At 36.6% G+C, this 55,124-nt stretch carries 68 protein-coding genes, 1 pseudogene and 1 riboswitch (1 of these 70 cut by a window edge); of the genes and pseudogenes, 45 read left to right on the forward strand and 24 right to left on the reverse strand.

Annotated features, from left to right (window positions below; genetic code table 11):
• From ACK1U5_RS23585 to ACK1U5_RS23625, 9 genes are all read left to right on the forward strand, one after another.
• Positions 1–672, forward strand: the 3' portion of a protein-coding gene (locus ACK1U5_RS23585; protein WP_113710564.1) for a 3-hydroxyacyl-CoA dehydrogenase/enoyl-CoA hydratase family protein. Its footprint begins 1,710 nt before the window's first position; 672 of the gene's 2,382 nt are visible here — the last part of the coding sequence; its start codon lies beyond the left edge, outside the window; its stop codon occupies positions 670–672.
• Between the two features lie 21 nt (positions 673–693).
• Positions 694–1,866 (forward strand): acetyl-CoA C-acetyltransferase, encoded by a 1,173-nt coding sequence (locus ACK1U5_RS23590; protein ID WP_001206324.1) that lies wholly within the window; start codon positions 694–696, stop codon positions 1,864–1,866.
• Positions 1,867–2,209: 343 nt separating this feature from the next.
• Positions 2,210–3,994, forward strand: coding sequence for an acyl-CoA dehydrogenase family protein (locus tag ACK1U5_RS23595; protein WP_000416291.1), 1,785 nt, complete (start codon positions 2,210–2,212; stop codon positions 3,992–3,994).
• 139 nt (positions 3,995–4,133) lie between these two features.
• Complete coding sequence (locus tag ACK1U5_RS23600) at positions 4,134–4,856, forward strand: MBL fold metallo-hydrolase (RefSeq protein WP_113710565.1); 723 nt, start codon at positions 4,134–4,136, stop codon at positions 4,854–4,856.
• A 3-nt stretch (positions 4,857–4,859) separates the two neighbouring features.
• Positions 4,860–5,408 (forward strand): TetR/AcrR family transcriptional regulator, encoded by a 549-nt coding sequence (locus ACK1U5_RS23605; RefSeq protein WP_000074949.1) that lies wholly within the window; start codon positions 4,860–4,862, stop codon positions 5,406–5,408.
• 690 nt (positions 5,409–6,098) lie between these two features.
• The gene (locus ACK1U5_RS23610) at positions 6,099–6,284 is read left to right on the forward strand and encodes a hypothetical protein (RefSeq protein WP_001180555.1); all 186 of its coding nucleotides are present in this window, start codon (positions 6,099–6,101) and stop codon (positions 6,282–6,284) included.
• A 13-nt stretch (positions 6,285–6,297) separates the two neighbouring features.
• Positions 6,298–6,546: a spore coat protein gene (locus tag ACK1U5_RS23615; RefSeq protein ID WP_001002987.1), complete on the forward strand. Its 249-nt coding sequence runs from the start codon at positions 6,298–6,300 to the stop codon at positions 6,544–6,546.
• A 247-nt stretch (positions 6,547–6,793) separates the two neighbouring features.
• Complete coding sequence (locus ACK1U5_RS23620; protein WP_000820650.1) at positions 6,794–7,744, forward strand: L-lactate dehydrogenase; 951 nt, start codon at positions 6,794–6,796, stop codon at positions 7,742–7,744.
• Between the two features lie 22 nt (positions 7,745–7,766).
• Positions 7,767–8,780 carry a PTS transporter subunit IIC gene (locus tag ACK1U5_RS23625; protein ID WP_000666172.1) on the forward strand — a complete coding sequence of 338 codons (1,014 nt, stop codon included), beginning with the start codon at positions 7,767–7,769 and terminating at the stop codon, positions 8,778–8,780.
• 64 nt (positions 8,781–8,844) lie between these two features.
• Here ACK1U5_RS23625 and ACK1U5_RS23630 read toward each other — a convergent pair whose 3' ends face one another.
• Entirely contained in the window at positions 8,845–9,492 is a 648-nt protein-coding gene (locus tag ACK1U5_RS23630) for a phosphatase PAP2 family protein (RefSeq protein ID WP_000713771.1), read from the reverse strand.
• Positions 9,493–9,635: 143 nt separating this feature from the next.
• Between ACK1U5_RS23630 and ACK1U5_RS23635 the strand changes: the two genes are divergently transcribed.
• The 15 genes from ACK1U5_RS23635 (at position 9,636) to sufB (ending at position 22,243) form a co-directional block, all read left to right on the forward strand.
• Positions 9,636–10,163 (forward strand): hypothetical protein, encoded by a 528-nt coding sequence (locus ACK1U5_RS23635; protein ID WP_000826877.1) that lies wholly within the window; start codon positions 9,636–9,638, stop codon positions 10,161–10,163.
• A 411-nt stretch (positions 10,164–10,574) separates the two neighbouring features.
• Positions 10,575–10,940, forward strand: coding sequence for an arsenate reductase family protein (locus ACK1U5_RS23640; protein ID WP_000218968.1), 366 nt, complete (start codon positions 10,575–10,577; stop codon positions 10,938–10,940).
• Between the two features lie 41 nt (positions 10,941–10,981).
• Complete coding sequence (gene gcvH, locus ACK1U5_RS23645; protein ID WP_000026896.1) at positions 10,982–11,365, forward strand: glycine cleavage system protein GcvH; 384 nt, start codon at positions 10,982–10,984, stop codon at positions 11,363–11,365.
• A gap of 499 nt (positions 11,366–11,864) precedes the next feature.
• Complete coding sequence (locus ACK1U5_RS23650; protein WP_000640870.1) at positions 11,865–12,209, forward strand: toprim domain-containing protein; 345 nt, start codon at positions 11,865–11,867, stop codon at positions 12,207–12,209.
• Positions 12,210–12,212: 3 nt separating this feature from the next.
• The gene (locus tag ACK1U5_RS23655) at positions 12,213–12,521 is read left to right on the forward strand and encodes a thioredoxin family protein (protein WP_002062684.1); all 309 of its coding nucleotides are present in this window, start codon (positions 12,213–12,215) and stop codon (positions 12,519–12,521) included.
• A gap of 152 nt (positions 12,522–12,673) precedes the next feature.
• The gene (locus tag ACK1U5_RS23660) at positions 12,674–13,018 is read left to right on the forward strand and encodes a hypothetical protein (RefSeq protein ID WP_001242139.1); all 345 of its coding nucleotides are present in this window, start codon (positions 12,674–12,676) and stop codon (positions 13,016–13,018) included.
• Between the two features lie 125 nt (positions 13,019–13,143).
• Positions 13,144–13,251: riboswitch (SAM riboswitch) on the forward strand.
• Positions 13,252–13,429: 178 nt separating this feature from the next.
• Entirely contained in the window at positions 13,430–14,455 is a 1,026-nt protein-coding gene (locus ACK1U5_RS23665; protein ID WP_000601778.1) for a methionine ABC transporter ATP-binding protein, read from the forward strand.
• A complete protein-coding gene (locus tag ACK1U5_RS23670; protein WP_000359401.1) occupies positions 14,448–15,113 on the forward strand; it encodes a methionine ABC transporter permease in 666 nt (221 codons plus the stop codon). Before ACK1U5_RS23665 ends, ACK1U5_RS23670 begins: the two co-directional genes overlap by 8 nt.
• A gap of 22 nt (positions 15,114–15,135) precedes the next feature.
• Positions 15,136–15,948 (forward strand): methionine ABC transporter substrate-binding lipoprotein MetQ, encoded by an 813-nt coding sequence (gene metQ, locus ACK1U5_RS23675; protein WP_000735096.1) that lies wholly within the window; start codon positions 15,136–15,138, stop codon positions 15,946–15,948.
• Between the two features lie 69 nt (positions 15,949–16,017).
• Positions 16,018–16,824, forward strand: a complete 807-nt coding sequence (gene metQ / locus ACK1U5_RS23680) for a methionine ABC transporter substrate-binding lipoprotein MetQ (protein WP_000722399.1) — start codon at positions 16,018–16,020, stop codon at positions 16,822–16,824.
• 238 nt (positions 16,825–17,062) lie between these two features.
• Positions 17,063–17,848: a Fe-S cluster assembly ATPase SufC gene (gene sufC, locus ACK1U5_RS23685; protein ID WP_000929160.1), complete on the forward strand. Its 786-nt coding sequence runs from the start codon at positions 17,063–17,065 to the stop codon at positions 17,846–17,848.
• A 15-nt stretch (positions 17,849–17,863) separates the two neighbouring features.
• Positions 17,864–19,156, forward strand: coding sequence for a Fe-S cluster assembly protein SufD (gene sufD / locus ACK1U5_RS23690; RefSeq protein ID WP_000152167.1), 1,293 nt, complete (start codon positions 17,864–17,866; stop codon positions 19,154–19,156).
• Complete coding sequence (gene sufS, locus ACK1U5_RS23695) at positions 19,156–20,376, forward strand: cysteine desulfurase SufS (protein ID WP_001020760.1); 1,221 nt, start codon at positions 19,156–19,158, stop codon at positions 20,374–20,376. Before sufD ends, sufS begins: the two co-directional genes overlap by 1 nt.
• The gene (gene sufU / locus ACK1U5_RS23700) at positions 20,366–20,797 is read left to right on the forward strand and encodes a Fe-S cluster assembly sulfur transfer protein SufU (protein ID WP_000009523.1); all 432 of its coding nucleotides are present in this window, start codon (positions 20,366–20,368) and stop codon (positions 20,795–20,797) included. The genes sufS and sufU overlap by 11 nt, the downstream gene beginning before the upstream one ends.
• 48 nt (positions 20,798–20,845) lie before the next feature.
• Positions 20,846–22,243: a Fe-S cluster assembly protein SufB gene (sufB, locus tag ACK1U5_RS23705; RefSeq protein ID WP_001118827.1), complete on the forward strand. Its 1,398-nt coding sequence runs from the start codon at positions 20,846–20,848 to the stop codon at positions 22,241–22,243.
• A gap of 314 nt (positions 22,244–22,557) precedes the next feature.
• Here the strand turns inward: sufB and ACK1U5_RS23710 are convergent, their stop codons facing one another.
• On the reverse strand, positions 22,558–22,788 hold the full coding sequence (locus tag ACK1U5_RS23710) for a hypothetical protein (RefSeq protein WP_000492051.1): 231 nt from the start codon (positions 22,786–22,788) through the stop codon (positions 22,558–22,560).
• A 229-nt stretch (positions 22,789–23,017) separates the two neighbouring features.
• On the opposite strand from ACK1U5_RS23710, the gene ACK1U5_RS23715 reads away from it, so the two are divergent.
• The 3 genes from ACK1U5_RS23715 to yunB all read left to right on the forward strand — a co-directional run bounded on the left by ACK1U5_RS23715 (position 23,018) and on the right by yunB (position 25,563).
• The gene (locus ACK1U5_RS23715; protein WP_080014583.1) at positions 23,018–24,409 is read left to right on the forward strand and encodes a bifunctional metallophosphatase/5'-nucleotidase; all 1,392 of its coding nucleotides are present in this window, start codon (positions 23,018–23,020) and stop codon (positions 24,407–24,409) included.
• A 65-nt stretch (positions 24,410–24,474) separates the two neighbouring features.
• Positions 24,475–24,777 (forward strand): YunC family protein, encoded by a 303-nt coding sequence (locus tag ACK1U5_RS23720; RefSeq protein WP_000248466.1) that lies wholly within the window; start codon positions 24,475–24,477, stop codon positions 24,775–24,777.
• Positions 24,778–24,831: 54 nt separating this feature from the next.
• A complete protein-coding gene (gene yunB, locus ACK1U5_RS23725) occupies positions 24,832–25,563 on the forward strand; it encodes a sporulation protein YunB (protein ID WP_087875908.1) in 732 nt (243 codons plus the stop codon).
• Between the two features lie 73 nt (positions 25,564–25,636).
• Here the strand turns inward: yunB and ACK1U5_RS23730 are convergent, their stop codons facing one another.
• Positions 25,637–26,620 (reverse strand): M23 family metallopeptidase, encoded by a 984-nt coding sequence (locus ACK1U5_RS23730; RefSeq protein WP_000944665.1) that lies wholly within the window; start codon positions 26,618–26,620, stop codon positions 25,637–25,639.
• A gap of 189 nt (positions 26,621–26,809) precedes the next feature.
• On the opposite strand from ACK1U5_RS23730, the gene lipA reads away from it, so the two are divergent.
• On the forward strand, positions 26,810–27,706 hold the full coding sequence (gene lipA, locus ACK1U5_RS23735) for a lipoyl synthase (protein ID WP_000166372.1): 897 nt from the start codon (positions 26,810–26,812) through the stop codon (positions 27,704–27,706).
• Positions 27,707–27,726: 20 nt separating this feature from the next.
• Here lipA and ACK1U5_RS23740 read toward each other — a convergent pair whose 3' ends face one another.
• Complete coding sequence (locus ACK1U5_RS23740; RefSeq protein ID WP_000272747.1) at positions 27,727–28,206, reverse strand: YbaK/EbsC family protein; 480 nt, start codon at positions 28,204–28,206, stop codon at positions 27,727–27,729.
• A 74-nt stretch (positions 28,207–28,280) separates the two neighbouring features.
• The gene (locus tag ACK1U5_RS23745; protein WP_000721050.1) at positions 28,281–28,835 is read right to left on the reverse strand and encodes a histidine phosphatase family protein; all 555 of its coding nucleotides are present in this window, start codon (positions 28,833–28,835) and stop codon (positions 28,281–28,283) included.
• 134 nt (positions 28,836–28,969) lie between these two features.
• Between ACK1U5_RS23745 and ACK1U5_RS23750 the strand changes: the two genes are divergently transcribed.
• The gene (locus ACK1U5_RS23750; protein ID WP_113710566.1) at positions 28,970–29,404 is read left to right on the forward strand and encodes a hypothetical protein; all 435 of its coding nucleotides are present in this window, start codon (positions 28,970–28,972) and stop codon (positions 29,402–29,404) included.
• A gap of 30 nt (positions 29,405–29,434) precedes the next feature.
• Here ACK1U5_RS23750 and ACK1U5_RS23755 read toward each other — a convergent pair whose 3' ends face one another.
• On the reverse strand, positions 29,435–30,250 hold the full coding sequence (locus tag ACK1U5_RS23755; RefSeq protein WP_113710567.1) for a YhfC family intramembrane metalloprotease: 816 nt from the start codon (positions 30,248–30,250) through the stop codon (positions 29,435–29,437).
• Between the two features lie 100 nt (positions 30,251–30,350).
• Here ACK1U5_RS23755 and ACK1U5_RS23760 point away from each other — a divergent pair, with 100 nt between their 5' ends.
• On the forward strand, positions 30,351–31,085 hold the full coding sequence (locus ACK1U5_RS23760) for a MerR family transcriptional regulator (RefSeq protein WP_113710568.1): 735 nt from the start codon (positions 30,351–30,353) through the stop codon (positions 31,083–31,085).
• 34 nt (positions 31,086–31,119) lie between these two features.
• On the opposite strand, the gene ACK1U5_RS23765 is transcribed toward ACK1U5_RS23760, so the two are convergent.
• Positions 31,120–31,698 (reverse strand): YhcN/YlaJ family sporulation lipoprotein, encoded by a 579-nt coding sequence (locus ACK1U5_RS23765; protein ID WP_000744038.1) that lies wholly within the window; start codon positions 31,696–31,698, stop codon positions 31,120–31,122.
• A 118-nt stretch (positions 31,699–31,816) separates the two neighbouring features.
• Between ACK1U5_RS23765 and ACK1U5_RS23770 the strand changes: the two genes are divergently transcribed.
• A complete protein-coding gene (locus tag ACK1U5_RS23770; protein ID WP_000435943.1) occupies positions 31,817–32,119 on the forward strand; it encodes a YutD family protein in 303 nt (100 codons plus the stop codon).
• A gap of 36 nt (positions 32,120–32,155) precedes the next feature.
• Here the strand turns inward: ACK1U5_RS23770 and ACK1U5_RS23775 are convergent, their stop codons facing one another.
• From ACK1U5_RS23775 to glpX, 3 genes are all read right to left on the reverse strand, one after another.
• Complete coding sequence (locus ACK1U5_RS23775) at positions 32,156–32,653, reverse strand: cytoplasmic protein (RefSeq protein WP_113710569.1); 498 nt, start codon at positions 32,651–32,653, stop codon at positions 32,156–32,158.
• A gap of 370 nt (positions 32,654–33,023) precedes the next feature.
• Entirely contained in the window at positions 33,024–33,290 is a 267-nt protein-coding gene (locus tag ACK1U5_RS23780) for a DUF3055 domain-containing protein (RefSeq protein WP_000392606.1), read from the reverse strand.
• Between the two features lie 16 nt (positions 33,291–33,306).
• Positions 33,307–34,278 carry a class II fructose-bisphosphatase gene (glpX, locus tag ACK1U5_RS23785; protein WP_000439090.1) on the reverse strand — a complete coding sequence of 324 codons (972 nt, stop codon included), beginning with the start codon at positions 34,276–34,278 and terminating at the stop codon, positions 33,307–33,309.
• A 147-nt stretch (positions 34,279–34,425) separates the two neighbouring features.
• Between glpX and ACK1U5_RS23790 the strand changes: the two genes are divergently transcribed.
• The 3 genes from ACK1U5_RS23790 (at position 34,426) to ACK1U5_RS23800 (ending at position 36,453) form a co-directional block, all read left to right on the forward strand.
• Entirely contained in the window at positions 34,426–34,866 is a 441-nt protein-coding gene (locus ACK1U5_RS23790) for a DUF86 domain-containing protein (protein WP_000273999.1), read from the forward strand.
• An 80-nt stretch (positions 34,867–34,946) separates the two neighbouring features.
• On the forward strand, positions 34,947–35,579 hold the full coding sequence (locus tag ACK1U5_RS23795) for a helix-turn-helix transcriptional regulator (RefSeq protein WP_000503350.1): 633 nt from the start codon (positions 34,947–34,949) through the stop codon (positions 35,577–35,579).
• Positions 35,580–35,688: 109 nt separating this feature from the next.
• Positions 35,689–36,453, forward strand: coding sequence for a TIGR01457 family HAD-type hydrolase (locus tag ACK1U5_RS23800; protein ID WP_113710570.1), 765 nt, complete (start codon positions 35,689–35,691; stop codon positions 36,451–36,453).
• A gap of 225 nt (positions 36,454–36,678) precedes the next feature.
• Here the strand turns inward: ACK1U5_RS23800 and ACK1U5_RS23805 are convergent, their stop codons facing one another.
• From ACK1U5_RS23805 to ACK1U5_RS23825, 5 genes are all read right to left on the reverse strand, one after another.
• A complete protein-coding gene (locus ACK1U5_RS23805) occupies positions 36,679–37,260 on the reverse strand; it encodes an NAD(P)H-dependent oxidoreductase (protein WP_000683436.1) in 582 nt (193 codons plus the stop codon).
• Positions 37,261–37,814: 554 nt separating this feature from the next.
• A complete protein-coding gene (locus ACK1U5_RS23810; protein ID WP_000575383.1) occupies positions 37,815–38,630 on the reverse strand; it encodes an HAD family hydrolase in 816 nt (271 codons plus the stop codon).
• Positions 38,627–39,739 (reverse strand): cysteine protease StiP family protein, encoded by a 1,113-nt coding sequence (locus ACK1U5_RS23815; protein ID WP_000241504.1) that lies wholly within the window; start codon positions 39,737–39,739, stop codon positions 38,627–38,629. The genes ACK1U5_RS23810 and ACK1U5_RS23815 overlap by 4 nt, the downstream gene beginning before the upstream one ends.
• Positions 39,740–39,744: 5 nt before the next feature.
• Positions 39,745–41,091, reverse strand: coding sequence for a phosphoribosyltransferase family protein (locus tag ACK1U5_RS23820; RefSeq protein ID WP_113710571.1), 1,347 nt, complete (start codon positions 41,089–41,091; stop codon positions 39,745–39,747).
• Entirely contained in the window at positions 41,036–42,139 is a 1,104-nt protein-coding gene (locus ACK1U5_RS23825) for an HpcH/HpaI aldolase/citrate lyase family protein (RefSeq protein ID WP_098581734.1), read from the reverse strand. The genes ACK1U5_RS23820 and ACK1U5_RS23825 overlap by 56 nt, the downstream gene beginning before the upstream one ends.
• A gap of 162 nt (positions 42,140–42,301) precedes the next feature.
• Here ACK1U5_RS23825 and ACK1U5_RS23830 point away from each other — a divergent pair, with 162 nt between their 5' ends.
• On the forward strand, positions 42,302–42,781 hold the full coding sequence (locus tag ACK1U5_RS23830; protein WP_098581733.1) for a GNAT family N-acetyltransferase: 480 nt from the start codon (positions 42,302–42,304) through the stop codon (positions 42,779–42,781).
• 23 nt (positions 42,782–42,804) lie between these two features.
• Here the strand turns inward: ACK1U5_RS23830 and ACK1U5_RS23835 are convergent, their stop codons facing one another.
• Positions 42,805–43,296, reverse strand: a complete 492-nt coding sequence (locus tag ACK1U5_RS23835) for a phosphatidylglycerophosphatase A family protein (RefSeq protein ID WP_000665094.1) — start codon at positions 43,294–43,296, stop codon at positions 42,805–42,807.
• A 120-nt stretch (positions 43,297–43,416) separates the two neighbouring features.
• Between ACK1U5_RS23835 and yutH the strand changes: the two genes are divergently transcribed.
• Complete coding sequence (yutH, locus tag ACK1U5_RS23840) at positions 43,417–44,418, forward strand: spore coat putative kinase YutH (RefSeq protein WP_000614218.1); 1,002 nt, start codon at positions 43,417–43,419, stop codon at positions 44,416–44,418.
• A 61-nt stretch (positions 44,419–44,479) separates the two neighbouring features.
• Here yutH and ACK1U5_RS23845 read toward each other — a convergent pair whose 3' ends face one another.
• Complete coding sequence (locus ACK1U5_RS23845; RefSeq protein WP_001125495.1) at positions 44,480–44,695, reverse strand: hypothetical protein; 216 nt, start codon at positions 44,693–44,695, stop codon at positions 44,480–44,482.
• A gap of 432 nt (positions 44,696–45,127) precedes the next feature.
• Entirely contained in the window at positions 45,128–45,364 is a 237-nt protein-coding gene (locus ACK1U5_RS23850) for a NifU family protein (RefSeq protein WP_000431159.1), read from the reverse strand.
• Positions 45,365–45,559: 195 nt separating this feature from the next.
• Here ACK1U5_RS23850 and ACK1U5_RS23855 point away from each other — a divergent pair, with 195 nt between their 5' ends.
• The 3 genes from ACK1U5_RS23855 (at position 45,560) to ACK1U5_RS23865 (ending at position 47,506) form a co-directional block, all read left to right on the forward strand.
• Positions 45,560–45,868: a YuzD family protein gene (locus tag ACK1U5_RS23855; RefSeq protein WP_000248588.1), complete on the forward strand. Its 309-nt coding sequence runs from the start codon at positions 45,560–45,562 to the stop codon at positions 45,866–45,868.
• A 52-nt stretch (positions 45,869–45,920) separates the two neighbouring features.
• A complete protein-coding gene (locus ACK1U5_RS23860; RefSeq protein ID WP_113710833.1) occupies positions 45,921–46,715 on the forward strand; it encodes a nucleotidyltransferase domain-containing protein in 795 nt (264 codons plus the stop codon).
• Positions 46,716–46,837: 122 nt separating this feature from the next.
• Positions 46,838–47,506 (forward strand): hypothetical protein, encoded by a 669-nt coding sequence (locus ACK1U5_RS23865; RefSeq protein WP_000049708.1) that lies wholly within the window; start codon positions 46,838–46,840, stop codon positions 47,504–47,506.
• Between the two features lie 50 nt (positions 47,507–47,556).
• Here the strand turns inward: ACK1U5_RS23865 and ACK1U5_RS23870 are convergent.
• Positions 47,557–48,195, reverse strand: a pseudogene (locus tag ACK1U5_RS23870) (DUF4304 domain-containing protein).
• Positions 48,182–48,652, reverse strand: a complete 471-nt coding sequence (locus tag ACK1U5_RS23875) for an SMI1/KNR4 family protein (RefSeq protein WP_065702935.1) — start codon at positions 48,650–48,652, stop codon at positions 48,182–48,184. The pseudogene ACK1U5_RS23870 and the gene ACK1U5_RS23875 overlap by 14 nt, the downstream one beginning before the upstream one ends.
• 89 nt (positions 48,653–48,741) lie before the next feature.
• Between ACK1U5_RS23875 and ACK1U5_RS23880 the strand changes: the two genes are divergently transcribed.
• The 5 genes from ACK1U5_RS23880 (at position 48,742) to phnA (ending at position 51,354) form a co-directional block, all read left to right on the forward strand.
• Positions 48,742–48,996, forward strand: a complete 255-nt coding sequence (locus tag ACK1U5_RS23880; protein WP_000383681.1) for a DUF7660 family protein — start codon at positions 48,742–48,744, stop codon at positions 48,994–48,996.
• Between the two features lie 36 nt (positions 48,997–49,032).
• On the forward strand, positions 49,033–49,416 hold the full coding sequence (locus ACK1U5_RS23885) for a hypothetical protein (RefSeq protein ID WP_000607080.1): 384 nt from the start codon (positions 49,033–49,035) through the stop codon (positions 49,414–49,416).
• A gap of 288 nt (positions 49,417–49,704) precedes the next feature.
• Positions 49,705–50,502: a DUF2628 domain-containing protein gene (locus ACK1U5_RS23890; RefSeq protein WP_113710572.1), complete on the forward strand. Its 798-nt coding sequence runs from the start codon at positions 49,705–49,707 to the stop codon at positions 50,500–50,502.
• A 69-nt stretch (positions 50,503–50,571) separates the two neighbouring features.
• Positions 50,572–50,853 (forward strand): hypothetical protein, encoded by a 282-nt coding sequence (locus ACK1U5_RS23895; RefSeq protein ID WP_048568467.1) that lies wholly within the window; start codon positions 50,572–50,574, stop codon positions 50,851–50,853.
• Between the two features lie 159 nt (positions 50,854–51,012).
• Positions 51,013–51,354, forward strand: coding sequence for an alkylphosphonate utilization operon protein PhnA (phnA, locus tag ACK1U5_RS23900; RefSeq protein WP_000212737.1), 342 nt, complete (start codon positions 51,013–51,015; stop codon positions 51,352–51,354).
• A 199-nt stretch (positions 51,355–51,553) separates the two neighbouring features.
• Here phnA and ACK1U5_RS23905 read toward each other — a convergent pair whose 3' ends face one another.
• The 4 genes from ACK1U5_RS23905 to ACK1U5_RS23920 all read right to left on the reverse strand — a co-directional run bounded on the left by ACK1U5_RS23905 (position 51,554) and on the right by ACK1U5_RS23920 (position 54,527).
• Complete coding sequence (locus tag ACK1U5_RS23905; protein ID WP_000679260.1) at positions 51,554–52,351, reverse strand: ABC transporter permease; 798 nt, start codon at positions 52,349–52,351, stop codon at positions 51,554–51,556.
• On the reverse strand, positions 52,335–52,994 hold the full coding sequence (locus tag ACK1U5_RS23910; protein ID WP_000470265.1) for an ABC transporter ATP-binding protein: 660 nt from the start codon (positions 52,992–52,994) through the stop codon (positions 52,335–52,337). Before ACK1U5_RS23910 ends, ACK1U5_RS23905 begins: the two co-directional genes overlap by 17 nt.
• 55 nt (positions 52,995–53,049) lie before the next feature.
• A complete protein-coding gene (locus ACK1U5_RS23915) occupies positions 53,050–53,223 on the reverse strand; it encodes an aspartyl-phosphate phosphatase Spo0E family protein (protein WP_001054089.1) in 174 nt (57 codons plus the stop codon).
• A gap of 233 nt (positions 53,224–53,456) precedes the next feature.
• On the reverse strand, positions 53,457–54,527 hold the full coding sequence (locus tag ACK1U5_RS23920) for an NAD(P)/FAD-dependent oxidoreductase (protein WP_000682077.1): 1,071 nt from the start codon (positions 54,525–54,527) through the stop codon (positions 53,457–53,459).
• A 346-nt stretch (positions 54,528–54,873) separates the two neighbouring features.
• On the opposite strand from ACK1U5_RS23920, the gene ACK1U5_RS23925 reads away from it, so the two are divergent.
• The gene (locus tag ACK1U5_RS23925; protein WP_000595026.1) at positions 54,874–55,113 is read left to right on the forward strand and encodes a YuzB family protein; all 240 of its coding nucleotides are present in this window, start codon (positions 54,874–54,876) and stop codon (positions 55,111–55,113) included.
• Positions 55,114–55,124 lie beyond the last annotated feature (11 nt).

The raw sequence follows: 55,124 nt of genomic DNA on the forward strand, positions 1-55,124 counted from the left end.
TCTAAGCCAGTTGTAGCAGCACCATATGGTATGACGCTTGGCGGAGGTACAGAAGTTTGTTTACCAACAGCGAGCATTCAAGCTTCTAGCGAAACGTATATGGGCTTAGTAGAAGTTGGTGTTGGCTTAATCCCTGGCGGAGGCGGTAATAAAGAGCTATACATTAAACACTTAAACAAAATGCCAAAAGGTGTAGAGTTTGATCTGCAAAAAGTTGCAAATAAAGTGTTCGAAACAGTCGCAATGGCGAAAGTTTCAACTTCAGGACAAGAAGCAGTTTCTCATAACTTCTTAGGTGATAAAGATGGTATTAGTGTGAATGGTGATCACTTACTATACGATGCGAAACAGAAAGCACTTGCTTTATATGAAGCTGGTTATAAAGCGCCGATCCGTAAAAAGATACCAGTTGTTGGGGAAACAGGATATGCAACTCTTGCACTTGGTGCGGAAGCAATGCATTTATCTGGTTACATTTCAGAGTACGATCTTCACATTGCTAAGAAACTTGCATATGTCATTGCGGGCGGAAAAGTGCCGTACGGAACAGAGGTTGATGAGCAATATTTATTAGATGTAGAACGTGAAGCATTTATTAGCTTAGTAAGTGAGATGAAATCACAAGCAAGAATGCAGCACATGCTTGTAAAAGGAAAGCCATTACGTAACTAATAACGAGGGGAGATATCGTTCATGAGAGAAGCTGTCATTGTTGCGGGAGCAAGAACACCAATTGGAAAAGCAAAGAGGGGTTCATTAAAAACAGTTCGTCCTGACGATCTAGGGGCGTTAGTAGTAAAGGAAACGTTAAAGCGTGCGAATTATGAAGGACCAATCGATGATTTAATTTTCGGTTGTGCGATGCCAGAAGCAGAGCAAGGTTTAAATATGGCTCGTAATATCGGCGGATTAGCAGGACTTTCTTACGATGTTCCAGCTATTACGATTAACCGTTACTGTTCTTCAGGTTTACAAAGTATCGCTTACGGAGCTGAGCGTATTATGCTTGGTCACTCTGAAGCTGTATTATCAGGCGGAGCAGAATCAATGAGTTTAGTTCCAATGATGGGACACGTTGTTCGTCCGAATAGTCGCCTTGTAGAAGCGGCTCCAGAATATTATATGGGTATGGGACATACAGCAGAGCAAGTTGCTGTGAAATATGGAATTTCTCGTGAAGAGCAAGATGCATTTGCAGTAAGAAGTCATCAACGTGCTGCGAAAGCATTAGCTGCAGGAAACTTTGCTGATGAAACAGTACCTGTAGATGTGACGTTACGCTCGGTTGGATCAAACAATAAACTTCAAGAAGAAACAATCACTTTCGCACAAGACGAAGGTGTAAGAGCAGAGACGACACTAGACATTTTAGGAAAATTACGTCCAGCATTTAACGTTCGCGGTTCTGTAACGGCTGGTAACTCTTCACAAATGAGTGATGGTGCAGCATCTGTATTATTAATGGATCGCGAAAAAGCAGTGAGCGATGGCATGAAGCCACTTGCGAAATTCCGTTCATTTGCAGTAGCTGGCGTACCACCAGAAGTAATGGGAATCGGCCCAATCGCTGCAATTCCAAAAGCGTTAAAACTAGCTGGCTTAGAGTTATCTGATATTGGCTTATTCGAACTAAATGAAGCATTTGCTTCTCAATCGATCCAAGTTATTCGTGAACTTGGTTTAGATGAAGAAAAAGTAAACGTAAACGGTGGTGCAATCGCACTTGGACATCCACTTGGCTGTACAGGAGCAAAACTAACACTATCTCTTATTCACGAAATGAAACGCCGCAACGAACAATTCGGTATCGTAACAATGTGTATCGGCGGCGGAATGGGAGCAGCGGGAGTATTTGAATTACTATAAAAAAAGTGGAAGCGGCTTGTTCAGAATGTGAGGGGGATGGAGCTTCAGACGTAGAGGCGCTCTTTGCCTCGTAGGAAGAAGCGAAGCCACCGAACATTCTAGCCGCTGGAACTGGACTATAAAAAAAGTGAAAGTGGTTTGCTCAGAACAGGAGGGCGTTGGAAGCCTTGACGAAGAGGCGCTTTTTGCCTCACAGGAAGGGGTGAAACGACCGACTGTTCTAGCCGCTGGAACTGGATTATAAAAAAAAAATGGAAGCAACAAAGGTTTATAAAAAAAGGGAGAGCTAGCTTCTTTCAAAAAGAGAGAAGCGGCTCATGAAAATATGAAGGAGGAAATTTTCATGGAAAAAACAGTAGGAAATGCGGTTAAAGGCGGTAGCTTTTTAGTAGATGAGATTACGATTGATCAAGTGTTTACGCCAGAAGATTTTTCATCTGAGCATAAAATGATTGCAAAAACGACAGAGGACTTTATCGTAAATGAAGTTCTTCCAGAGCTTGAATATTTAGAGCAACATGAGTTTGATCGCTCAGTTCGTCTTTTAAAAGAAGCTGGAGAACTTGGTTTATTAGGCGCTGACGTACCAGAAGAGTACGGCGGAATTGGTCTTGATAAAGTAAGCTCAGCGTTAATCGCAGAGAAGTTCTCTCGCGCTGGTGGCTTTGCAATTACTCACGGTGCTCACGTAGGTATCGGCTCTTTACCAATCGTATTATTCGGTAACGAAGAGCAAAAGAAAAAATATTTACCATTGCTTGCAACTGGTGAAAAATTAGCTGCATACGCATTAACAGAGCCAGGTTCAGGATCTGATGCATTAGGCGCAAAAACAACTGCACGTTTAAATGCAGAAGGTACACATTATGTATTAAACGGTGAAAAACAATGGATTACAAACTCTGCATTCGCTGACGTATTCGTTGTATATGCAAAAATTGATGGCGAGCACTTCTCAGCATTTATCGTAGAGAAAGACTACGCTGGCGTATCTACAAGCCCAGAAGAAAAGAAAATGGGTATTAAATGTTCTTCAACTCGTACGTTAATTTTAGAAGATGCGTTAGTACCGAAAGAAAACTTACTTGGCGAAATCGGTAAAGGTCATATTATCGCATTCAACATTTTAAATATCGGTCGTTATAAATTAGGTGTTGGTACAGTTGGATCTGCGAAACGTGCAGTAGAAATTTCAGCACAATATGCAAACCAACGTCAACAGTTCAAACAACCAATCGCTCGCTTCCCATTAATTCAAGAGAAACTTGCGAATATGGCAGCAAAAACATATGCAGCTGAAAGCTCTGTATATCGTACAGTAGGTTTATTCGAAAGCCGCATGAGCACATTATCTGAAGAAGAAGTAAAAGACGGTAAAGCAGTAGCAGCTTCTATCGCTGAATATGCAATCGAGTGCTCTTTAAACAAAGTATTCGGTTCTGAAGTATTAGACTATACAGTAGATGAAGGTGTTCAAATTCACGGTGGTTATGGATTTATGGCAGAGTACGAGATTGAAAGAATGTACCGCGATTCTCGTATTAACCGTATTTTCGAAGGAACGAACGAAATTAACCGCCTAATCGTACCAGGTACGTTCTTACGTAAAGCGATGAAAGGTGAATTACCACTTCTTCAAAAAGCACAAAAATTACAAGAAGAGTTAATGATGATGATGCCAGAAGAAGTAGGCGATGAGCCATTAGCACTTCAAAAGTATTTAGTAACTAATGCGAAGAAAATCGGCTTAATGGTAGCTGGATTAGCGGCTCAAAAATACGGTAAAGCATTAGATAAAGAGCAAGAAATTCTTGTAAATATCGCTGACATCGTAAGCAATCTATACGCAATGGAATCAGCTGTTCTTCGTACAGAAAAAGCGATCAAAACAACTGGTCTTGAAAAGAATAAACAAAAAGTGTTATACACTGAAGTATTCTGCCAAGAAGCATTTAACGAAATCGAAGCAGATGCGAAAGAAACACTTATCGCAGTTGAAAATGGCGACATGCTGCGCATGATGTTATCATCATTACGTAAATTAACTCGTCACACACCACTTAACGTAATTCCGAAGAAACGTGAAATCGCTGCGAAAATTTTAGAAGATGAGCGTTACACAGTTTAATATCTTTAAAGAACAGTAGTCGTTTATACGGCTACTGTTCTTTTTTTTGAAAAAAATAAATTTTTTAGTGACATAAAACTAATGCCATTAGTATAATAAAACTAATAGTATTAGTTTTCGTGAAAAGGGAGATGGGACTATGAGGATGATACATGAAAAAACGTTATATCAATTGTCATTTTTGCCAAGAGTGTTTCCTGTGAATTGTTACTTTGTGGAGGAAGAAGATGGTTTAACTTTAATTGATGCGGCTTTGCCATATAGCGCAAAAAGTATTTTACAGGCGGCTGAGAAAATAGGAAAACCAATTACTAAGATTGTATTAACACATGCGCATGATGATCACATCGGTGCATTAGACGCATTAAAGGAAGTACTCCCTCATGTTCCAGTCTATATTTCTAAGCGGGACGCAAAGCTGTTAGAAGGAGATACGACGTTACAAAAGGATGAACAGAATATACCGATAAAAGGCGGTGTGCCTAAAAAAGTAAAAACGGTACCTGATGTTTTATTAGAAGATGGCGACCGAGTTGGATCGCTTCTTGCGATTATGACACCGGGGCATACGCCAGGCTCCATGTCATTTCTTGATGTACGAAATAAAGCTCTTATTGTTGGGGATGCATTTCAAACAAGAGGAGGTATGGCTGTTTCGGGACAAATGAAATTTTGGTTTCCGTTTCCAGCGATGGCAACGTGGAGCAAAGAAATATCAGTACAAAGTGCAGAGAAGTTAAGCGAATATGAGCCTTCCTTGCTTGCGGCAGGACATGGGAAAATGATAAAGAATCCAGGCACTGTCATAGAGCTTGCTATTAAGGAAGCGAAACGGAATATAGAAAGTAAGAAAGAGGGTTAATTTATGTCACCGAGAATCGGACTTACATTACAGAAAATTGTAGAAACAGCTACAGAAATTGCAGATACAAATGGAATACAAGAAGTAACGTTAGCTTCATTAGCACAAAGGTTAGGGATACGTTCGCCCTCACTATATAATCATGTAAAAGGGTTACAAGATGTACGGAAAAATCTTGGTATTTACGGAATAAAACAGCTGCATAACAAACTGGAAGAAGCGGCCGAGGATAAACGTATGGATGAAGCAATTCATGCATTAGGAGAAGCGTATGTAGCATTTGTCCGAAAACATCCTGGACTATATGAAGCAACTTTTTTACGAGATGAAGAAGTAAGAAAAGCAGGTGACGGAATTGTAAAGCTTTGTCTTCAAGTATTACAACAGTATGGCTTAGAAGGAGAGAATGCACTTCATGCGACACGCGGATTCAGAAGTATTTGTCATGGATTTGCTTCGATTGAACAGCAAGGCGGATTTGGTTTGCCGTTAGATCTAGATATAAGTTTACATGTATTATTGGAAACGTTTATTAAAGGGTTACGTGAATAAGAAGCAAGGTAAACAAAAACCTTAGAAGTGATTCTAAGGTTTTTTAGTGCATATGATTCGAAAAGAATGGTAGGCTTTTTCTTATGAAATGATATTATTTTGCAGGTTTGAAAAATGTATATATCGCTAAGAAAAAGCAAACGAAACTGAATACGATGGGGTCTTGATATGGACTAGGCTCAGAGCCCTTCTGGATTTCTGTAAGGAAGTCATGTGTTTTCATGTTTATTGCTCCTTTATATAAGAATACTTTTAATGAAGCTAATACTTACTAATAGAGTTGCACTAATAAACAATAGGAAAAATGTAGTGTTACGATTTTTATAATTGTTAAGTGCTATAAATAGAAAACAAATGAGAAATAACATATGTAAAGGTATAGAAGTGAATATTGGTTTTAAATTTAATATATCAATCAACAGTTTTACATAGAGGCTTGCGTAAATGATAAAGAAGATAACTTTAACATATTTTTGCATGAGCATGCCTTCCTACCATGGTTTGTTTGAGGATTATACTGTTATTATAAGGTTAGCTTTTGAATATTTGTATTTTTCTGTAACTATAACATTTTTTTGTATTTATAAATAGATGTGATTGATTTGAAATGTAAGAAAGCTTTTTCATGAATACGATTTAAAAAGAACAGAATACTAAAGGAGAATGAAAGAAGAAAGGTAGGAGTATTCCATGCAAAATTTAACAGAGCTTGAAGTAGAAAACTTACGTCATTTAATTGGTGGACACGCAACAATTATTAACAAGTTGGAGCAGTATGCACAGACGTGTACAGATCCACAATTGAAACAAATGTTACAAAAAGATGCGCAAGATGCACGAAATACGAAGCAACAATTAATGACTTTTTTAGGATAGGAGGAAGCGGAACATGAATGAAAAAGATATGGTAAATGATTATTTAGCAGGATTAAATGCAAGTTTAACAAGCTATGCAAATTATATTGCTCAGTCTGATAATGAGCAGTTACATCAAACGTTAATTCAAATTCGTAATCAAGATGAGATGCGCCAACGTAATATGTATGAGTACGCAAAGCAAAAAAGTTATTACAAACCGGCAGCACCTGCGAATCCAATGATTGTGCAGCAATTAAAAAGTCAATTAAGTGCGGAATAACGGGATGACAAAAAACGGGCGAATGAAGTCGCTCGTTTTTTGTTTTGAGCATGTCAATAAATATAAAATAAATATTTTTCCAATTGTAACAAATATGACGAAAATGGAATATAACAATTCACAAAAAGGACAAATACTTTGTTCAATATTTCACAAAGTATCCATGGTTTCTATCGTGATAACCTCTATAATTAGGAGTGTAAAGAGCAAAAGAAATAGATTATATGATCAATTAGGAGAGATTGCTATGAAAAGACATACAAGAAAAATTGCAATTATCGGTACTGGATTAGTTGGATCAAGTTGTGCGTATTCCATTGTAAATCAAGGGATTTGTGAAGAGCTATTATTAATTGATATAAATCATGAACGTGCAGTTGGGGAAGCAATGGATTTATCACATTGCATTAACTTTACAAATACAAGAACAAAAGTATATGCAGGAAGCTATGAAGACTGCAAAGATATGGACATTGTTATTATTACAGCAGGGCCAGCACCAAAACCAGGGCAAAGTCGCTTAGATACTTTAGGAGCGAGTGCGAAGATTATGGAAAGTGTTGTTGGCGGCGTAATGGAAAGTGGATTTGATGGTATTTTCTTACTTGCATCGAACCCAGTTGATATTATTACATATGAAGTGTGGAAATTATCTGGATTACCTAGAAATCGCGTAATCGGTACTGGTACATCACTAGATTCTTCTCGCTTAAGAACAATTTTATCTGAAATGCTACATGTAGACCCTCGTAGTATTCATGGGTATTCATTAGGAGAACATGGTGATTCTCAAATGGTTGCTTGGTCTCATGTAACTGTTGGTGGAAAGCCAATTCTGCAAATTTTAGAAGAACAAAAAGAACGATTTGGTGAAATAGATTTAGATGAAATTGTTGAGAAGACTGCAAAAGCTGGTTGGGAAATTTATAAACGTAAAGGAACTACTTATTACGGAATTGGAAATTCTCTAGCATATATTGCGAGTTCAATCTTTAATGATGATCACCGTGTCATTGCTGTATCAGCCATTTTAGATGGTGAGTATGGTGAATATGATATTTGTACAGGAGTACCAGCTATTATTACTAGAGACGGTATAAGAGAAGTTGTAGAACTCAATTTAACAGAGGATGAAGAATCTCGATTCGCAAAATCAAACGATATTTTACGTGATTATATGAAAACAATTGGTTACTAACTTATAGAAGAAGGTGAAACAAATGAAGGAATATATAATGTCTCGTGTATTTAAAGCATCTGCTGGAATCGCACAAGGTATTTTCGTATCCCTCGGAATTGGTTTACTGATCGAAAATATAGGAAGAATTGTTGATATACCATTACTTATTACAATCGGAGTTGTTGCAAAATCACTAATGGCACCGGCAATTGGTGCCGGAATTGCTTTTATGCTCGGTGCAAACGGTCTTGTAATCTTCTCGGCGATGGTAGCCGGAGCAATTGGTGCCGGATCCATTTCAATTACTGAAGCCGGTCTAATTATTAAAACAGGTGAGCCAATCGGTGCATTATTAACAGCAACTTTAGCTGTATATATTGGTAAACGTTTAAGCGGAAAAACTGCGTTAGATATGATGCTCGTTCCATTTGCGGCCATATTAGGTTCTGGTTTAGTTGGTATTTGGTTATCTCATAATATTACTCCTGTTTTAAATGCAGTTGGAGCGTTTATTAAAGATAGCTCAGCTGGTAGTCCGTTTATTGCTTCTATCGTCATTGCAGTAGTTTGGGGGCTATTACTTATCTCTCCAGCTTCATCAGCTGCGTTAGCAATTGCACTTAGCTTAGACGGTGTTGCAGGTGGTGCTGCTCTTGCCGGATGCGTCGCTCAGTTTATCGGATTCTCTGTCATCTCAGCGAAAGAAAATAATTTAGGTGGCATATTAGCTCAAGCACTTTGTACTCCGAAAGTACAGTTACCAAATATCACTAAAAATCCAATGATTCTCGTCCCAACTGTCGTTGCCAGTGCTATAGTCGGTCCAGTATCCGCATTAATTTTCCAACTGGAAGCAGGAAAGGAAATTGCAGGTCTTGGATTAAGTTCTCTTATCGCACCAATTAATTTAATTTCCAGCCAAGGATGGGAAGTTCTCCCGGCGATGGTAATTACTTATATCGTCATTCCAGTAGCTGTTTCTTATATACTTTACATTGCTCTTAAAAAAGCAGGTCGTATTCACTCTGGTGATATGACTGTACCGCAATCTTAAGTTGAAAATCTCCTTAATAATATATAAAAGCAGACTGAGAAGCCACAGTCTGCTTTTTGTCATGCTACATTCTATGATTTTGTTTTACTGGAACTCTTATTGGTTCTTTGGCCAATAAGAGCTGAACGCCGAAGTAAAGTATACTTGCAAGCGTCATTCCAGAAATGGCATCTACAAAGGCATGCTGCTTCGTAAATAGCGTTGATAAAATAATAAGTGTACCGAAGAAAGTAAGGATGTAATATTCAAAAGCATGCTGTTCTCTACGCTTAAAGGCAGCTAACATAATTACAAATGTAGTAAGAACGTGAATGCTAGGGAAACAGTTTACTGGCTGGTCGATACTATAAATATAGCGAACTAGTTCAGAAAATACATCTGTTCCAACGACAGTCGGACGCGGTACAGTTGTTTGCCAAAAATAATAAATAGAAAAACAAGCAAGCTTTCCAAAAATAACACTACTTAAAGTGACATAATATTGCTTTCGGTCAGCAAAGCAGTAATAAATAAGTGCGCCGTATAAGTATGGAAACCAAAGTAAATAAGGAATAATAAATGCTTTTACAAATGGAATCCAATCATCTACTACAGTTGTAACGTCTACTGCGTGAACAGTCGATTTATTTAATACGTCGTAAAGGGGACTTACGAGCACGAGTAGAAGTATATAACTTAACGGAAGAAAAGATGAAAGTTTAAATTTCTTCATGTTGATCTCCTATGTTTAGTAATGTAAGTAAATTCAATTGATTATAATATAGAAACGTGAATTGGGCTATCGATTTTACTTACATTTTCTTGAATTAACCTTACGTTTTTGTCACTTGACTAAAAAGAAGGAGAGGGTGCTAAATGAAGCGTTTATCGTATTTCTTATTTTTTATATTGATATGCCTAGTAGGTGCTGGGTGTGCAAAGGATAAAGAAGGAGAGAAATTAGAATATAATGGAAGAGCACTCGTAATTGGAGTTGTTGGAGAAAAGCCGAAAGATACGTTTAGGAATGTAAAGTTTGAAGAAATGAAGTTAGAGGAACTAGAAAAGAAATCTAAGGAAGTGGATGGTTTTCTAATAATGAAAGATCACTTTCAAGAAGCCTCAACAGAGCAGTATAAAAATGTATTTTCATCGCTAAAGAAACCAGTGTTTTTTATCGGTTTACAAGATAAATCATATTCAATTTTTATTACAAAAGGAATAGAGTATAACAGTGCACGAAAAGATGTAAATGCTATGTATACGCAAGGCTTTGCAAATATCGGAAGTGGTGAAGGGCAACAATGGGCAATTGGTTTATCTAATGGTGGAAATACAGAAGAAAGTATTCATAATATGTATATCGTCGTATTTCAAACCATCGCAGATTATTTGAATAGATGATGAGGGAGCCTGTAAACGAGGCTTCTTATTTTTTTAATCAAACGTTTGTTTAAGCTGTATGTTCGGTAGGAAGAAACTGATGTAACTCAACGGTTAACAAAGAGAAATGGAGAATTAATCAAACGTTTGTTTAAGCTGTATGTTCGGTAGGAAGAAACTCCTGTAGTTCAAAGGTTAAGAAAGAAAAATGGAGAATTAATCAAACGCTTGTTTAAGATATATGTTTGGTGCAGAATCTAAAAAATTTATATATTTATTTTTTTCTTAACAAATGGCGGAAAAATAAGAAAAATTCGCAGGATTATTAAAAATTATCACGAAATAAGTAAAAGTTTAGCGAATAATGGTTTGAAATAATAAAACGTTTTCTATATGATAAAGGTAAAGGTTAGTAAAAAAGTAGGTGAATTTATGACAGTAACATTTTATTCATATCCAAAGTGTGGCACATGTCAAAAGGCAAAGAAATGGTTTGAGGCAAACGATGTAGCATATGAGATGATTCATATTGTTGAAAATCCACCATCAAAAGAAGATTTACGTAATTTACATGAAAAAAGTGAATTACCATTAAAAAAATTCTTTAATACAAGTGGAATGCGTTACCGTGAACTTGGTCTAAAAGATAAGTTGAAAGATGCAAGCGAAGACGAAATGTATGAGCTTTTAGCATCTGATGGCATGTTGATTAAACGTCCAATTGTAACAGATGGAACGAATGTAACACTTGGTTTTAACGAAGAGCAGTTTGAAAGTGTGTGGAAAAAGTACCAATAAGGTATTTTTACATAATTAATACATTCACTGGAGGTACAGTCATGAGCATTCCAAATAATTTACGTTACTCTGAAGAACACGAATGGGTAAAAACTGAAGGTAATGAAGTTGTTATCGGTATCACTCACTTTGCACAAGGTGAGCTAGGCGATATCGTATTCGTTGAACTTCCTGAAGTAGGTGCAACAATCGAAGCTGACGAGCCATTCGGAAGCGTAGAATCTGTTAAAACAGTTTCTGAGTTATACGCACCTGTAAGCGGTAAAGTTGTAGCAGTAAACGAAGAATTAAGTGACCAACCAGAACTTGTTAACGAATCTCCATACGAGGGTGCATGGATGGTTAAAGTTGAGCTTTCTGATGCAAGCCAAGTTGAGAAGTTATTAACTGCAGAAAAATATGCAGAAATGACAAACCAAGACTAATTATAGTCGACTAAAGGACAGCCTTTGTGCTGTCCTTTTTTATTTTGTGTGAAATAATGAAATTCAAGTTATATGTAAATAAATAAGCTATTATGAGAAAAACTGTTTTGTGGTAAGGTTTCATAAGTCTTCACAATCTAAACGAGCCGCTTGCGCTTTTCATTGTCCAGCTCCCCCTCCTAGCCCTTCATGTCTAAGAACCCTCCGCACAAGAAGACAAAAAGCGTCTTCTGTGCGAAAGAACCTTAGCCAACAGGGCTAAACAGTCGGTTCCGCTTTTCTTTATGATCCAGCTCCAGCGGCTAGAACAGTCGATCATTTCACTCCTTCACTTGAGGCAAAAGGCGCCTCTAGTTCAGGAGTTCCAATGCCCTCCTGTTCTAAACGAGCCGCTTCCGCTTTTCTTTTGCAAAAATAAACAGGAAACAACATGAAAATAACGAATATACTATATACTAAGTTCAAGGTTATATAGTATATGGTGATCGGGTGATGACATATGATTTATGTAGAAAAAGTCATTATTGTAGAAGGTACATCAGATAGAAGAAAGATTGAATCTATTATTCGTGAACCGGTGGAAATTGTTTGTACAAATGGTACAATTGGTTTGTCGAAAATGGATGAGCTCGTTGATCAGTTTTTTGATAAGGAAGTGTATGTGCTAGTGGATGCTGATGATGCTGGAGAAAAGTTAAGGAAACAATTTCGAAAAGAATTTCCGCAAGCCGAGCATATCTATATTGATCGCTCGTACCGAGAAGTGGCAACTGCGCCATCTACACACTTAGCAAATGTATTATGGGGAGCCGACATTGACGTTTATACAGAATATTTACGGTAAGGAATGATAGAAGTGATTGATTGGACAGGAGCCGAAGCTACAGCCCTAATAGAGAACGAAGAAAAAACAGTATTATATGTATATACTCCAATGTGTGGAACATGCCAATTAGCAAAAAAGATGTTAACAGTCGTTGAGATGACAATTGAAGGCCTCAAAATTGGGATGTTAGATTTAAATTATGCTCCGTATTTAGCGAAAGAGTATGGGATTGAAAGTGTACCTTGTTTACTTGTTTTTGAAAATGGGACACTGATGAAGAAGATATACGCATTTCATTCGGTTGAATATTTATATACGGAATTAAAGTAGGCGGCAAAATTTTTGCCGCCTCGACATATTTCTTGGGAAATATGTCGAGATGCAGGGTGGATACAGTATTTGTCGAGCGAAAATAACAGGATTGCTCTTTAGTGAGAGGGAATGGTATGTAATAGAAAGTGATATGAAGGATGTGATTTAGGGTGAGATTATATTCTTTGCTTCAATCATTTGTAAATTACGCTAATGGTCAATATCATTTAGAACCGCTTTTAAGACAAGAAGAAAAAACTGTTAATTTTCGCTTTGGAGATGAAAGTTGTTCGTTACAAATTTCAAGAGATTATATAGAGCTGGTACATGAGGAAAGAGGAACGGAACAAATCATTTGCTTAGATGAAAAGGATATAGAACAATTGGTGAATGGAAATGTACGATTGCAAATGTTAATGAACGATGGACGTGTACAATATTCAGGAACGTACCGAACGATGTTATTAGTGGAATCGATGTTTCATATATGTAAACCGATGTCAGTAGGTGCTTAAAATTCTGAAGTTTCATTTTTTGCGAAAATTTCTGTTGACATGGTGAGTGTATATTGATACAATTCAAGTCATAAAATATAGACAATTTCATAAATTTCAAATCAGACGAAAATTGAATCTGATTTCTCTTATCAAGAGAGGTGGAGGGACTGTGCCCTGTGAAGCCCGGCAACCGTCAACTTATGTTGAAATGGTGCCAATTCCTGCAAAGCGAATGCTTTGAGAGATGAGAGAGAGGGATAATGTTGTTATATACGCATATAAACCTTTCTGCTTCTCTAAAGCAGGAAGGTTTTTTTATTGTTTGAATGTGGAGGACATTCAAATAATAAAAGTAATGATAACAGTGGACTACACGCATTAAAAATAAAAAATTGCGGAGTCGATCCAAACAAAAAAGGGGTGAACATCATGATTCTATTAGAGAACGTAAAGAAAATATATAAGGCGAAAAGCGGTGATGTCACTGCTGTAGATAACGCCAATTTAAAAATAGAAAAAGGCGAAATATTTGGTGTTATTGGATATAGCGGCGCTGGAAAAAGTTCGTTAATCAGATTGTTTAATCAGTTAGAGAAACCGACTTCTGGCCAAATTACAATTGCGAATCGTGTTATATCAGCAATTACAGGAAGTGAACTTCGTAAGGCAAGACAAGAAATCGGAATGATTTTTCAACACTTCAACTTACTTTGGTCACGAACTGTACGTGAAAATATTGAGTTTCCACTTGAAATTGCAGGTGTTGATAAAGCGAAGAGAAGAAAACGTGTTGATGAATTAATTCATCTTGTTGGATTAGAAGGAAGAGGAGACGCGTACCCATCTCAGCTGAGTGGAGGACAAAAGCAACGCGTCGGGATTGCAAGAGCATTAGCTAACAATCCACAAGTGCTTTTATGTGATGAAGCAACGTCAGCTCTTGATCCGGAAACGACAGATCAAATTTTAGATTTACTATTAGACATTAATAAGCGCCTTGGTTTAACAATTGTACTCATTACACATGAAATGCACGTGATTCGAAAGATTTGTAACCGAGTGGCGGTAATGGAGAGAGGAAAGATTGTAGAAACAGGTCCAGTACTTGATGTATTCCGTAATCCGAAGCAAGATATTACGAAACGATTTGTACAGCAGTTAACAGATTCTGAAGATACAAATGAAACAATTGAAAATTTAATTGAAAAATATCCAGATGGAAAAGTAATTCGTTTGCAGTTTATCGGTGAGGCTGTAGAAAGACCAGTGCTTCAACGATTAATGCAACGCAGTGATATAGAAGTTAGCATTTTGCAAGGAAATATTGCACAAACGAATAACGGTTCTTACGGTAGTTTAGTTGTTCATTTAAATGGTGAGGAAACAGCGATCCAGCAAGCAATAGAAGGAATTCATCAAGATCAAGTAGAGCTGGAGGTGATTGCACATGGATAAGTTACTCGCAAATGTTGATTGGAATCAAATGTTAGAAGCAACTGGTGAAACGTTATATATGACGGCAATCGCAGCCCTTGCGACATTTGTTTTAGGACTAATTTTAGGATTGTTACTCTTCATGACAGCAAAAGATAATTTATGGGAAAACAAATCAATTAATACGGTGATTGGAGCATTCGTAAATATATTCCGCTCTATACCGTTCATCATTTTAATTATTTTATTAATCCCATTTACAAAGATTCTTCTTGGAACAATTCTTGGAGCAAGTGCAGCTCTGCCGGCTTTAATTATTGGAGCCGCACCATTCTACGCGAGAATGGTTGAAATTGCACTTCGCGAAATTGATAAAGGTGTAATTGAAGCTTCAAAAGCAATGGGAGCAAAAACAAGCACAATTATTTTGAAAGTGTTAATTCCAGAATCATTACCAGCATTAGTATCTGGTATTACGGTTACGACAATTGCTTTAGTAGGCTATACAGCAATGGCGGGAGTTGTTGGTGCTGGTGGCCTTGGAACACTTGCTTACTTAGAAGGATTCCAGAGAGGGAATAACGATGTAACAATCGTTGCGACAATTTGTGTATTACTAGTTGTATTTTTAATCCAGTGGATTGGTGATAGTTTAACGACTCGAATAGATAAACGATAATAAAAACGGGAGGATATTTTAAATGAAAAAATTATTACTTACGGCACTTATTTCAACTTCAATTTTTGGGTTAGCTGCTTGTGGCGGGAAAGATAAAGATGAAAAGAAACTTGTTGTTGGTGCTTCTAACGTACCGCATGCTGAAATTTTAGAAAAAGCAAAACCGTTACTTGAGAAAAAAGGAATTGAATTAGAAGTGAAAAAATTCCAAGATTACGTGTTGCCAAATAAATCGTTAGCGGATAAGGAATTAGATGCAAACTATTTCCAGCACATTCCGTATTTAGAAAAAGAAATTAAAGATAAAAAATATGATTTTGAAATAGCAGGGAAAATTCATATTGAACCAATTGGTGTATATTCTCAAAAATATAAGAGTTTAAAAGAACTTCCAGACGGGGCGACAATTATTATGAGTAATTCCGTTACTGACCATGGACGTGGTTTAGCAATTTTACAAAAAGAAGGCATTTTAAAAATTAAAGACGGAGTAGATCCAGTTAGTGCAACTCCAAAAGATATTGCAGATAATCCGAAACACTTAAAATTCAAAACGGATATTGAGCCTGGTTTGTTGCCACAAGTGTATAACAATAAAGAAGGCGACGCTGTTTTAATTAACTCGAACTATGCAATTGATGCGAAATTAAACCCAGAAAAAGATGCAATTGCAATTGAAGGCGATGATTCTCCATACGCAAACGTACTAGTGGTTCGTAAAGGTGATAAAGATAAAAAAGCGATTAAAGAGCTTGTAGAAGTATTACATTCTAAAGAAATTGAAGACTTTATTACTAAAGAATATAAAGGTGCAGTTGTTCCTGTAAAAGAATAATTGCTGAAAAAGGGCTGGTGTATGCCGGTCCTTTTTTACTACATAACTATAGGGAGAAGGGGACGTCATATGAAAAAGATTCTATTGTCAGTTGTTACAGCATTATCTGTATTTACATTAGCTGCTTGCGGAGGGAAGGAAGAGAATAAGCTTGTTGTGGGAGCTTCTAACGTGCCGCACGCTGTTATTTTAGAAAAGGCACAGCCGATATTAGAGAAAAAAGGCATTAAGTTAGAGATTAAAAAGTTTCAGGATTATGTACTGCCAAATAAAGCGTTAGCGGATAAAGAAATTGATGCGAACTACTTCCAGCATATTCCGTACTTAGATAAAGAAATTCAAGAAAAGGGATATAAAATTGTAAACGCAGGAAAAATCCATTTAGAGCCGATGGGTATTTATTCTAAGAAGTATAAAAGCTTAAAAGACTTACCAGATGGCGGGACAGTGATTATGAGTAATAACGTAGCGGAGCGTGGCCGTATGCTAGCACTGTTACAAAAAGGCGGCGTTATTAAATTAAAAGACGGAGTAGATGTTGTTAAGGCAACAGTAAAAGATGTAGTCGAAAATCCGAAAAACTTAAAGTTTAAAACAGATGTAGAGCCTGGATTGTCACCAAAGCTGTATGAAAATAATGAAGGTGATGCTTTATTTATTAATTCAAACTATGCAATTGATGCAAAATTAAATCCAACAAAGGATGCAATTGCGATTGAAGGAGCAGACTCTCCGTATGCAAACATCATTGCAGTTCGTAAAGGTGATGAGAAGAAAAAAGAAATTAAAGAGCTAGTAGAAGTGCTACATTCAAAAGAAATTCAAGATTTTATTAATAAAGAATATAAAGGTGCTGTACTTCCGGTAAGTGAATAAATATAAGGAAAGGGCTGGAAAATTACCAGTCCTTTTTTCTTTATATAAATAAGAAGAAAGGTGTATCATAGAAAGATGTGAAGGAAATACTTATATACATTTGTGAAAAAACGGTTACTTTTTTTCGTCGTTTGCGATATCATTTTATTTGATATAAAATTAGAATGAGAATAAAATGAGAATATGAACGTTTTAGGAATTTTTAAAATGTATATATAGGATTAATGGAGGTATTGAGATGGCTGGTTCTACATTAACGGTTAAAGACTTACACGTATCAATTGATGGCAAAGAAATTTTAAAGGGTGTAAACCTTGAAGTAAAAGGTGGAGAAATCCACGCAATTATGGGACCTAACGGAACAGGTAAATCAACTTTATCTTCTGCAATTATGGGCCACCCAAAGTATGAAGTAACAGAAGGTAGCATCATCATCGACGGTGAAGATGTATTAGAAATGGAAGTAGACGAGCGCGCACAAGCAGGTCTATTCCTAGCAATGCAATATCCAAGTGAAATTAGCGGAGTAACAAACGCTGACTTCTTACGTTCTGCAATTAACGCACGTCGTGAAGAAGGCGATGAAATTTCTCTTATGAAATTTATCCGTACATTAGATAAAAATATGGAATTCCTAGAAATGGATCCAGAAATGGCACAACGTTACTTAAACGAAGGTTTCTCTGGTGGAGAGAAAAAACGTAATGAAATCCTTCAATTAATGATGATTGAGCCAAAAATCGCAATCTTAGATGAAATCGACTCAGGTCTTGATATCGATGCATTAAAAGTTGTATCTAAAGGTATTAACGAAATGCGCGGCGAAGAGTTCGGTTGCCTAATGATTACGCATTACCAACGTTTATTAAACTACATCACTCCAGACTTCGTTCACGTTATGATGAACGGTCGTATCGTTAAATCTGGTGGCCCTGAGCTTGCACAACGTCTAGAAGCTGAAGGTTACGACTGGATTAAAAAAGAATTAGGTATTGAAGACGAAACAACAGAGCAAGAAGCGTAAGAGAGGAGCATAAACATGACAATCGGTACATTACCTTTCGATCAAGAAACAATCCGTCAACGCGCAAGCGAAGTAAACGAAGCTGCTTGGTTGACTGAGTTCCGCTTACAAGCTCTTGCACAAGCAACTGAACTTCCAATGCCAACGCCTGATAAAACGAAAATTGACAAATGGGACTTTATCGGAAAAGGCGACGCTGCTAAGCAAGAGCCTGTAAGTTCTTTAACTGAACTTCCAGAAGCAGTGAAAAACTTAATCGATGAAAATAACAGCGTATTAGTACAACGCACTGGTACAACTGCATTCGTTTCTTTAGCAGACGAAGCAAAAGAAAAAGGTGTTATTTTTACAGACATCGTAACAGCAGCAACTGAGCATGCTGAACTAGTACAAAAGTACTTAATGAAAGACGGCGTGAAAGTAGACGAGCATCGTCTAACTGCACTTCATGCTGCATTAATCAACGGTGGTGCATTCGTATATGTTCCGAAAAACGTTGTTCTTGAAACTCCACTTCAAGCTGTATTCTTAGTAGACGGCGAAGAAGCTAACGTATATAACCACGTACTATTCGTAGCTGATGCGAACAGTACTGCAACTTATGTAGAAAACTATGTTGCAAATGAAAATGCTAAAGGTATTGCAAATATCGTAGCAGAAGTAATCGTGGAACAAGGCGCACAAGTGAAATTCGGTGCGGTTGATCTATTAGCAAAAGACGTAACAACTTACGTTAACCGCCGCGGCGTTGTAGGACGCGACGGCCGTATTGATTGGGCTCTAGGCCTTATGAATGACGGAAACACAATTTCAGAGAACGTTACGAACTTAATGGGCGACGGTTCATATGCTGATACGAAAACAGTAACAATTGGCCGTGGTAACCAAACACAAAACTTTACAACTAAAGTTGTTCACTTCGGTAAACATTCTGAAGGTTGGATTTTAAAACACGGTGTACAAAAAGATAGTGCAACATCTATCTTTAACGGAATTGGTAAGATTGAACACGGTGCATCTAAATCAAATGCACAACAATCTTCTCGCGTTCTTATGTTAGATGAAAAAGCTCGCGGTGATGCAAACCCAATTCTTTTAATCGACGAAGATGATGTAATGGCAGGTCACGCAGCTTCAGTAGGTCGCGTAGATCCAGTCCAACTATACTACTTGATGAGCCGTGGTATTCCAAAACGCGAAGCAGAACGTTTAGTCATCCATGGATTCTTAGCACCTGTAGTTAATGAGCTTCCAATTGAAGGAGTAAAGGCACAGCTTGTTGAGGTAATTGAAAGGAAAGTTCGCTAATGAATATTCATGAAATACGCAAACAGTTTCCAATTCTTGATCAAAAAGTGAACGGCAAACAACTTGTTTATTTCGATAGTGCAGCAACTTCTCAAAAACCAATTCAAGTCATTGAAACGTTAGAACGTTACTATAAAGAATATAATTCTAACGTGCATCGCGGTGTTCATACGCTCGGTACGAAAGCTACCGACGCGTATGAAGGTGCACGTGAGAAAGTTCGCAAGTTTATCAATGCGAAATCAATGGAAGAGATTATTTTCACGCGCGGAACGACAACTGCATTAAATACAGTAGCGGCTAGCTATGGTCTTGAAAATGTAAAAGAGGGCGATGAAATCGTTATTTCTTACATGGAGCACCATAGTAATATCATTCCGTGGCAACAAGTTGCGAAGAAAACTGGTGCAACTTTAAAATATCTTCCGCTTCAACCAGATGGGACAATTTCAATAGAAGATGCTCGTCAAACAATTACACCGAATACAAAAATCGTTTCTATCATGTATGTTTCTAACGTACTTGGAACGATTAACCCTGTAAAAGAAATCGGAGCAATTGCACACGAAAATGGCGCAATTATGGTCGTTGACGGTGCACAAAGTACACCTCACATGAAAGTAGATGTACAAGATTTAAACTGTGATTTCTACGCATTATCTGCTCATAAGATGTGTGGCCCTACAGGTATCGGCGTATTATATGGTAAAAAAGAATTGCTAAACAATATGGAGCCAATTGAATTTGGTGGTGAAATGATTGATTTCGTAGATTTACAAGAATCTACTTGGAAAGAGCTTCCGTGGAAGTTTGAAGCAGGTACACCGATTATCGGTAATGCAATCGGACTTGGTGCGGCAATTGATTTCCTAGAAGAAATCGGTCTTGATAATATTGAAAAGCATGAGCATGAATTAGCGCAATACGCTTTAGAAAGACTATCAGAAGTAGATGGCGTTACAATTTATGGTCCAAAGCATCGCGCTGGTCTTGTTACATTTAATATTGAAGACGTACATCCTCACGATGTAGCGACTGTATTAGATGTAGAAGGCATTGCAGTTCGCGCAGGACATCACTGTGCACAACCGCTTATGAAGTGGCTAAAAGCTTCTTCAACAGCACGTGCGAGCTTCTATTTATATAATACAAAAGAAGAAATTGATACATTTGTTGACTCGCTAATCAAGACAAAGGAGTATTTCACAAATGTCATTTAATAATTTAGATACGTTATATCGTCAAGTTATTATGGATCATTATAAAAATCCTCGTAACCATGGCGTATTAGAAGATAGTGTTACCGTTAACTTGAACAATCCAACTTGCGGCGATCGTATTCAACTTACGATGAAAGTAGAAGAAGGTATTGTGCAAGAGGCGAAGTTTGAAGGCGAAGGATGTTCAATCTCAATGTCTTCAGCTTCAATGATGACACAAGCAGTAAAAGGTAAGAAAATTGAAGAAGCACTTCAGCTTTCGAAAATTTTCTCTGACATGATGCTAGGAAAAGAGTACGATGACAGCATCGATTTAGGAGATATTGAAGCATTACAAGGCGTATGCAAGTTCCCTGCACGTATTAAATGTGCAACATTAGCGTGGAAAGCGTTAGAAAAGGGCTTAAACGAAGATAAGTAATGTTAAAGGTTCCTAAAAACGAGGTTATCTAAGGAGGGACACACCAACATGGCGAAGCAACTGCCAGATATCGGCGATTATAAATATGGTTTCAAAGACAAAGACGTTTCGATTTTCCGTGCTGGACGCGGTTTAACAAAAGAAATCGTTGAAGAAATTTCACGTATGAAAGAAGAACCACAGTGGATGTTAGACTTCCGTTTAAAATCACTGGATAAGTTCTACGAAATGCCAATGCCACAATGGGGCGGCGACTTAAACGACTTAGATTTCGATGAAATTACGTACTACGTAAAACCATCTGAGAAATCTGAGAAGTCTTGGGATGAAGTACCTGATGAAATTAAAGCAACATTTGATAAATTAGGTATTCCAGAAGCTGAGCAAAAATATTTAGCTGGTGTATCTGCACAGTACGAATCTGAAGTTGTATACCACAACATGAAAGAAGACCTAGAAGCTCTAGGAATCGTCTTCAAAGATACAGATAGCGCATTAAAAGAGAACGAAGATATTTTCCGTGAACATTTCGGAAAAGTAATCCCACCAACAGACAACAAATTCTCTGCATTAAACTCTGCAGTTTGGTCTGGTGGATCATTCATCTACGTTCCAAAAGGTGTTAAAGTTGATACACCACTTCAAGCGTATTTCCGTATTAACTCTGAAAATATGGGACAATTCGAACGTACGCTTATCATCGTAGACGAAGGCGCACACGTACACTACGTAGAAGGTTGTACAGCACCTGTTTACACTACTAACTCACTTCACAGTGCGGTAGTAGAAATCATCATTAAAAAAGATGCTTATTGCCGTTATACAACAATCCAAAACTGGGCGAACAACGTATACAACCTAGTTACAAAACGTGCGGTTTGTGAAGAAAACGCAACGATGGAATGGATTGACGGTAACATCGGATCTAAATTAACGATGAAATACCCAGCAGTTATCTTAAAAGGCGAAGGCGCTCGTGGTTTAACATTATCTATCGCGATTGCTGGTAAAGGCCAACACCAAGATGCTGGTGCGAAAATGATTCACTTAGCACCAAACACGTCTTCAACAATCGTTTCTAAATCGATTGCGAAGCATGGTGGTAAAGTAACTTACCGTGGTATCGTACACTTCGGACCAAAAGCGAAAAACTCTCGCTCTAACATCGAGTGTGACACGTTAATCATGGATAACCAATCTACATCTGATACAATTCCTTACAACGAAATCAAAAACGATTACGTTTCACTTGAGCACGAAGCGAAAGTATCTAAAGTATCAGAAGAACAATTATTCTACCTAATGAGCCGTGGTATTTCTGAGCAAGAAGCTACAGAAATGATCGTAATGGGCTTCATTGAACCATTCACTCGCGAACTTCCAATGGAATACGCAGTTGAAATGAACCGCCTAATCAAGTTTGAGATGGAAGGTTCTATTGGTTAAATAGATTAAAGAAGCGTCCTGCTGTGCAGGACGCTTTTTTATGTTGTTCTTGGTTGAGGGCAGGATGGTAGGGATACCCAGGTGGGTTTTCAGTTAAATATATCAACGATTTTTCAAATATATCGACCATAACTCGGAATATATCAGCGATTATTGCAATATATCGACGATTCGACAAGGGATATCGACTTATCGACAAAGTAAGACAAAAGAAATTTTTCCTATACCCCCGCAACATAAAGTGAAACTTTAATCAGTGGGGGGCTTACTGCCCGTTAAATGCGGGATAAAAATAGAGCTAGCGATAACTAGCTCTAAAATCCGAATCCTACAAATATAAAAGGAATGCCTATTAATACAAAGAGAATTAATAGAAGTAAGATAAAGATACCGGCAAATCTCAGTTTGCTAGCTTCGTTTTTAGATATTGCAACCATGCTAAACATGAAGCCGAGAATAACGAGAGGGAAGCTAATAAATAGATATAGATTCGGTAAGTAAAGTACCGAAGCGATAAATAAAATGCTTCCTATTAATGAAAACACGAGTGAGAGTAAGCTATAAAGTTTAATAAGAACACCTCCTATATAGATGATAAAGCAGAAAAATTTATATGGAAAGGACAATCTTTTGCTTTTTCTCACAATGCGAGTACAATGTAAAATAGCAAGAAAAGACGAAAAGTATTTACAGGATTATTGCGTACGCATAGCGTAAATGGCAGTAAGGAACTGAGAGGAGGTTTTTTCTCTGAATATAAATAAAGAAACAATCATCCACCTTTATCATACAAACGATATACATAGTCATTTTGAAAATTGGCCGCAAATTTCTCGGTTTGTTCTAGGGGAGAAAAAGCGAAGACAGGAAGCGGGAGAGACTGTTTTGACGGTTGATATCGGCGATCATGTGGATCGTTTTCATAGTATTTCGGAAGCGACGAATGGACTTGGGAATACGAAGCTTTTGAATGAGGCGTTATATGATTATGTAACGATCGGAAATAATGAAGGAATTACGTTAGCGAAGGAGCATTTGAATCGGCTCTATGATGATGCTGGATTTGAAATACTTGTCGCAAATTTATTTGAAAAAGAAGGGGTACGTCCGTCATGGGCAAGGCCTTATAAATTGCATACAACGACGGATGGGATTACCATTGCTTTTATCGGATTAACGGTAGCTTATCCAGAGTTTTATCAGATGCTCGATTGGCATATTGAAGATCCCATTATTCATTTAGAGTCTATTTTAGAAGAAGTGAAAGATGAGGCTCATATTACGGTTGTCCTTTCTCACCTTGGAAAAAGTATGGATGAGTATATGGCAGAGCATTATGATATAGATGTTATTTTAGGAGCACATACGCATCATTTATTTGAGCGTGGTATTCTACTGAATAATACTTTACTTTGTTGTTGTGAAAAGTGGGGACGTTACGTTGGTCACGTGCAGCTTACTGTGGATATCGAGATGAAGAAATTGCTGAAAAAAGACGGTAGAGCGATTAAGACGGAACGGTTAGGTGCTTATAGCAAGCCGTTATCCACAATTGAAATACTGCAGGAAGAAAGTGAGCATATAATGGCAGAGTCTGTCGTTCATTTAAAAGAGTCATTACCGGTTGATTGGTTTCAGGAGACGCCGTTTTCTCACATGTTAGCAAGTGCGCTGAAAACATGGTGCAATGCAGAGATTGGCATGGTGAACGCTGGTGTACTTCTTGAAGGGTTAGAAGAGGGTGTTGTAACGCGCGGAGATATTCACAGAATTTGTCCACATCCAATTAATCCGTGTGCTTTGAAAGTTCCAGGAAAGATATTAAGAGAAGTTATTTTGAAAGCACGTAAGCCGAATATGGAGAATCTTGAGGTGAAAGGATTCGGATTTCGGGGAAAAGTGATGGGGAAAATGATTTACGCTGGTGTAGAAGTCATTCCAGATACGATTCCCGGGAATAAAATTTTACTCGAAGATGTATTAATTAACGGGGAATCGCTGGAATTAGATCGTATATATACAGTAGGAACGATTGATATGTTTACATTTGGCTACTTATACCCAGAGCTATCCACACTTTCTGACAAACAATATTATATGCCAGAACTACTTAGAGATGTGTTAACAGATATGTTAATAACTTATACATCTTCCGTTAAACTATAGGCTAGTTAACTTGTAACACTCATTTTTCTCTTGTCATACAGATAAGAAAGAGAGGAGTGTGAACTATGGTTAATGTGGAGCCAATTATAATTGATAATTATACGTTTATTGCAGTTAGCGTGAAACTTCCAAAGACGAATTTGCTAGCTGTAATGAGCGATAAAGGATATATTATGTGTGGTGCATTAGATGTAGGTCTTTTAAATGAGAAATTAGGTGATCGCGGAATTATTGCCGGCCGTGCGGTTGGTGTAAGAACGATTGAACAACTTCTTGAAGCGCCACTAGAATCGGTAACGACTGGAGCTGAAGCATTAGGCATTCCAGCAGGTACGATTGGAAAAGAAGCATTATTAAAAATGAGATAAGCATATATCGTCCCTCCTTCTTGCATAGAAATGATATAAGAAGGAGGTTTTTTTATGAGTATATTTCGCTCGAAAAACTCGCGGTTTCGAAGGGGACCTATTGCCTTTCGGTATATACTGCTTATGTCGTTTATTCTTTTTGTTATATTACTTACGCAAGGGTTGTGGATTGTGAATAATAATATTCAGCCGACCTTAATTAAATATGGGGAAGTAGAGACACATAAAATGGCGACGTCAATTATGACGAAGGCAGTAAAGGATCGAATTAATGAAGGATTCGATGTAGATTCATTAATGAAAGTACAGAATGATAAAAACGGAAAAGTATCCACAATTAATTTAAATACAAAGCAAGTAAATGAAATTGTAACATCAACGACCACATACATAGAAAAATATTTGCAGCAAGTAGAACAAGGGAAGTTGAAGGAGCTAGGTATTTCTGAAAAAAACGGCGCGACTATGGCAGTTCCTTTTGGGCGTGTAACTGATAATGCACTTCTTGGTAATATAGGACCAGATATTCCGATTCATTTCACGCCAGTTGGACATGTGAATACAGATATTAAACAAAAAATTGAGCCGCATGGGATTAATACTACAGCGATTCAAATTGTTATGGAAATGGAAGTAACATTGCAAGTGATTATTCCATTTCATACGAAAGAGATAAAGGTGAAACAAAATGTTCCGATTGCGACGCGTATCGTTCAAGGGGAAGTGCCTACGTATTATGGAAGCGGAAGTGTTGCTGTACCTGATAAAAAGAAAACAGATAGTTAGTTGTAAATAAAGTGAAACTCGGCTCAGTCAGGCTTTTACTGGATAAAAAATAACCGTAGCAATGCAGCTACGGTTATCGTTTTGTATTTGCTCGTTCTTTGCGCTCCCAAAGGCTTAAATGCATGTATGGATCGAAGGCCCATTCTGTATAGCCATTGTCTTTATACATGCCAAAATGTAAGTGGGGCGGAAATTTTCCGGCTGTACCAGGAGGTCCATAACCAGTGCTACCAACAAATCCGATTACTTTCCCTGGCTCAACAATTTGTCCAAGCTGTATTTCTTTTGAAAACCCGCCTAAATGAGCGTAATAATGGTAATTGTTATGAAGGTCGCGAATACCAATGCGCCATCCACCAAGGCGGTTCCAACCTTTCGTTTCAATAATGCCATAGCAAGTCGATCTTACTGGCACGCCATATCCGGCAAAAATATCGGTTCCTTCATGAATCCTTCTGCCGCCAAAACTTCTTCCAGCGCCGAAAGTACTACGGTAGCTATGGTCACTACGGATCGGAAGAGGAAAAGCATTTCCTTCTAAATTAATACGTCCATAATGTTTATAAATTTGGGCGTATTCGCTAATTAAATCAACTGTTTTGGCACGTCTATAATATTCCCAGAGCATAATTTTAATACGGTCTTCTGATGTTCCTTGTTTCCTTAAAATAGTCGCTGCGGTATGCAGAAGATCACGGTCGCTATTTGCATTTGCAAATCCATCTTTGTCACCATCTAAACCTATTCCGCCAAATAGAGAAATTGTATGGGGAAGAGTATCGTTACTATTAATAGGTCCAGCCCATATTTCTGGTTTGAAATAAAGGGAAATGATGGCATCTGGTTTTTTCGGAATATCTTTTCTTACGCTCCGTATATTTCTTTCATATTGATCCATTGCAGCTAAGTAATACCATGGAATGCCTGAAGACTGCTCGGTTTCTTTATATAGTGCCATGCGCTTTTCGTATATGCTTTGCTGATTATCTTCACCGTAAGCGATGTTTTGGTGGAGAAGAAAACAAATAGAAAGCAAAAGAGAAATTTTTCGAAGCATGAAATAGACTCCTTTCACAACATCACTCTTTTTAGTGTGGGATATACGGAGTATTTCATTATAGGGAACGATTGGAAAAAATCTTAGAATCTTCATTTGAGCAAATCGCTTTCATACGTTAGAATAGATATGTTACATTGAAAGAAGCGAACACGGTAAACTATTTCATATTGTGCGGAGTTGATAACCATGACAAAACAAACAGAATATAAGCGCAAGCCCGAATGGTTGAAAATTAAGTTAAACACGAATGAAAACTATACAGGCTTAAAGAAAATGATGCGTTCTAAAAATCTTCATACAGTTTGTGAGGAAGCAAAATGTCCGAATATTCATGAATGCTGGGCTGTAAGAAAAACAGCAACATTTATGATTTTAGGTGCGGTTTGTACACGTGCTTGTCGTTTTTGTGCGGTTAAAACAGGCTTACCAACTGAGCTTGATTTACAAGAACCAGAACGCGTGGCAGATTCAGTAGTACAAATGGGCTTAAAGCACGTTGTTATAACAGCGGTTGCACGTGATGATTTAAAGGACGGGGGAGCAGCTGTTTTTGCTGAAACAGTACGAGCAGTACGTCGTAAAAACCCATTCACGTCTATCGAAGTATTACCATCTGATATGGGTGGAGTAGAAGAAAACTTAAAAATGTTAATGGATGCAAAACCAGATATTTTAAACCATAACATTGAAACAGTACGTCGATTATCTGACCGAGTTCGCGCTAGAGCAAAATATGAACGTTCATTAGAGTTTTTACGTCGAGCGAAAGAAATGCAGCCTGATATTCCAACTAAATCGAGCATTATGGTGGGCTTAGGTGAAACGAGAGAAGATTTAATTGAAGCAATGGATGACTTACGTGCAAACAATGTGGATATTTTAACTCTTGGGCAATACCTACAACCATCTAAGAAGCACTTACCAGTTCTTAAATATTACCCACCAGCAGAATTTGCAGAGCTTAAAGAAATTGCACTTAGCAAAGGATTTAGCCACTGTGAAGCTGGCCCACTTGTGCGTTCTTCTTACCATGCGGACGAGCAAGTACGTTCTGCAAAAGAAAAAACAGCAGAAGCTAAATAATGAAAAAAGAGAGCTAACGATTAGCTCTCTTTTTGTTTATACTCTAAAACGGTATTTGGACATGTTAATAAAATCTTTTTTAATTCTTCTGTGGATAATTCAATTGTAAATTCAGGTACACCAGGTGTAATTAAAATTTTATCGTACGTATAAATAGCGTTATCCACAATAATTGTTACATCGTGTGAATATCCGAAAGGAGCCACACATCCCGGCGTACAACCAGTTTTGTCTCGCAGTTCATCAGGAGAACAGAGAGATAAGCGTTCTCCTGTTAGTTCTTTCATCTCTCCCCGGTTGAGCCTTGTGCCCTCTAACGTAAAAAATACGTAATAATCTCCAGACTTTGATTTTAAAAATAAGCTTTTACTTGGAGTGCCTTGTAAGCCGAGTCTCTCACGTACAATCCGATCTGTCTCATAATCGAGTACTGGTTCGTGTTCAAATTTTTCATAAGAAACATTTGTTTTATGTAGTAGAGCAAGTACATCTTCGTACATATGGAGTGATACCCCTTTCTATTATTAGTACAGTTTCTTCTCGTGGCGTCAACTGAATGTTTTGGAAAGGGATATTACTTAGACGATGCTTCCCATAAGCGTTTTATGATACATTGTTCGTCGATTGTAATTTCGTAAATATCAGGATTCGTTAAAGTTCTCCATTCATTAAAGCCAATCGTATGATTAAAATGCTTTAAAATGAGCGTAAGTAAATTGCCATGTGTAACAAGTAGTGTTGTTGTATGGTTTAATTGTAAAACGTCTTGAATAAGCGATATGGCACGGTCTGTTGCTTGTTTTGTTGACTCTCCGCCTGAAAAGGCAATATCTATATTTGTAAAAGTAGATTCTAGTTTTTGCATCCAATCATCCATTGGAACGTTGCTCAATATGCGTTCAGTTAATCGTTCATCTTCTTGGATAGATAAGTTAGCTTGGAGCGCATAGGGCCGAATGGAATCGATAGCTCGGACAAATGGGCTTGAAATAATATGATCGATTTGTAGATGATTTTCTAAGAGGAATGTAGCAAGGGTATTTGCTTGGTCTTTTCCATCGGTCGTTAATTCAGCATCACGTTTTTGCCCAGTTGCTGAACAATGTCGTATTACAATAATTTTCTTCATAATTTATCCCCATCTTTCAAGTTGACGCTATATACTTCGACAAATGTGGAAATAATTCCTTTTTCTTGTAAAACGGCATATGGATTTAAATATGTGGAAAAGTAATGTGGATAATGAACATTTGAGGTGCAATCATGAATAAAATGATATGTATTGTAGTTAGTCTTTGTTTTTTAATACACTTGTCCACAACTTGTGCAGAGTCGAATCAAAAAGTAAATTATCCAAGCAATCGAAATAAGTCATTTGTGAGTGAGGATATTTTTTATAAACAGTTAGATAAGAAAATCTATAAAGAATACAATAATGCAGCATATAGTGTTCGAAAAAAAATCTTATTTAAAGAAGTGCCCGATGAAGAATTTTCTTTCCTACAAAAAACAGCCGTGGGTTGTCGGAGTAGTGTGATGCTTCAAGATTTTTTTGTTCATCCTGATCGCCAAGTTTATTTTTTTGCTTCCTTTTCTCAAAATGAAGTAGAAGAGTTTCATAAATATATCGTTATAGATGCAGAAACAAAGAGGGAGCTGCAAGAAGGAAAAAGCTATCATCATTGCGACAATCCATAAAAAATAAACCACCGATTGGTGGTTTATTTTTTACTCCAGTACACTCATTAATTTCGCTTTCATTTTGCGAATAAGAACGACAGCGCCAATTGTACAAAGAAGTGTAATTCCTTCTGCAACGAAGATATTGATTGTTTTTGTTTGGTAAAGTGCCGCGAAAAAGTCTACAAATGCGTGGAATAGTATAGCGTATACTATGAAGATATATTTCTTCTGTTTTACTGCGTATAAAACAAGCATTGTAAAGGCAATTTGAAGCACGAGCGCCATAATTCTTTCTAAGCTACCAAGGAAGTATAAGTAGGCAGGTTGCTGAATTAACATGTCCTGTAAAATGCTCAGCTCGGGTTTTTGTTCAATCAGTCGAGCGAAGCTACCATCGTTAATAGAATTAGCAAAGATTAATGCTTGTAATGCAGAAAAACCGCCAATTAAAATAGATTCAATTCCGCCGTGACCAATTCCATAAGCGAAGCCATCTTTATATTCTAGATATTTTTTTAGTAAGAAGAAGAAGGCAACGAAGCGTCCTAATTCTTCAAAAATACCAGCAGTCAATCCGCCATAAATTGCGAAGACAAACGGATTTTCTAAAAATGGAGCGATTGTTGGATTACCGCGCATAAATAGGTGGAATGGTGTTTCAAGAATTTGAGTAAATCCGATAAAGATAAGAACACCAATGCCGACTACTTTCCAATTCATATTATATTTTTTACGGAAATAAACGAGTACAATAATTGGGACCAGAATCGAGACAATGAGTTGAAAGATGATGCTGGCAATTACAGTATTTGAAACCATACTTTCACCGCTTTCTAATATATGTACATAACTATTATGCATCAAATATAGGAGAGATGAAACTTTTTAAGATAAAATGAATTTACTTATTGACTCTAACGTTGCGTCATACTTTATCGTATGTACTAAGGGGGAGATACAAATGACAATGAGAGTAAAAGAAGTAGCTGATTTAGTTGGAATTAGTGTGCGCACACTGCATCATTACGATGAAATTGGGTTGTTAACCCCGGACGAGACGACAGAGTCTGGATATCGTCTGTATTCCAATGAAAATTTAGAGACATTGCAGCAAATTTTGTTTTTTAAAGAACTAGGCTTCCCTTTGAAAAAGATTAAAGAGATTATCATGAGTCCATCATTTGATCGCGAAGAGGCACTACAGCTTCATAAGAAAATGCTTCTTGAAAAGCGTGCTAGATTAGATAAAGTGATTGCGACAATTGATAAAACAATTCAGCATACAAAAGGAGAGATTGAAATGACGAACAAAGAGAAATTTGAAGGATTCGATTTCAGCCATAACCCATATGAAGAAGAAGCACGTGAAAAATGGGGAGATGCAGCTGTAGATAAAGCGAACGAATATGCAAAAGGTATGTCAAAAGAGAACCAAGAGGAGTTTAATGCTATTTATAGAAATTTAGCAGCGCTTAGACACGGAGCACCAGATTCTAAAGAGGCACAAGAAGCAATTGGAGTGTGGTACGATTACTTGCAAAACTTCGGTGCATATTCATTAGATGCTTTTAAAGGACTCGGTCAAATGTACGTCGCTGATGAGCGCTTCACGAAAAATATCGATAAGTTTGGTGAGGGATTAGCGCAATTTATGTGTGATGCGATGGAGGTTTATGCGAATCGTAATAAAAAATAAAAAGTAAAACAGGTGGAGATTTTCTCCACCTGTTTTACTTTTTAATCATATCATTCAAAGTCTGATCTCCCGTATTGTTCAAATGAGGATTTTTACTCATTTCACGTTTTAGCATATCGAGGCTTTGCGTATATTCTGTATCATTTAATGCGCCAGATTGAAGACCTTGAATTTGGGAAATCAACTTTTGGTCTGTTGATACATATGCTTTATAATAGCGAGGGACGATGGACAAAGCAGCTCTATATACTTGATCCGCTACGAGTTTTGGATCCGTTGTGTTTGCACGGTATACAACAAATACTTCATCATCGGTAACGAGCGTAGCAGCGTTTGTAACGTCAGGAAGTTTGACTGTCATGCTTGTAATCATTTCAGCGACTTTCTCACGGTTAATGGCCCCTACTTGTTTGTTAGACACTTCATGCTTTTGTTTAGATGAATAACCGACTCTCGTTAATCGTGTATTTGTATTTTCCGTATGATACATGTCGTTTTTGTTGGAAACAAGAACACGGCTTCCTTCTTCACGTTCCATTTCGGCTTTATTCGTTGATTGGCAGCCTGCAAATAAGGAAAGAGTGAGGAGAGAGAGTATAATTTGTTTTTTCACGATGTATCACCTCCTTCTCCATAGCATGCACTAATTTTCAATTTTTTGTATTTGAAATTGTTGGTTGTTATGCTTTGTGATACGATAAAAAGAAGAATGCTTAGAGAGGAAGTTAATGATGGAGCAAAAGCAAGAGATTCATGCTACGGTGAGCATTAATAATGTTCAGTACGAAGTAATTAAAAACTTTCGTGACGGTTTTAGTGAAGAAGCATTTAAAGAGCGCTATGCAGAAATTTTAAATAAATATGATTATATCGTTGGAGACTGGGGATATGAGCAACTTAGACTGCGCGGATTCTTTGATGATAGTAACCAACGTGCGACATATGATACGAAAATTAGTACGTTAACGGAGTATTTATACGAGTACTGTAACTTCGGTTGTGCACACTTCGTATTGCGAAAAGTGAAGAAATAAAAAAATCCTCTTACGATTGTAAGAGGATTTTTTGCATTATAAACAAATCGAGATATAATCTCCTTCAGATAGTATTGTATTTGGCTTCATTTGTTGTCCATTCAATTGAATATTCCCATTTTTAATTTTATCCACAATGCGTGTACGGCTCCAGTCGGAAATATATGTGGATAAGGCTTTATCGATGCGGTGGGAACCGAAAACGATGTCTAATACGATCGTGATTTTAGCTATGCCGTTTTCTTTATGTTGCATAATGGAAATAGTAGTAGTTGTTTCGGCTTGATCTTGCTGCGTCATATCGACTGTTTCAACGTGATCAGTAAATGATTTATAAATACGCAGTTTTTGATTCCACGTATGATCTTTCGGACATTTATAAATGGCAAAGCGGTATATGTTTTTTCCGTTGGCGTTATGCCTACGAATATTTGTGTCGGTAAATAGGGTAGTGCGTCTGCAATTTTTACAATACTTTTCGATTGTGTTTTGTTCATTTTCATATAAACTCCAAGAAAGTTGTACTTTCTGCATTTTCCTTCACCTCTTATAGTAGTGGCAAAGGAACGTAATACAGCTATTTGGATGTCTTGTAGTATGAAGACATGAGAAAAAGACAAAAATAAAAGGAGGTTCCCTTAGGAACCTCCGTAAACATCATACTACAGATGCGTTACGTTCCTTTGTAATGGGAATGGGCAGACTACTCCCTTGAAAAAGCGTGGTGCTTTTTTGAGAGTAATGCTATCCAATTGCTGGTCCATTACAAAGTAAATGTTGGCATACGTAGATAACGTCCTTTCTATCCAAATAGATTTATTCTTAATTATAACATATTAGTTTGAAAATTAAAAATAATTACAATGAAAAAACACCAGCTAAAATAGCTGGTGCATACGATAAATTATATAAGTTCAAATAAAAATGAGCGTAATTCTTCTGCAATTTCTTCAGTCATAGAAAATGCGTGCTCTAAGTAGCCTGGTTCGTTTAAATCGTCAGCACCGATGATTGCAAATTTATTGCGTTGCATATCAAGGACAATTGTTTTACCGTAATGACGATCGGAGTATAATAGCGCTAAATCGTGACGCTCATTTTCTCCCATAAAGCTAACGAAACGAGTTTTTGTAGCGACAGTATCGTCGTACAGAAAGAAACGTTCTTCCATACACATGGCTCCTTTATTAAATATCTAAGTTTAAGTGTGGTTTATGATCTAAATGGTGATGCGTTTTAATGAATCGTACTGTTCTTGTTTTGTAACGCATTACGATAGAGTATGTTTCAGCTAAATCTCCACCAAGGAATTTAACACCGTCTAATAACTCACCAGCAGATACACCAGTTGCTGAGAAGATTGCATCATCCCCAGATACTAAGTCATCTAACATAAGAAGTTGACGAGGATCTTCTAATCCCATTTCACGACAACGAGCTTCTTCTTCTTCGTTCATTGGAACTAAACGAGCTTGCATTTCACCTTCAAGGCATTTTAATGCTGCTGCAGAAATAACACCTTCTGGAGCTCCGCCAATACCTACGAATAAGTCGATACCCGTTCCAGGTAGTGCTGTTGCGATTGACGCACCAACATCACCGTCACCAAATAATTTTACGCGTGCACCTTTTGCACGAACACGGTCAATAATATCTTGATGACGTTCACGTTCTTGAACGATAACTGTTAGATCGCGAATCTTTTTATTGTTAGCTTCTGCTACAATTTCAATTGTTTTTTCAATTGGATCATCTAAGCTAATTTTACCAGCTGCTTTTGGACCAACCGCGATTTTTTCCATGTACATATCAGGAGCATGAAGAAGGTTCCCTTTGTCTGCGATTGCAATAACTGCCATTGCATTTGCAAGACCTTTTGCAACGATGTTTGTACCTTCTAATGGATCAACGGCGATGTCTACTTCTGGACCGTTACCTGTTCCTAGTTCTTCACCAATATACAACATCGGTGCTTCATCAAGTTCTCCTTCACCAATTACAACTGTACCTGCCATGTTTACTGAATCGAACATATCACGCATTGCTGTAGTTGCTGCATCATCTGCTTCATTTTTCTTTCCGCGGCCCATCCACTGTGCGGATGCTAAGGCTGCTGCTTCTGTTACACGGACAATTTCTAGTGCGAGTTCACGTTCCAAGATTCCATTCCTCCAATTTCAAAAATCATACAAATATAACTATAACAAATAACGGAGAAAAGGTGAATTCGAAAAATTGTCGATTTTTTCAGAAGAAAGCGTTACAATTAAAATGTAAATGCTTTAATTTCCAGGTAGGTGACATTCATGTATTTTGTAGACAGAAAGAAAATAGAACAAATGCTAGTATGTTTAGAACGAGCAACAAGTACATTTCAAGAGAAAAAGATATATGAAACCGAGTTTGAATTTTACGCATTAGAGCGCATAGCCCATCTTATTATTGATTGTGTATTAGATGCCGGGAATGCGATGATTGATGGATTTATTATGCGCGATCCAGGAAGCTATGAAGATATTATTGATATTTTAATGGACGAGCGAGTGATAAGTGAAGAAGATGGACAAGGGATGAAAGAAATTATCCTTCTTCGAAAAATGCTTACGCAAGACTATATTCAAATGAATCATGATGAATTATATAAGACGATTCAAAAACATATTGCAGTGGTAGAAAAATACCCAGCAAATATTCGCAGTTATTTAGAAAAGGAATTAGGACCTGTATCTGCATTTGTACCAGAATAATTATGCTTATAAGATCCCCAGAGAATGCCTTTTGGGGATCTTATATTGTATGTGAGAAAGAAAAGGGAGAAGGGTGAAGTATGGGGGAAGCACGTACGACAAAAGACGAAATTGTACAATTGTTGAAAGTAAAGGGAGAGCACACGGTAGCTGAACTAGCTGACGTTTTAGAGATTACAGAAATGGCGATCCGAAGACATTTAAGTAATCTTGAGAAAGACGGACTTATTTATTCTAAGATGGTAAGGCAACATGTCGGAAGACCAACTTATTTGTATGGATTAAGTGAAAAGGGAGAAGATACATTCCCGAAAGAGTATAAGCAATTTGCGATTGATATGCTAGAAGATTTAGCTCGAATGGGTGATGAAAAAATACTTCGTTACGTTTTAAAAGAGAGAACGAAGCGAATGGAAGAACAGTTACAAAAGAGAGTGAGTAATCAAAAGAATTTAGCATATAAAGTGCAAGAGATAGCAGCTATGCAAGAGAAAAACGGTTATATGGTTCAAATAAAGAGAGATGGAGAGAATTCTTTCGTAATTGAAAAACAAAACTGTCCGTTAAAGGAAATTGCAGAGAGATTCCCGCAAGTATGTAAAGATGAAAAAGAGATGTATAAGCGTTTATTTGCAGGAGCAGATGTAAAGACGTTAGCAAATATGTGTGAGGGCGATTGTAGTTGTTCTTACCAAGTAAAAGAGAAAAAATGAACGTTATGGGGCGCTTTTAGGTAAAGCGTTTTTTTCTTTGGAAAAAGCGGGTAATATAAGAGTGGTATGATAAGGTGAGAACGTTAGCATAGAAGGAGAGACATAATCAATGTATAAAGGTTACTTAATTGACTTAGACGGTACGATGTATCGCGGGGAAGAACAAATTGAAGAGGCAAGCGACTTCGTAAAAGCATTAGGAGAGCGCGGCATTCCTTATTTATTCGTTACGAATAACTCAACGCGTAAACCAGAACAAGTGGCAGAAAAACTTGTTCGTTTCGATATTCCAGCGAAAGCAGAGCAAGTATTCACAACGAGTATGGCGACTGCGAACTTCATTTATGAACGTAAACAAGACGCAACTGTATATATGATTGGTGAAGAAGGCTTACACGATGCACTTGTGGAAAAAGGATTTGAACTTGTGGATGAAAATCCTGATTTCGTTGTTGTTGGTTTAGATCGTGACATCACATATGAAAAGTTAGCAAAAGCGTGTCTTGCTGTGCGTAACGGCGCAACGTTTATTTCCACAAATGGAGACATTGCCATTCCGACTGAGCGCGGATTATTACCAGGTAACGGCTCATTAACATCAGTTGTAGCAGTATCAACAGGTGTGGATCCAATCTTTATCGGAAAACCAGAATCAATCATTATGGAACAAGCTTTAAAAGTACTTGGCATAGAAAAAAATGAAGCATTAATGGTTGGGGATAACTACGATACAGACATTTTAGCAGGAATAAATGCTGGCATGCATACCCTTCTTGTCCACACTGGAGTCACAAATGTGGAGAAGTTAACAGAATATGAAGTACAACCAACGCAAGTTGTTCATAACTTGACGGAGTGGATTGAGAAGATGTAATGAAGAAAGCTGTTCCAAACTTTGGAACAGCTTTTTTTCTAATATTTGCGGGCAGCCCGATTGGTGTAGGCTAACATTCAGTTGTGACTAGTGTCGATTTTTGTCGGTAAGTCGATATATTTGAAAAATCGCCGATATAATCTGAGTTGCGCCGATATATTTAGAAAATCGCTGATATATTTAGAAAATCGCTGATATATTTAGAAAATCACTGATATAATTTTATTAAAAAGCACGATTCACAACGTCTTTAACCTCTTCAAGATATTGTTTACGCACACTGTCATCCACAGAAGGAACACTTGTATAGAATGTATGCTCAATTGTTTCAATGCCTGTAAATTCAAAAATACCAACATCCGCTGTTTTCTTCATTGCATCAAACATGCCGCCTGCTGTGTATGCCTCTTTCGTATTACCCATTGTAGATAATAACAATCCTTTTTTACCGCTTAATAACTTTTCAATACCGTTTTCACCGTAAGCATAAGCAAATCCATGGCTAAACACACGGTCAACGTATCCTTTTAAAATAGCAGGAAGTCCCGCCCACCAAACTGGATAAATAAATGTAATGCTGTCAGCCCAAGAGATATGTTCTTGTTCTTCTTTAATATCTTCTGGTGTATTTCCTTTAGAAAATGAGATGAAATCGGAAGCGCCTAATACTGGATTAAAGTTTAATTCGTATAGATCGCGAACGCGTACTTCGTGACCTTTTCCTTCTAATTCACTTTTTACCGTTTCTAAAATCGCATGGTTGAAGCTTTCTGTATTCGGGTGTGCATAAACGATTACATGTTTCATTTTTCTTCCTCCTATTTGTGGATATGTGAATAGTTATTTGTATATCTGTAACTATTATGGTTACTACCTTTATAGAAGTCAAGTAATACATATGTATGTATAAAAAGACGCCCGAAAATCGCCTTTTTATACCCCGCTCATACAAAGTACAAAAAAGACAAATAAAATAATGACAATACTAATGCCGAAGTTAAATACGAGAGTACTATCCATATATGTAGCCTCCTTGTTTGAAAGTAAAAAGCACTCTAGTTAAGAGTGCTTTTTTATTTTGAATCTACTTTATAACTTTTAGAAAGTGATTCATGCGTGTAATGATTTACATTATTTTATGTATTTATACTTTGAAATGAGTAAGTCCTTGTTGGATATAGAAAAAAAGACACTCGTGGAGTGTCTTTTAAGATGACAAAATGTGCCAATTGCTTGAGGTTGATAAGACGCTAATTTCCGTGTTAACGCCTTTTCTTTAATCAAGAAGTGTAGCAACAGCGATTCAAATAGATTGTACCATTTGTTTAATTGTGGTGCGTATGCAATTGTGCATATTATGATCATGAGGTAGGTAATGAACTGTGAATAATTTGAAGTGATTTATTTACGATTTCTTCTGCGGCATATATGCCGATTGCGTCTGTTTTTAAAATATGAGGTTGTAAGTTATCATGCATTGCCCCTAACTCACCATGAAGTGGTGCGAAGGCATGGTTCGCCTTTTCAAGCATGCATAAATCAAGTAAAGAATCCCCAGCTGTAATAATCGTATCTATTTGCAAAATTTCTTTTATATATTGCACGGCGTCCCATTTGTTAATTGGTTTTGGTACAAAGTATAGCTTTCTACCTTGAAGTGAATGATTCCAGCCTTGTTTGTCTAACCAGGAAGTGAAGGATGATAATTCATCATAAGGAATGTTCTCCCGTTTAATAATGCAATAATGGAATAGATCATCAGCTGTTTTTTGTGATATAACCCAATCTTTATGAGCTATTTGTCCAAATTCCTTTAGTATGTCGTTTCCCTCTATACATTCAAACGATAGTCTTTCTTTTACTATCCTGTTCCAAGTACCATCTTGTTTACCGTTATGAAGGATATTACCGCCGTTACTTGTAATGGCGTATTCGGGAATGATTTCGTCTTGGAATAAAGAAATACGCTGAAACTGCTCAATAGTTCTTGTTGTAACTGGGATGAAATGTGAGTGCAGTTGCAATTTTTTTAGTAGTGAAATGGTTTTATGTGATATGAAAGAAATTTCTTTCCCATCTAAAGTTTCAATGAGTTGAATTGATTCATCTTCTATAGGGGCACGAAACGATTTCCGGGAATAAATAAGCGTCTGATCAAGATCACTGGCGAAAATCATATCGTTTCCCTCTTAAGAGGCTTAATGAGCCCGCAACATGAATAAGCCATATTCTCATAGATTTCAATAGGGACATTCTTTTCTTTAGCAAGAAGTAAAATATGCTTTAAATCGGGATTGTTTTGCTTACGTATTAAAATTTTCCACGGTATTCTCCGGAGTAATACGCGAGTTGTTTCACCGACTCCTGGTTTAATTAAGTTAATATCGTCAATTTCAAAGTGATTTTGGATAGACTGTATATCTTTTAATCCTTGCCAAGAGGGATCAGTGTAAGTTGAAGTAATATAACGTAATTGATTATCTATATGAGAATGAACAGAAGGGAATAAATCTGTTACCTCATCAACGAAGAAATTTGATAAGTCTTCTTGCTCTAGCTCTTTATAATATTTAACACCATGAAAATCATTTGGACCGATATAGGTGTCATTTAGTACAGTGCGGCTAATGAGTCCAGAGACTGTTGCATTTAAGCAAGCGCTAGGAATAAGAAAATCTTCACGTGTACCGTAAATTGAAGTACAGTAACCGGGATCAGCAAGCACAGCCATACAATGAGAAATGTGTGTATTATTTCGTTCGTTAAATGTGTGTACTGCATATTCTAATTCTTTTTTTATTGCACCTTTTCCAGTCCACCCATCAATGAATTGAATTGTTTCTTTAGGGTGATGTTCCAAAATATAATGGAGTGCATTTTCATCAATACCGCGTCCGCGAACAATAGAAATACAATAGTGAGGTACATCAAGGTTGTATTGATAGCGTATGTAGCGTTTGATAAGAATGCCAATAGGTGTACCAGCACGAGCTAATGAAACGAGGACAAGGTTAGTTCCTTTAGTTTGTATAATCTGTTCGGCGACAACTCCAACAGCGATGGCTAGTTTGTGTTTGTATTGTTGCAGGGAAGAAAAGAATAAATCCATATACGCTTTAGAGGGTTTATATTCCATTGGTAACATTTCGGAATAATGTGTGCCAGCTTGAATTGCTTGTTCTCTAGTTTCCGTGGAACTTTCTTTCATTAAATCACTAATATCTTTTAATAGAAAAATAGCATCATTTGGATTGTAACTACTAATATGAGAATTTACTTTTACCATAATTATCAACCTTCCTTTTCTATGCTATTTGAAAATGAGACGATATGAATAAAAGGAATAACTGTTTGTAACTGCTGTAGAAGAGGAGATAGGGCTTCTTCCCCTAAATCACGCTCAATGAAAACAAATACTTCATCGTAATCATGAGGTGAAATATTATAAAAGTAATTTGTTATAGTAGGATCTTCAGGACTTGGATATGAGAAATGATTATGAATGGCGTAGTTCACATCATTTGAAACAGGATGGATAGGGCTTCTTGTTGTAGATTGATATAAAATATTTTCACCCATTTCAGCAGCAATTTTCATTGGGATATACATAAATTCACCCGTTCCGAGACAGAGTGTTCGTTTTCCCATTCTTTCTCTTTTTAAAGTTTTTCCTGCTTCTTGGGCGAAAGAATGAATGTGCTTTTGTTCATATGCTGAAATGCCAAATCGCCCAGTATATTTTATATAATTTGATGTATAGGGTGATTTTAGGCAGATAAGGGTATGTTTTTTGAAATCAGGTTTTGTTTCTTCAATTTGAATCTCTTTTTTTGCAATATTTAATGGTTGGCCAGTTGTATGAATACTGCCTTCTAATAAAGAAATAACATGAACCTTAATTTGAAGTTCTTCTTCTAATTGTTTAAATTGTTTTCTATTAGTATGAGAACGCCAGTCTAACAAAGAAGCAATTATATATTCTTCTCGTGGGAATTTATTTTGAATAGATCTAATAATATTTAATGCTGTTTTTCCTGTTGTCATCTCATCATCTACGAGAACAATTGGATTGTTGTTTTGAAAAAAGCTTTCATCTACATAACAACGGTGTGATGTTGCATGAGAATGTTCTTCCTCAAATGTAATGACAGATTCTAGGTGGGGTATCGATTCCCTAGTTGTATGTACATACTTTGCATTTTGAAAGCATTGAAACATAGAATGACCAAGTGATGTCGCTGTTTCAGCGAATCCGATGAACAAAACTTCTTCTTGCAGAGGATATTGATAACGAAATACTTCCTCTGGGATTTCATCAATTTCTAATGAAATGAGATTTAAAATTTCTTTTTGAAATGGATGAGAAATATTATGTAGTATTTCCATATATCTTGCAGCGAGAGCAACTCCACTTGATAGAGAGACTGCAGGTTTAATAGGAAGATGCTTTCCAAGGATTGTACTCACAAATAAAAAACTACGTTTCTTATTTATTCTCGCAGCCATTTGAAAAAGATTGTCTAGCGCTAAATTATATGGATTATCACGTACTTCTACATGAACTTGTATATTATTTAAAACGTTATACGTGTTGCTTTGCGTTTGTAATAAGGAGATCGGTGAATTGTTTGTTTTCATGTAGCACCCCGTAAATATTAGATTTTAAAATGGTTTTGCGAGCCCACCCATAATGAGGTTTTACTTCATTCATTTTGTTAGAAAAACTGCTTTTTAGCACTCCATTATACGTATCTGCATTTTGTAAAATTAATCTCGCATCTAAATAATCTTCCATTGTGACAATGTGCATTGCCTGTACAACTTTAATATGAGATGGGTGAATAACTGTCTTTCCGATTAAGCCATTTGCATGGTCAAGTGATACCTCTTGAATAAGCCCTTCTTCATGATCATTAGAAAAATATTCCCATACACATCCTGAAATAATATATTCATTTGTTGCCCTTGAGAAAACGTTAATAATGTCTGAAATACAATCACGGACAACAGTAATATGATAGATAGGTGTGTATTTATTACGCCGAATACTAAATATACTTGAAAAATCAGTAGCACCAATACGTACATTTAAGATGTAATCGTGATAAGAATCTAGTAAATCCTTTATTTGTAATAATGATTCTGCCCGTGTTTCCTTATACATAATTTCGGGTGATTCTAAAATCGGCATGCCATATAGCGATAATGAGTATAACTCGTTTATATATGCAAGCTGATCGATATAAGTCTTTCCGTTAATCGGTGTGAATTTTGGAAAGACAAAACCACATAAACAATGAACAGCACTACCTAATTCAGTAACAATTTTCTTCATTTGACTTGGCTGTCGAACTCTAATAAAAAGAAGTGGGATGTCTGCTTGATTTAGTATGTTGGCACTGACTAAGTTAGCGATTTGCTGTATTTGAACGACGATGTTTTGCTCTGCAAGTTTTACTTCCTCATCGCTGATAGCGTCCTCTAGACAAAGAATAATTGAGATAGCATCCACATGTTTCCTGCTAATTATATCTTCCGCAATCGTTTCTTTCGTGCCAGGAGTATATAGTGTAGCGCCTAGTGCGTAAGCTAGTTGTTCTTTTCCTATATTTTTTGAAAAACTAAGAGGTTCTTTATAGAAAAAATTTTGCCGTTCTTCTGAGGAGAGATAAGAAAAGTAATTCAAATTGTCACCACCTTATTTATAATGATTCTGTTTAATCGTAACATAATAAGAAAAATCTTCCATGAAAATGAAGCGAGAAATTAAAAAAATATATTGAGAAAGATGAATTATAAGATGAATATCGAATATTGTTAATAGAAATATAATAGGGGGAAAGAGAAAGTGGATATACATAAATTAACAGAGGAAGAAGCAAATGAGATAAATACTTGGACGTACGAGGAACCATATAATTTATATAGTTTTTCAGGCGAGAAAGAAGTAATGGAAGAGCTATTAGATGGAACGTATTATGGCTGTTGTGATGATCAAGGAGACCTCATCGGTTATTTTTGTTTTGGAGCAAATGCACAAGTACCAGGTGTAAGAGATGCTCATTTATATGGTGGAGAAGATGTGATTGATATTGGACTTGGCATGAAGCCGGCGTTAACTGGGAAAGGAATGGGGAAAGAATTCTTCCAAGCTGGAATAGCGTTTGCCACGAAAGAGTTTAATGCAAAAATGTTTCGATTAAGCGTAGCGACATTTAATACAAGAGCGATTACGTTATATAAAAATATCGGATTTAAGCAAGGGCCTATTTTTTTGAGTCGCGGAAGAGAATTTATGCTGATGGAATATGAAAGACCGTCAGCATGAACCTGACGGCCTAGAAAACACTATTATTCTGAGTGCTCAGCTCGGTGCGCTAAACGGCTTGAAGCAGCGGCAGCGATTCCGCCAACGATATCATCAAGGAATGTATGCACCTTTCCAGTTGATTTATCATTTAAGTATTCTAAAATACCAGGTTTTAATTTATCAATATATCCAAAGTTTGTGAAACCGATAGAGCCGTACACATTCACGATAGAAAGTGCGATAACTTCATCAATTCCGTATAAGCCTTCGTCACGTTTTACAATATCTTGTAACGGTTCACTTAGCATTCCCTTTTCAGCAAGGACATCAAGCTCGATACCAGTAATCAGTGCGTTTTGTACTTCACGTTTTGATAGTACACGTTCTACATTGTAACGGCATTCTGACATCTCTAAATTTGGATGATATTTTTTTTGAAGAAAATGAACAAGTTCAGCAATATCGTCAATTGTTACACCGCGTTCTTGTAATAGTTTTAATGCTCTTTCTTGTAGTTGATTTGATTCTTTCATGTTTATCACCTTTTTTTCTTTTTAGTATTTGTATACGTTTCGTTGCTTTATCATGTGCATAGGAATGAAAGGCGAGCACAAGCTCATATATATAAAGAAAAACCATAGGTGGCGACTGCGATGATTCAGCATATTTATGAGCATTATCACATGCATGTTAAAGAATTAATCCCCCTTGGCCCCTATAAAAGCTTTTGGATTCGCAACAAAATTTATGTACTTGTTCCAATTGGAGAAATGGAGGAAGAAGTACTTGTAGAGATGAAAAAGCTCAGTGATTATATGAACCAGCAAGGGGATATAACTGTAGCGACTTTCGTTCCGACTATACACGGCTACTATGTAAGTGAGATAGAAGAACAAAATTATTGCTTATTAAAAGGTATGCGCACGTTAGAACGACATGCTATGTCATTAGGAAGTGAGCTTTCTATATTCCATAAACGAGGTGCATTCTTTCCAGAAGAAATTGAGCAATTAAGCCGAATTGGTGAATGGAAAGCGTTATGGGAAAAAAGGCTCGATCAATTAGAAAAGTTTTGGCAATCACAAGTGATGAACCACCCTTCAGATGTATTCGATCAATTGTTTATTGAATCCTTCCCGTATTACTTAGGAGTTGCAGAAAATGCCATTCAATATGTTGTCGATACAGAAATGGATGATACGCCGCAACTAACGGATGCAGCAACAATTTGCCAAGAACGATTCACACCTTTATTATGGCATCAAACGAAGCGGCTCAAACTCCCTTTTGATTGGGTATATGATCACCCGAGTCGAGATATTGCAGAATGGATCCGCCATATGACGATAGAAAAAAAGAAAGACTGGGAGCAAACAATCGTTCAATTTGTTACAGATTATGAACGGAATTATTCGCTATCCTCATTTGGCTGGCGCTTATTATTTGCAAGGCTCCTGTTCCCGCTTCATTATTTTGAAACGGTCGAACGATATTACCAAACTGGAAACGAAGAACAAAAAAGTATATATAGAGATCGCTTAGAAGCCATTTTACACGATGTGAACCGCTCAGAGCAATTTATGAAGCATTTTTATGGCTCACTTCGTTTACCAGTAGATAAGCTTGGGATTAGAAAATTAGATTGGTTATCTTAAAAATATAAAAAAGAGACCGAGTGAGGTCTCTTTTTTATATACCACAATTTTATGTAATACATTATGCCCCTACCTGCTGATCTGTACATATATTTAAAACGAATTGATGCCTTTCGAGCTTTTCATTTACTTTACCCAATAATTCTTGCTGGATTTCTTTAAATAAAAATTGATAGCTTGTATTCCACGTTGGTATAGCGGATGAAAGGCCTAATAAATACTCTTTTTTCTTTTCTAGTTCTTGAATTGTTAAAAAAGTGTTCCCCATTTTTGGCATGTGTCGTCCCCCTATGTTTTTTACTTTATATGTGTGAACGATTCACTATATAGTATTAATTATCGCATTTTTTGAGAGGGATTTCCAATTTTGTTTTATGATGTTAACGGATAAATGTGATTTGAATAAAAAAAGGAGACCAAATTTGGTCTCCTTTTAGCAAGTGACTTTGAACGAGTCGCTAGATAATATCCAGCTCCAGCGGCTAAAATGTTCGGTGGCTTCGCTTCTTCCTGTGAGGCAAAAAACGCCTCTATGTCAGAAGCTCCATCCCCCTCACATTTTGAACGAGCCGCTTCCGCTTTTAGATTAGTATCTAGCTCCAGCGGCTAGAACAGTCGGCCATTTCGCGCCTTCCTGTGAGGCAAAAAGCGCCTCTTCGTCAGGAGCTCCAATGAACTCCTGTTCTGAACGAGCCGCTTCCGCTTTTAATTAAAATACTTGTTCTACTTCGATAACGCCTGGTACTTCTTCAAGTAACGCGCGCTCGATACCAGCTTTTAGTGTGATTGTAGAACTTGGGCAGCTTCCGCATGCACCCATAAGGCGTAGTTTTACGATACCTTCTTCAATGTCTACTAATTCAACGTCTCCGCCATCGCGAAGTAAGAATGGACGTAATTTATCTAATACTTCTAATACTTGTTCTTGCATATGTGGGTTTTCCATTTTTATCGACTCCTTTCATCAGTTTTATTATAATCAAGATAGAGGGGAAAATCTATTTTTTCTCTTCTTGTTTTATTGTCGAAATTTTGTATCGTGTTTTTTCAGTATAGGGGTATGGAATAAGTTTGTAAAATGATGTGCTTATGTAATAAGACATCTGAATATACTGTTGGGACAAGAAGTGGGGGAGAAGAAATGGTTAATGTTCAAGTGTATGGGACGAAAGTAATTTGTGCGAGCTGCGTCGGAATGCCATCTTCAACAGAAACGTTTGAGTGGTTACAAGCGGCAATTGGTCGTAAATATGAAGGACAAGAAAATAAATTTAATTTCGAGTATATTGATTTCCAAGAAGAACAAGAAGATGCGGATAAAAAAGCATTCGCAGAGCGTGTAGTGGAAGAAGATTTATTTTATCCGGTCGTTCTTGTAAATGGAGAAATTGTTGGAGAAGGAAATCCTCGTTTGAAGGATGTTTACGAAGAAATCGAGAAATATTTATAAAACAAGAAGTCTTTGCGAATTTGCAAAGGCTTTTTTTATTGGAGGGATAGATATGAAAAATGGAGTGAAGCATGCGTTACCAACGGAAGTAGAGCAGTTAATGGAGTGGTACACAGTAGAATTAAAAGAAATTTTTTTGGATGAAAAAATAGTCGGGGTATATATTTACGGATCCATCGCACTAGGTGCATTTCATAAGGAAACGAGCGATGTTGATTTTGTTACAGTGATAAATGATTCCGTGAATGAAGCTGAAAAACAGCAGCTTGTGGAACTACATAAGAAACTTAGTGATAATATGCTAGGTAAAAGAATGGACGGTATGTATATTCCGCTTGCTGACTTAGGGAAATACAATGATGAAATGAACGAGTATGTGTATTGTGCAGATGGTAAAGCTAATGTTGGTCATTGGGACATTAATGCGGTCACATGGTGGACGTTGAAAAATCAAGGCATTACAGTTACCGGAAAAGAAGCAGAAGATCTTCCACTGCAAATACAATGGAATGATGTAGTAAATACGATGAAATATAACGTAGAACAGTACTGGAGTGAAAAGGCGAAGAAGCCATATTTATTTTTTATAGAAGAGTGGGTAGAATCAGCTGTCGTTACGATGGGGCGTATTTTATATACACTAGACCATAAAACAATCGTTTCAAAAGATAGAGGACTACAATACTTGTTAGAACATTCATCGGAAGAATGGGGACCTTTATTAAAAGAAGTAGAGAGAATACGGCAGAATCCAAAAGAAAAGCGAATGCTCTCAAGGTGGAGAAGGGCAGATATGACGAAGAGGTACTTACTACATTTAATTGAGATGTGTAGAGAGAAATGGTAGGGAAGAAAATGGACAATACAGTGGGGTGTATTGTCTTTTTTATTTTGTAGTAGATAGAAAAGTATTTACAAGTATTGTGTAGAGGAAAGATAATAGAAAAAATATGTGCATGGGGGAAGATGATGAGTAAATATAAATTACATATAGATAGAGAACAATTATGGAAAGGATGCGTTTTAAATTCGATTGCCCATGCAATTAATGTAGCGCATTGTCCAGATTTCTCATATGAAAGTTCATGGGATGGATTTAACTATAGTATGCAAGATAGCCAAGGCGGACAAGGGGCAATTACGTTTCATCCGAATTACACGATTGTATGTCTTCAAGATGTGAATAGTGAGAGAATGGATGAGTGGATTGATGCGAAAAGTTATTTTGAAGGGGCACCTTCGGAAGTAATAGATATTGCGAAAGAAGAAGCACTTCAATACGTATTAGAAGAAGTAGAAGGCGAAACAGTTCCTTTTATTACAACTGCATTTTGGATTGAGGATAGTGGTGCGTATTCAATTGATTCATTTGAAGAGATGGAAGAGCACGGTGGATTCTTATTAGAAATTCCATTACTTGATACAGAATCAGCAATGGAAAGACTGGAAGAAGAGTATGAACTGACAGAGGAACAAATAGAGCTTTTACAACTCGTGTATGAGAAAAAAATCCAAAGGCCAAATGAGGAAATTAAGTTGTCTAAAGAAGAAGTAGAAATGATTGGAACGGAAGATAGCGAAGGATTGGAAGCTAGTAAGGAGTCATTTGCAGAAATGAATATTACTTGGGAGTTGTAGGATAGGATATAAAATTGTGATAAAGGACTAGTAGAAAGAACAATGTGAAATTACATTGCACTTTCTACTAGTTTTTTCATATACATATCAACTTCGTGAAAGAATATGGGCTCTTTTTCCTTAGTATTCAGATGCACGGTGCAATGTAAATATTGCTGTAAGTAGCGATTAGCTTGTTCGTACTGTTTTAATTTGTAGAAAGAAAAACAGGTAAGAAGTAGAAACGCTTTTTCTTCTAATATTGGAACGACAGCTAGTACCGGAGTAATGGAATGTATATTTATTTCCACTAAATTTTCATAAGATGTCCACGTTTGAAACCAGTCGAAAATAGTAGAAAGGTAATTCGGAATGTTGATAGTTTCATGTGAAACATTATGCAATAGCTGGTTCTGTTTGATATGTATAGGCTCTATTCTCGTTTGTAGAATGCAATCGAATATTGAAATGTTTTCTTTTATTTGTAATTGGTGCGTAATAAGCTACGGGAGACCGATAGGGTGGACTCCTATATTTATATAAAAGTCATCTCCAAACTGGCTTTTTTGTATGTTAATGAGCTTATAAAATCCGTTTTCAGCTTTGAAAAATGTATGTCTTTTTTTCTTAAAGCCGAGTGGTTTTAAAGTGGCGTGTAAATTTGTAATAAAATCTTGCTCCTTTTTAGAGCCAGGCTTATTCTTCGTCATATTCATAAGTAGTTAAGTTTTGTAAGAAACTTTCAAAGTTAGGTGCTAATTCAATAATTTCCTCAAACTCATTATCGATAAATATAACTGGAGGATTTTCAGCTACATTTCGATAGTCTAATGCAATCCATGTATGTCCATCACCAGATAAAAGTATGATATTCTCAGGCATTTCCCATTCTCGAATTAAATAGCGGCTCTCTAAAATACTAGATTCATTTTCATCAAAAGAAATACCATATAAACCAGATACATTAACGTGATCGTCTGCCCAAGAATTTGGCTTTGAAGTAGGGTGAACATCGAGACGAAGAGTTCCCCCATTTTGTTCTTTTAGAAGGTTTATATATGATTCTGGAAGCTTTACGTTCAGTACTTCTTCTGCTTTTTTGATTAGTTCATCGTTAATGGGTGCTAGTTTTAAATAGTCATTGTCTGCCCAAATTGTACTCTTCATATTCGATCACCTCAAATAATAGTTTTAAGAATCTTATGTCATATATTATAGTTAGTTTAGATAACATGCAATAGAGGGAGGGACGGAGTATGGATGTGTATGAATACCTCGATCACGTAAATTCTAAAGAAGATTTATTAAAATTTCTTGTATACCTCCAAAAGGATTTTAAAGTGAATAGAGATGAATGGGAGAATGTAGAGGTAGAGACTTATTTAGAGGCATTAAATAGTTGGTTAGGTTCTTGTGAATCGGTTTATATAAATCAAGGAGAGAAGTTTCCAGAAAATATTTCATGGAAGTTTATTGCTCAAATGTTACTTGCGGCAGCTCATTATGAATAAAATTAGATTTTTAAAAGATAGAATGGAGAAGATATCTTGATTAACCATAATAAAATTAAACAACTTTTAGCACATGTAGATCGTGCTGATGATAATGAAATTGAGCTAGAGTATGAATCTGAACCTATGACGATAGAATTGTTTAATAGTGAAGAAATAGAAGAAGGGCAACTTGGTTATAGTTTTGATGAAGAAGGACAAAGCTTAGTCGGGAATGAAGAAGGAGATTGGAAAGAAGGATGGATTGTAATAGGGATAGATTCATATCTTGGAGACCCGATTTTTGTAGATAGTAATGATGAGAACTGTCCAGTTTATACAGCTATGCACGGTGAGGGAGAATGGGAGCCGGAATGTATAGCGGAGCGTATAGAAGATATTATTGAGAAAGTGAAGGGGAATGTGCGAGAAATAAAATAGTATTTCAATGTGATTAAGAGGGAGGAAATGTAGTATATATTCACTAAAAAGGATGTATCAAAATGATTTTGATACATCCTTTTTAGTGAATATATAAAATAATTAACTTAGTGTATTAAAGATATGATACATGATTATTTTAATATATTTAAAAGTAAAATGAAATAAGAAACGGATAATTGTCGGAATATATTCGATTTCCGTTCATTTTTATGAAATATGTGTACTTTTTGTTAGATTCCTTCATTTTGTGCATATACAATAAATGTATATAGAAATAAGAAAAGGATGATGTACGTGAAGGACACTGTTTTACAAGAAACGATTTCTCCACAAGAATTACATAAAGTTGTTCAAAAGAATACAGCTTATTATGACTTTAAGTGGGGTAAAGTAGAAAATCCAGCGCAAGGGAATACATGGAATTGGGTAGCCTTTTTCTTCCCAACTTTTTGGTTAGCTTATCGAAAAATGTATAAGTTATTTATTATATTTGCGTTATTGGCTATACCTAGTATAGTTATACCCCCTTTTATAGATATTCCAGATGGGATTTATGTAACATTTAATTTAGCTCTTCAATTAGGAATGATGATATTTACTGGATGGCAAGGAAACCGTTTATATTACAAGCATGCTGTTCGTGTTTTTCGTAAGGGAGAAGATGCGTCTGATCATGAGAAGGCGTATTTCTTACAATCAAAGGGTGGCGTGAGTATTGCTGGTATGATTGGTTTACAAGTTATAGTCGGGATTGTGTTTGGGTTAGCTGCGTTCGGGCTGTCCTTTTTACCAACTGAACCGAATATTAAAAACGTTGTTCGTTCAAGTGGTGAAGGGGTTACGTTAGAGATTATGACTGATAATCCAACTTGGAAGTTTGTGAAGAAAGAAAAAGATTATGACGTAGTAGAGTTTACTGGTTATGATTATACAGAGAAGAAAAACGTGAAAATTAAATTTGCTGTTTATTTCGATGAAGATTATTTCGAGTGGCAAGAGATATATGAAAATAATAAGAAGTTAAGTGAAGAAGAATTAGAAGAATATCAAATTTACATTGAAGAAAATAATTGGGGGTTCTAGAGGGAACTCGTTCATTTTGAAAAGAAGAATCTTGCGAAGGTTCTTCTTTTGTTTATCAGGGGGAGAGAAATGATTTCAGCAGTAATAGAAGCTCTAATAGGATCTATTAGTTTAAGTACGGGTTTACACACGAAAAAGATTGATGTTAACATACGTTACTTGCGGCAGTATGAATGGTTTCGAATGATATATGAAGACGAAAAGTATCGAAAGTTATTTATTACGAACTACAAAGTTCGCTCATATTTACAAAGTAAGCTAAGAGTTCGATTGCTTGTAAAAAATAAAAATGCACAACGAAGATTTTTAAAATTAGTAGAAGAGCAAATAGAAAAACGGCATACAAATTGAAATTTTGTAAAATACAATAAAAAATGAGAATTTGAGGTAGGCTTGTCAATAACGTAAGACTATGGCACTATAAAGAAATGCTGTACAAATTTTATTTATCGAGATGTAAACATCAATTTTGATTTTTACGTATAAATAATGAACGGAGGAAATGAATTTATGGCTACTTTACCAAATTGTCCAAAATGTAATTCAGAATATACGTATGAGGATGGGGTTCTTTTCGTATGTCCAGAATGTGCTCATGAGTGGGGCCAAGAAGCAGAAGCTGAAAATAATGATGGTGCAAAAGTTGTAAAAGATGCGAACGGAAACGTTCTGCAAGACGGCGATGCTGTTACTGTTATTAAAGATTTAAAAGTAAAAGGAACTTCTTCAGTTGTGAAGATCGGTACGAAAGTAAAGAGTATCCGTCTAGTTGATGGCGATCACGATATCGATTGCAAAATCGACGGTTTCGGAGCTATGAAGTTAAAATCACAGTTCGTTAAGAAGGCGTAAGTAAATAGAAGAGGAGGCGAATAGCCTCCTCTTTTTATTATGTCACTTTTTGTCGGTAAATCGATATTTCGTACAAAATCGTTGATATATTCTGAGTTATGATAGATATATTTGAAAAATCGTTGATATATTGCAAGTTATGATAGATATATTGAAAAAATCGTTAATATAATTTCACTCACCGAGAACGATGCATCATTTACCTCGCATCATAGTCAACCTCTTTCAATTGACATCGCTTATTAAAGAACGTTTTATATCCAAGCTGTAAAAAGATAATGACAGCAAAGGCAGTACTTCCAGAAATACCGAGTATGATGGCGATTTGATATTGAATGGCTGTGAATGGTGATACACCGGATAATATTTGACCAGTCATCATGCCTGGTAAGCTTATAATTCCCATTCCGACCATAGAATTAATTGTTGGTAAAATAGCAGAGTCAAAAGCGTCTCGAATGAGCGGAGCAGCAGCTTCTTTCGGTGTTGCGCCGAGCATAAGTGCACCTTCAATTTGACCTCTTTGCGATTTCATATTATTTAAGAACGTATTTGCACCAAGAGAAACACCAGTCATGGCATTCCCAACTAACATTCCTGTAATAGGGACGATATATTGCGGAGCATACCAAGGGTCATGACCGATAATAACAAAGATAAATAGTAGAAGTGGCCCAATTGATCCGGCGACCATGGAAAGGGCGGCTACTCGTTTTAATTCTTTAGACATTGGGATGTTAACTCGTTTATAAATATTAAAAATTGCAAAGGTAGTAATAGAAGTGATGAGAGCGATTGTATAAAATGGATTACTGTTTTCAAATACGTATGTAAGGACATATGCAACAAGTACGAGCTGAATGGTCATACGGAATGTTGCGAGCGCGATTTGTTTTTCGCGAGGTATTCCTTTTAATTTTACAAGTCCAATTAAAATAAGAATGAAAATATAGGCAGCTGCAAGTTGCCAAATTTGGAGTTCAATAACGCCCTTCAACTGAGAGCACTTCCTTTCTAGTTGCACCCTTTGTTTTGCTAATTTCAATAATATCATCTGCAATTTCTTCTGGAAGTTGTTGCGAGTGTGTGATGAAGATAACTGTTTTTTTCTTTTTTCGTGCTAGTTCAGTAAATTGTTTCATAACGCGGCGTTCTGTATCACTGTCTAATGCTGAAGTGGGTTCATCTAATAAATAGACAGGCGGATCCATAAGTACGATACGTGCAAAGGCAAGTCTTTGTTTTTCACCGCCGGATAATGAGGAGGTGCTATCTTCTAATTGCTTGTCTAAGCTAACGGTTTGTAATGCACTCCGCAGGGCATCATCATTTGGAAATGGTTTTTCAGAAAGACGAAGTCCCATTAATAGGTTGTCTTTAACGGTTCCATCAAAAATAGGTGGAGTTTGCCCAAGCATAACTACGTCACGACGTAATTGAATAGGGTAATAATCAGAAATTAACTTTCCGTTATATTCAATTGTACCGGATGTTGGGGATTGTAAATCGTTTAACATGCGAAGTAATGTGCTTTTTCCGCTTCCGCTTTCACCGATAATACAAGTAATCTTTTCTTTTTGAATCTGTAAATAAGGAATGTGTAGTATATCTTTATATATAACGTCTTTTAATATAAACATAAATCGCTCCTTTCTGATTCTAGTTATATCGTATCAAAAAAAGAGGGGAAAATGGTTATAACGAACAACGTTTTTTCTTCGTCTTGAGTTTTATTAATAAGTTAAGTAAACGATCTAATTCTTGGCTGAAAGAAATCACTTTATCATGAGTGAATCCGTATCGTTCAACGAGATAGATTAACTCTTTCTTTTTCGCTTCTATTCGATTGTTTAGTTTCGATAAGTTCATAAGTGGAATGTAATGCCTCCTACAAAAGTATTTATCACATAAAAAATAAGACCGAATGAATTCGGTCTTAAAGGAAAGAATAAAACAACTTACAAATAGCATACAATGTTTATCAATATTTTTTAATATAAAAATGAAAAATAAATCATTATAAATATTGAGAAAGATGTGTCTGATAATTTTTAAAAACTGATGCAAAGAGGCTGCCTACATAGTAGATAGCCTGTAAGGTATTAACCTTTATGATATTTGTACATCCAAAGAAGACCAGATTTTAATAATCTCGGTACACGTCCCATTAATGGTTGGTTTGCTAGTAAACCAAAGCCGTGCTTCTTACCAAGAGAACCGAGAACACCTTTTAATTTAATTACAGGTAGTTCATCCGGGAGTGGTTCATTATTCCAACGTTTTAATAATATTTGGACAATTTGTTCTCCTTGACCTTCAGCCAGTTGGGCAGATGGTGCATGTGGAAGTGCTGCGCAATCTCCTACAACGTAAACATGATCGTTATTTGGAATATTATGATATTTAGTTAAGACAACCCGTCCGCTACCATCTTGTTCAACTGGAAGGTTTCGAACAACTTCATTTGCTTGAATACCAGCTGTCCAAACGATTGCATCACATTCAAGTGGTTCATCGTGGTTGTACACAATATTTGGTTCTACTTTTGTAATGTTAGAGTTTCGTATAATGTTAACTTTATGCTTTACAAACCATTCTTCTACGTATCTACTTAATTTCTCTGGATATGGGAATAAAATTCTATCTTTTCGATCAAATAAATAGATTTTTAAATCAGAACGGCTTTCACGAAGTTCACTTGCTACTTCAACGCCACTTAAGCCAGCACCAACGACAGCTACTGTTGCATTTGGTTCTAGACTATTTAATTGTTCATATGTCTTACGTGTTTGTTCAATTGATTGTAGACTATGTGTATATTCTCTAGCTCCAGGAACGTTATGATATTTATCTTCACAGCCAAGTCCGATAATTAAATCATCATATTGGATCGCTTCGCCGCCATCAAGATGAACAGCTTTTTCTTCGAGGTCAATATTTGTTACTGTGCCGTATTGAATATTGAGGCGTGGGTGTTCAGGAAACGGTATACGAATATGCGTTTCTGAAATAGTACCCGCAACTAATGCATAATATTCAGTTTTGAAGCAATGATATGGTACTTTGTCGATTAATGTCACTTGTACATCATCTGGAAGTTGGTTGCTTGGAAGTAGCCTTTGCAGAATTCTCATTCCACCGTAGCCGCCACCTAGTATTACGAGGTGTTTCATGATGGATTACCCCTTTTCTGTTGAAATATCCCCTAATCATAAAATTTTATATTAATAAAATATTTTGACTTTACTCAATCAAATTATATCGAATTTGTGAACAAATAACAATGCATGAATGAATACTCTGTTGTACAATAAGAAGAAAAGTAAACTGTTTTTCTTTTTAAGTTACTCTTTCATTGTAAGTAGCATGTTATATAGAAGAAATCATCTACTTTGAAGTGAAGTAATGAAGTAACTAAATAGTTTAGATTGTGTAACGAAAACAACAAGAAACAGCTTAGTTTTCTTCTTATAGATAAAGTGAAAAGGTAATTTGTTTTGTAGTACAGGGGGGAGAATTTTGATTAAACCATTAATTGAATTTTGTGTAGGTAACCTTGCAAGTGGTTCACAAGCAGCTCTAGAAAAATTAGAAAAAGATCCGAATTTAGATGTAATGGAGTATGGTTGTTTAGGATATTGTGGCATTTGTTTTGAAGGACCATTTGCACTTGTAAATGGTGAAGTTGTACAAGGTGCAACAGTAGAAGAGCTTGTTAATAATGTATATGAGTATTTGGATGAAAATCCAATGTTTTAAGGTGTTGCGAA

The organism is Bacillus sp. XB1, assembly GCF_053557995.1.

Coding starts and splice junctions, on each gene's coding strand:
- ACK1U5_RS23590 (WP_001206324.1), top strand. CDS start 694: ATGAGAGAAGCTGTCATTGTTGCGGGAGCAAGAACACCAATTGGAAAA.
- ACK1U5_RS23595 (WP_000416291.1), top strand. CDS start 2,210: ATGGAAAAAACAGTAGGAAATGCGGTTAAAGGCGGTAGCTTTTTAGTA.
- ACK1U5_RS23600 (WP_113710565.1), top strand. CDS start 4,134: ATGAGGATGATACATGAAAAAACGTTATATCAATTGTCATTTTTGCCA.
- ACK1U5_RS23605 (WP_000074949.1), top strand. CDS start 4,860: ATGTCACCGAGAATCGGACTTACATTACAGAAAATTGTAGAAACAGCT.
- ACK1U5_RS23610 (WP_001180555.1), top strand. CDS start 6,099: ATGCAAAATTTAACAGAGCTTGAAGTAGAAAACTTACGTCATTTAATT.
- ACK1U5_RS23615 (WP_001002987.1), top strand. CDS start 6,298: ATGAATGAAAAAGATATGGTAAATGATTATTTAGCAGGATTAAATGCA.
- ACK1U5_RS23620 (WP_000820650.1), top strand. CDS start 6,794: ATGAAAAGACATACAAGAAAAATTGCAATTATCGGTACTGGATTAGTT.
- ACK1U5_RS23625 (WP_000666172.1), top strand. CDS start 7,767: ATGAAGGAATATATAATGTCTCGTGTATTTAAAGCATCTGCTGGAATC.
- ACK1U5_RS23630 (WP_000713771.1), bottom strand. CDS start 9,492: ATGAAGAAATTTAAACTTTCATCTTTTCTTCCGTTAAGTTATATACTT.
- ACK1U5_RS23635 (WP_000826877.1), top strand. CDS start 9,636: ATGAAGCGTTTATCGTATTTCTTATTTTTTATATTGATATGCCTAGTA.
- ACK1U5_RS23640 (WP_000218968.1), top strand. CDS start 10,575: ATGACAGTAACATTTTATTCATATCCAAAGTGTGGCACATGTCAAAAG.
- gcvH (WP_000026896.1), top strand. CDS start 10,982: ATGAGCATTCCAAATAATTTACGTTACTCTGAAGAACACGAATGGGTA.
- ACK1U5_RS23650 (WP_000640870.1), top strand. CDS start 11,865: ATGATTTATGTAGAAAAAGTCATTATTGTAGAAGGTACATCAGATAGA.
- ACK1U5_RS23655 (WP_002062684.1), top strand. CDS start 12,213: ATGATAGAAGTGATTGATTGGACAGGAGCCGAAGCTACAGCCCTAATA.
- ACK1U5_RS23665 (WP_000601778.1), top strand. CDS start 13,430: ATGATTCTATTAGAGAACGTAAAGAAAATATATAAGGCGAAAAGCGGT.
- ACK1U5_RS23670 (WP_000359401.1), top strand. CDS start 14,448: ATGGATAAGTTACTCGCAAATGTTGATTGGAATCAAATGTTAGAAGCA.
- metQ (WP_000735096.1), top strand. CDS start 15,136: ATGAAAAAATTATTACTTACGGCACTTATTTCAACTTCAATTTTTGGG.
- metQ (WP_000722399.1), top strand. CDS start 16,018: ATGAAAAAGATTCTATTGTCAGTTGTTACAGCATTATCTGTATTTACA.
- sufC (WP_000929160.1), top strand. CDS start 17,063: ATGGCTGGTTCTACATTAACGGTTAAAGACTTACACGTATCAATTGAT.
- sufD (WP_000152167.1), top strand. CDS start 17,864: ATGACAATCGGTACATTACCTTTCGATCAAGAAACAATCCGTCAACGC.
- sufS (WP_001020760.1), top strand. CDS start 19,156: ATGAATATTCATGAAATACGCAAACAGTTTCCAATTCTTGATCAAAAA.
- sufU (WP_000009523.1), top strand. CDS start 20,366: ATGTCATTTAATAATTTAGATACGTTATATCGTCAAGTTATTATGGAT.
- sufB (WP_001118827.1), top strand. CDS start 20,846: ATGGCGAAGCAACTGCCAGATATCGGCGATTATAAATATGGTTTCAAA.
- ACK1U5_RS23720 (WP_000248466.1), top strand. CDS start 24,475: ATGGTTAATGTGGAGCCAATTATAATTGATAATTATACGTTTATTGCA.
- yunB (WP_087875908.1), top strand. CDS start 24,832: ATGAGTATATTTCGCTCGAAAAACTCGCGGTTTCGAAGGGGACCTATT.
- ACK1U5_RS23730 (WP_000944665.1), bottom strand. CDS start 26,620: ATGCTTCGAAAAATTTCTCTTTTGCTTTCTATTTGTTTTCTTCTCCAC.
- lipA (WP_000166372.1), top strand. CDS start 26,810: ATGACAAAACAAACAGAATATAAGCGCAAGCCCGAATGGTTGAAAATT.
- ACK1U5_RS23740 (WP_000272747.1), bottom strand. CDS start 28,206: ATGTACGAAGATGTACTTGCTCTACTACATAAAACAAATGTTTCTTAT.
- ACK1U5_RS23745 (WP_000721050.1), bottom strand. CDS start 28,835: ATGAAGAAAATTATTGTAATACGACATTGTTCAGCAACTGGGCAAAAA.
- ACK1U5_RS23750 (WP_113710566.1), top strand. CDS start 28,970: ATGAATAAAATGATATGTATTGTAGTTAGTCTTTGTTTTTTAATACAC.
- ACK1U5_RS23755 (WP_113710567.1), bottom strand. CDS start 30,250: ATGCATAATAGTTATGTACATATATTAGAAAGCGGTGAAAGTATGGTT.
- ACK1U5_RS23760 (WP_113710568.1), top strand. CDS start 30,351: ATGACAATGAGAGTAAAAGAAGTAGCTGATTTAGTTGGAATTAGTGTG.
- ACK1U5_RS23770 (WP_000435943.1), top strand. CDS start 31,817: ATGGAGCAAAAGCAAGAGATTCATGCTACGGTGAGCATTAATAATGTT.
- ACK1U5_RS23775 (WP_113710569.1), bottom strand. CDS start 32,653: ATGCAGAAAGTACAACTTTCTTGGAGTTTATATGAAAATGAACAAAAC.
- ACK1U5_RS23780 (WP_000392606.1), bottom strand. CDS start 33,290: ATGGAAGAACGTTTCTTTCTGTACGACGATACTGTCGCTACAAAAACT.
- ACK1U5_RS23790 (WP_000273999.1), top strand. CDS start 34,426: ATGTATTTTGTAGACAGAAAGAAAATAGAACAAATGCTAGTATGTTTA.
- ACK1U5_RS23795 (WP_000503350.1), top strand. CDS start 34,947: ATGGGGGAAGCACGTACGACAAAAGACGAAATTGTACAATTGTTGAAA.
- ACK1U5_RS23800 (WP_113710570.1), top strand. CDS start 35,689: ATGTATAAAGGTTACTTAATTGACTTAGACGGTACGATGTATCGCGGG.
- ACK1U5_RS23805 (WP_000683436.1), bottom strand. CDS start 37,260: ATGAAACATGTAATCGTTTATGCACACCCGAATACAGAAAGCTTCAAC.
- ACK1U5_RS23810 (WP_000575383.1), bottom strand. CDS start 38,630: ATGATTTTCGCCAGTGATCTTGATCAGACGCTTATTTATTCCCGGAAA.
- ACK1U5_RS23815 (WP_000241504.1), bottom strand. CDS start 39,739: ATGGTAAAAGTAAATTCTCATATTAGTAGTTACAATCCAAATGATGCT.
- ACK1U5_RS23820 (WP_113710571.1), bottom strand. CDS start 41,091: ATGAAAACAAACAATTCACCGATCTCCTTATTACAAACGCAAAGCAAC.
- ACK1U5_RS23835 (WP_000665094.1), bottom strand. CDS start 43,296: ATGAAAGAATCAAATCAACTACAAGAAAGAGCATTAAAACTATTACAA.
- yutH (WP_000614218.1), top strand. CDS start 43,417: ATGATTCAGCATATTTATGAGCATTATCACATGCATGTTAAAGAATTA.
- ACK1U5_RS23845 (WP_001125495.1), bottom strand. CDS start 44,695: ATGCCAAAAATGGGGAACACTTTTTTAACAATTCAAGAACTAGAAAAG.
- ACK1U5_RS23850 (WP_000431159.1), bottom strand. CDS start 45,364: ATGGAAAACCCACATATGCAAGAACAAGTATTAGAAGTATTAGATAAA.
- ACK1U5_RS23855 (WP_000248588.1), top strand. CDS start 45,560: ATGGTTAATGTTCAAGTGTATGGGACGAAAGTAATTTGTGCGAGCTGC.
- ACK1U5_RS23860 (WP_113710833.1), top strand. CDS start 45,921: ATGAAAAATGGAGTGAAGCATGCGTTACCAACGGAAGTAGAGCAGTTA.
- ACK1U5_RS23865 (WP_000049708.1), top strand. CDS start 46,838: ATGAGTAAATATAAATTACATATAGATAGAGAACAATTATGGAAAGGA.
- ACK1U5_RS23875 (WP_065702935.1), bottom strand. CDS start 48,652: ATGAAGAGTACAATTTGGGCAGACAATGACTATTTAAAACTAGCACCC.
- ACK1U5_RS23880 (WP_000383681.1), top strand. CDS start 48,742: ATGGATGTGTATGAATACCTCGATCACGTAAATTCTAAAGAAGATTTA.
- ACK1U5_RS23890 (WP_113710572.1), top strand. CDS start 49,705: ATGATGTACGTGAAGGACACTGTTTTACAAGAAACGATTTCTCCACAA.
- ACK1U5_RS23895 (WP_048568467.1), top strand. CDS start 50,572: ATGATTTCAGCAGTAATAGAAGCTCTAATAGGATCTATTAGTTTAAGT.
- phnA (WP_000212737.1), top strand. CDS start 51,013: ATGGCTACTTTACCAAATTGTCCAAAATGTAATTCAGAATATACGTAT.
- ACK1U5_RS23910 (WP_000470265.1), bottom strand. CDS start 52,994: ATGTTTATATTAAAAGACGTTATATATAAAGATATACTACACATTCCT.
- ACK1U5_RS23915 (WP_001054089.1), bottom strand. CDS start 53,223: ATGAACTTATCGAAACTAAACAATCGAATAGAAGCGAAAAAGAAAGAG.
- ACK1U5_RS23920 (WP_000682077.1), bottom strand. CDS start 54,527: ATGAAACACCTCGTAATACTAGGTGGCGGCTACGGTGGAATGAGAATT.